Annotated in this window: 46 protein-coding genes, 3 tRNA genes, 1 rRNA gene and 1 pseudogene; 10 read left to right on the forward strand and 41 right to left on the reverse strand. The window is 45.0% G+C overall.

What is annotated here, in order from left to right; genetic code table 11:
• The 25 genes from G590_RS0117000 to G590_RS0117125 form a co-directional block, all read right to left on the reverse strand.
• Positions 1-71, reverse strand: a 16S ribosomal RNA gene (locus G590_RS0117000); the annotation flags it as partial.
• Between the two features lie 498 nt (positions 72-569).
• Positions 570-657, reverse strand: a tRNA-Ser gene (locus G590_RS0117010).
• A 106-nt stretch (positions 658-763) separates the two neighbouring features.
• Positions 764-1,315: a Fe-S-containing hydro-lyase gene (locus G590_RS0117015; RefSeq protein ID WP_022766846.1), complete on the reverse strand. Its 552-nt coding sequence runs from the start codon at positions 1,313-1,315 to the stop codon at positions 764-766.
• A 61-nt stretch (positions 1,316-1,376) separates the two neighbouring features.
• Positions 1,377-2,219, reverse strand: a complete 843-nt coding sequence (locus tag G590_RS0117020) for a fumarate hydratase (RefSeq protein ID WP_022766847.1) — start codon at positions 2,217-2,219, stop codon at positions 1,377-1,379.
• 12 nt (positions 2,220-2,231) lie between these two features.
• Complete coding sequence (locus G590_RS0117025; protein ID WP_022766848.1) at positions 2,232-2,639, reverse strand: HIT family protein; 408 nt, start codon at positions 2,637-2,639, stop codon at positions 2,232-2,234.
• Positions 2,639-3,286 carry a rhomboid family intramembrane serine protease gene (locus tag G590_RS20910; protein WP_022766849.1) on the reverse strand — a complete coding sequence of 216 codons (648 nt, stop codon included), beginning with the start codon at positions 3,284-3,286 and terminating at the stop codon, positions 2,639-2,641. The genes G590_RS0117025 and G590_RS20910 overlap by 1 nt, the downstream gene beginning before the upstream one ends.
• A gap of 16 nt (positions 3,287-3,302) precedes the next feature.
• A complete protein-coding gene (locus tag G590_RS0117035) occupies positions 3,303-4,310 on the reverse strand; it encodes an SCP2 sterol-binding domain-containing protein (protein WP_022766850.1) in 1,008 nt (335 codons plus the stop codon).
• 47 nt (positions 4,311-4,357) lie between these two features.
• Positions 4,358-5,731 carry a DUF6382 domain-containing protein gene (locus G590_RS0117040; protein WP_022766851.1) on the reverse strand — a complete coding sequence of 458 codons (1,374 nt, stop codon included), beginning with the start codon at positions 5,729-5,731 and terminating at the stop codon, positions 4,358-4,360.
• Complete coding sequence (locus G590_RS0117045) at positions 5,731-6,198, reverse strand: hypothetical protein (RefSeq protein ID WP_155828794.1); 468 nt, start codon at positions 6,196-6,198, stop codon at positions 5,731-5,733. The genes G590_RS0117040 and G590_RS0117045 overlap by 1 nt, the downstream gene beginning before the upstream one ends.
• Complete coding sequence (locus G590_RS0117050; RefSeq protein ID WP_022766853.1) at positions 6,185-6,616, reverse strand: prepilin peptidase; 432 nt, start codon at positions 6,614-6,616, stop codon at positions 6,185-6,187. Before G590_RS0117050 ends, G590_RS0117045 begins: the two co-directional genes overlap by 14 nt.
• Positions 6,617-6,637: 21 nt before the next feature.
• The gene (locus G590_RS20080) at positions 6,638-7,456 is read right to left on the reverse strand and encodes a TadE/TadG family type IV pilus assembly protein (RefSeq protein ID WP_155828795.1); all 819 of its coding nucleotides are present in this window, start codon (positions 7,454-7,456) and stop codon (positions 6,638-6,640) included.
• Positions 7,446-8,774, reverse strand: coding sequence for a DUF5702 domain-containing protein (locus G590_RS0117060; protein WP_022766855.1), 1,329 nt, complete (start codon positions 8,772-8,774; stop codon positions 7,446-7,448). The genes G590_RS20080 and G590_RS0117060 overlap by 11 nt, the downstream gene beginning before the upstream one ends.
• A gap of 94 nt (positions 8,775-8,868) precedes the next feature.
• Positions 8,869-9,078 (reverse strand): Flp1 family type IVb pilin, encoded by a 210-nt coding sequence (locus G590_RS0117065; protein WP_022766856.1) that lies wholly within the window; start codon positions 9,076-9,078, stop codon positions 8,869-8,871.
• Between the two features lie 33 nt (positions 9,079-9,111).
• Positions 9,112-10,578 carry a type II secretion system F family protein gene (locus G590_RS0117070; RefSeq protein WP_022766857.1) on the reverse strand — a complete coding sequence of 489 codons (1,467 nt, stop codon included), beginning with the start codon at positions 10,576-10,578 and terminating at the stop codon, positions 9,112-9,114.
• A complete protein-coding gene (locus G590_RS20085; RefSeq protein WP_022766858.1) occupies positions 10,571-11,335 on the reverse strand; it encodes a type II secretion system F family protein in 765 nt (254 codons plus the stop codon). Before G590_RS20085 ends, G590_RS0117070 begins: the two co-directional genes overlap by 8 nt.
• Positions 11,274-12,470: a CpaF family protein gene (locus G590_RS0117080; RefSeq protein ID WP_035763693.1), complete on the reverse strand. Its 1,197-nt coding sequence runs from the start codon at positions 12,468-12,470 to the stop codon at positions 11,274-11,276. Before G590_RS0117080 ends, G590_RS20085 begins: the two co-directional genes overlap by 62 nt.
• A 37-nt stretch (positions 12,471-12,507) precedes the next feature.
• Positions 12,508-13,530 (reverse strand): hypothetical protein, encoded by a 1,023-nt coding sequence (locus G590_RS0117085; RefSeq protein WP_022766860.1) that lies wholly within the window; start codon positions 13,528-13,530, stop codon positions 12,508-12,510.
• Positions 13,527-13,919, reverse strand: a complete 393-nt coding sequence (locus G590_RS0117090) for a prepilin peptidase (protein ID WP_255345067.1) — start codon at positions 13,917-13,919, stop codon at positions 13,527-13,529. The genes G590_RS0117085 and G590_RS0117090 overlap by 4 nt, the downstream gene beginning before the upstream one ends.
• Positions 13,920-14,171: 252 nt before the next feature.
• Complete coding sequence (locus tag G590_RS0117095; protein WP_022766862.1) at positions 14,172-14,648, reverse strand: flagellar export chaperone FliS; 477 nt, start codon at positions 14,646-14,648, stop codon at positions 14,172-14,174.
• Between the two features lie 41 nt (positions 14,649-14,689).
• Positions 14,690-15,877 carry a flagellin N-terminal helical domain-containing protein gene (locus tag G590_RS0117100; RefSeq protein WP_022766863.1) on the reverse strand — a complete coding sequence of 396 codons (1,188 nt, stop codon included), beginning with the start codon at positions 15,875-15,877 and terminating at the stop codon, positions 14,690-14,692.
• Between the two features lie 31 nt (positions 15,878-15,908).
• Positions 15,909-19,001, reverse strand: a complete 3,093-nt coding sequence (locus G590_RS0117105; protein ID WP_022766864.1) for a DUF6240 domain-containing protein — start codon at positions 18,999-19,001, stop codon at positions 15,909-15,911.
• Positions 19,002-19,085: 84 nt separating this feature from the next.
• Entirely contained in the window at positions 19,086-21,008 is a 1,923-nt protein-coding gene (gene glgB / locus G590_RS0117110) for a 1,4-alpha-glucan branching protein GlgB (RefSeq protein WP_022766865.1), read from the reverse strand.
• Between the two features lie 21 nt (positions 21,009-21,029).
• Positions 21,030-24,074, reverse strand: a complete 3,045-nt coding sequence (locus G590_RS0117115) for a hypothetical protein (RefSeq protein ID WP_022766866.1) — start codon at positions 24,072-24,074, stop codon at positions 21,030-21,032.
• Positions 24,075-24,133: 59 nt separating this feature from the next.
• Positions 24,134-24,994, reverse strand: coding sequence for a 16S rRNA (adenine(1518)-N(6)/adenine(1519)-N(6))-dimethyltransferase RsmA (gene rsmA, locus G590_RS0117120; protein WP_022766867.1), 861 nt, complete (start codon positions 24,992-24,994; stop codon positions 24,134-24,136).
• 11 nt (positions 24,995-25,005) lie between these two features.
• Positions 25,006-25,776 carry a TatD family hydrolase gene (locus G590_RS0117125; protein WP_022766868.1) on the reverse strand — a complete coding sequence of 257 codons (771 nt, stop codon included), beginning with the start codon at positions 25,774-25,776 and terminating at the stop codon, positions 25,006-25,008.
• Positions 25,777-25,926: 150 nt separating this feature from the next.
• Here G590_RS0117125 and G590_RS0117130 point away from each other — a divergent pair.
• A tRNA-Lys gene (locus G590_RS0117130) sits at positions 25,927-25,999 on the forward strand.
• Between the two features lie 231 nt (positions 26,000-26,230).
• Here G590_RS0117130 and sufU read toward each other — a convergent pair.
• From sufU to sufC, 5 genes are read right to left on the reverse strand one after another with little or no spacing between them, the layout of a single operon-like run.
• The gene (gene sufU / locus G590_RS0117135; RefSeq protein ID WP_022766869.1) at positions 26,231-26,674 is read right to left on the reverse strand and encodes a Fe-S cluster assembly sulfur transfer protein SufU; all 444 of its coding nucleotides are present in this window, start codon (positions 26,672-26,674) and stop codon (positions 26,231-26,233) included.
• On the reverse strand, positions 26,664-27,884 hold the full coding sequence (locus tag G590_RS0117140; protein WP_022766870.1) for an aminotransferase class V-fold PLP-dependent enzyme: 1,221 nt from the start codon (positions 27,882-27,884) through the stop codon (positions 26,664-26,666). Before G590_RS0117140 ends, sufU begins: the two co-directional genes overlap by 11 nt.
• Positions 27,885-27,894: 10 nt before the next feature.
• Positions 27,895-29,064: a SufB/SufD family protein gene (locus G590_RS0117145; RefSeq protein WP_022766871.1), complete on the reverse strand. Its 1,170-nt coding sequence runs from the start codon at positions 29,062-29,064 to the stop codon at positions 27,895-27,897.
• Between the two features lie 15 nt (positions 29,065-29,079).
• Positions 29,080-30,498 (reverse strand): Fe-S cluster assembly protein SufB, encoded by a 1,419-nt coding sequence (gene sufB / locus G590_RS0117150; RefSeq protein ID WP_022766872.1) that lies wholly within the window; start codon positions 30,496-30,498, stop codon positions 29,080-29,082.
• A 1-nt stretch (position 30,499) separates the two neighbouring features.
• The gene (gene sufC, locus G590_RS0117155; RefSeq protein ID WP_022766873.1) at positions 30,500-31,255 is read right to left on the reverse strand and encodes a Fe-S cluster assembly ATPase SufC; all 756 of its coding nucleotides are present in this window, start codon (positions 31,253-31,255) and stop codon (positions 30,500-30,502) included.
• A 154-nt stretch (positions 31,256-31,409) separates the two neighbouring features.
• On the opposite strand from sufC, the gene G590_RS0117160 reads away from it, so the two are divergent.
• The 3 genes from G590_RS0117160 to G590_RS0117170 all read left to right on the forward strand — a co-directional run bounded on the left by G590_RS0117160 (position 31,410) and on the right by G590_RS0117170 (position 32,958).
• Positions 31,410-31,480 (forward strand) — tRNA-Gly (locus G590_RS0117160).
• 96 nt (positions 31,481-31,576) lie between these two features.
• Positions 31,577-32,473 carry a putative manganese transporter gene (locus G590_RS0117165; RefSeq protein WP_022766874.1) on the forward strand — a complete coding sequence of 299 codons (897 nt, stop codon included), beginning with the start codon at positions 31,577-31,579 and terminating at the stop codon, positions 32,471-32,473.
• Positions 32,474-32,493: 20 nt separating this feature from the next.
• Complete coding sequence (locus tag G590_RS0117170) at positions 32,494-32,958, forward strand: Fur family transcriptional regulator (protein WP_022766875.1); 465 nt, start codon at positions 32,494-32,496, stop codon at positions 32,956-32,958.
• 52 nt (positions 32,959-33,010) lie between these two features.
• Here the strand turns inward: G590_RS0117170 and G590_RS0117175 are convergent, their stop codons facing one another.
• From G590_RS0117175 to G590_RS0117195, 5 genes are all read right to left on the reverse strand, one after another.
• On the reverse strand, positions 33,011-34,240 hold the full coding sequence (locus tag G590_RS0117175) for a hypothetical protein (RefSeq protein WP_022766876.1): 1,230 nt from the start codon (positions 34,238-34,240) through the stop codon (positions 33,011-33,013).
• Between the two features lie 20 nt (positions 34,241-34,260).
• Complete coding sequence (locus G590_RS0117180) at positions 34,261-35,043, reverse strand: hypothetical protein (protein ID WP_022766877.1); 783 nt, start codon at positions 35,041-35,043, stop codon at positions 34,261-34,263.
• Positions 35,044-35,073: 30 nt separating this feature from the next.
• Complete coding sequence (locus G590_RS0117185; protein WP_035763685.1) at positions 35,074-36,159, reverse strand: DUF3810 domain-containing protein; 1,086 nt, start codon at positions 36,157-36,159, stop codon at positions 35,074-35,076.
• A gap of 9 nt (positions 36,160-36,168) precedes the next feature.
• Positions 36,169-36,522, reverse strand: a complete 354-nt coding sequence (locus G590_RS0117190) for a hypothetical protein (RefSeq protein ID WP_022766879.1) — start codon at positions 36,520-36,522, stop codon at positions 36,169-36,171.
• Between the two features lie 76 nt (positions 36,523-36,598).
• The gene (locus tag G590_RS0117195; RefSeq protein WP_022766880.1) at positions 36,599-37,375 is read right to left on the reverse strand and encodes a Cof-type HAD-IIB family hydrolase; all 777 of its coding nucleotides are present in this window, start codon (positions 37,373-37,375) and stop codon (positions 36,599-36,601) included.
• 87 nt (positions 37,376-37,462) lie between these two features.
• Between G590_RS0117195 and G590_RS20090 the strand changes: the two genes are divergently transcribed.
• Genes G590_RS20090 through G590_RS20095 form a run of 3 tightly spaced genes read left to right on the forward strand, consistent with a single transcriptional unit; the run spans position 37,463 to position 40,913 of the window.
• Positions 37,463-38,884 carry an MATE family efflux transporter gene (locus G590_RS20090; RefSeq protein ID WP_022766881.1) on the forward strand — a complete coding sequence of 474 codons (1,422 nt, stop codon included), beginning with the start codon at positions 37,463-37,465 and terminating at the stop codon, positions 38,882-38,884.
• 34 nt (positions 38,885-38,918) lie between these two features.
• Complete coding sequence (locus G590_RS0117205) at positions 38,919-39,593, forward strand: response regulator transcription factor (RefSeq protein WP_022766882.1); 675 nt, start codon at positions 38,919-38,921, stop codon at positions 39,591-39,593.
• Positions 39,594-39,614: 21 nt separating this feature from the next.
• Entirely contained in the window at positions 39,615-40,913 is a 1,299-nt protein-coding gene (locus G590_RS20095) for a sensor histidine kinase (RefSeq protein WP_022766883.1), read from the forward strand.
• Positions 40,914-40,993: 80 nt separating this feature from the next.
• Here the strand turns inward: G590_RS20095 and G590_RS0117215 are convergent, their stop codons facing one another.
• Together G590_RS0117215 and G590_RS0117220 are read right to left on the reverse strand one after the other, a co-directional pair.
• Positions 40,994-41,683 carry a DUF4956 domain-containing protein gene (locus G590_RS0117215; RefSeq protein WP_022766884.1) on the reverse strand — a complete coding sequence of 230 codons (690 nt, stop codon included), beginning with the start codon at positions 41,681-41,683 and terminating at the stop codon, positions 40,994-40,996.
• Between the two features lie 43 nt (positions 41,684-41,726).
• Positions 41,727-42,476, reverse strand: a complete 750-nt coding sequence (locus tag G590_RS0117220) for a polyphosphate polymerase domain-containing protein (RefSeq protein WP_022766885.1) — start codon at positions 42,474-42,476, stop codon at positions 41,727-41,729.
• Positions 42,477-42,640: 164 nt separating this feature from the next.
• Between G590_RS0117220 and G590_RS0117225 the strand changes: the two genes are divergently transcribed.
• Complete coding sequence (locus tag G590_RS0117225; protein WP_022766886.1) at positions 42,641-43,126, forward strand: hypothetical protein; 486 nt, start codon at positions 42,641-42,643, stop codon at positions 43,124-43,126.
• Here the strand turns inward: G590_RS0117225 and G590_RS0117230 are convergent.
• The 4 genes from G590_RS0117230 to G590_RS0117245 are packed head-to-tail and all read right to left on the reverse strand — an operon-like array spanning position 43,119 to position 47,509.
• Positions 43,119-44,549, reverse strand: a complete 1,431-nt coding sequence (locus G590_RS0117230; protein ID WP_155828796.1) for an O-antigen ligase family protein — start codon at positions 44,547-44,549, stop codon at positions 43,119-43,121. The genes G590_RS0117225 and G590_RS0117230 overlap by 8 nt on opposite strands.
• Entirely contained in the window at positions 44,534-45,277 is a 744-nt protein-coding gene (locus tag G590_RS0117235) for an RluA family pseudouridine synthase (protein WP_022766888.1), read from the reverse strand. The genes G590_RS0117230 and G590_RS0117235 overlap by 16 nt, the downstream gene beginning before the upstream one ends.
• Before the next feature lie 3 nt (positions 45,278-45,280).
• Positions 45,281-45,970 (reverse strand): response regulator transcription factor, encoded by a 690-nt coding sequence (locus G590_RS0117240; RefSeq protein ID WP_022766889.1) that lies wholly within the window; start codon positions 45,968-45,970, stop codon positions 45,281-45,283.
• A gap of 24 nt (positions 45,971-45,994) precedes the next feature.
• The gene (locus G590_RS0117245; protein WP_022766890.1) at positions 45,995-47,509 is read right to left on the reverse strand and encodes a sensor histidine kinase; all 1,515 of its coding nucleotides are present in this window, start codon (positions 47,507-47,509) and stop codon (positions 45,995-45,997) included.
• A gap of 153 nt (positions 47,510-47,662) precedes the next feature.
• On the opposite strand from G590_RS0117245, the gene G590_RS0117250 reads away from it, so the two are divergent.
• The gene (locus tag G590_RS0117250) at positions 47,663-49,243 is read left to right on the forward strand and encodes a glucose-6-phosphate isomerase (RefSeq protein WP_022766891.1); all 1,581 of its coding nucleotides are present in this window, start codon (positions 47,663-47,665) and stop codon (positions 49,241-49,243) included.
• 189 nt (positions 49,244-49,432) lie between these two features.
• A pseudogene (locus G590_RS0117255) lies at positions 49,433-49,625 on the forward strand (IS5/IS1182 family transposase); the annotation flags it as partial.

A 49,625-nucleotide genomic window follows, 5' to 3' on the forward strand; every position in this document is an offset into this window, starting at 1 on the left:
CTCCGTTCGACTTGCATGTGTTAGGCACGCCGCCAGCGTTCATCCTGAGCCAGGATCGAACTCTCACGTTTAAATAAGTTAGTTCAATTCCAGCCAGAACTAAAACGTTAGCTTTTCGTTCTGTCCGTTATTACTTTTGGTTTGTTTCTTCTGAATAATTCTCTTAGAATTTTTCAGGGTTGCATTACTGTTTATTTGTCAAGGTGCTTTGTTGTTGCTCTTGATTGCCGCAACTCATTTAGAATATCACGTTGTGGAATCTTTGTCAACAACTTTTTTAAAGTTTTTTTGGAACTTTTTTGGAAACGGCTTGTTTCCTAGGTTCCGTGCCCCTCTCAAACGGGCAAAAGTTATTATAGCAAAGCCAAATCTTAAATGCAACACCTTTTTTTGGAAATTTTTATTAATCTTATTTACCACAAAATGTTGTACTTTAAAGAGCGGTTTCTTTCTATTTATAGTGGTCATATAAAACCACCCTCAGGTTGATCTTCCAAAAAGGAATGATCACCTGCTCAAAACAGAAATAAAAAAGGAAGCCCTCACCGGACTTCCATTTCTTTGCTAAACGGAGAAAGCGGGATTTGAACCCGCGCGCCGCGTAAACGACCTACACCCTTAGCAGGGGCGCCTCTTCAGCCACTTGAGTATTTCTCCATGCCTGAATCCCACTACCAATATGTGAGTTCAACTGCGTCCTCTAATACATAAGACGCAAAAGTAATTATACAAAGACGTACTGCCTTTGTCAATTGTTTTATTCTTATTTCTTCCTGTAAGCCGCACCTGCAGTCTCATAGAGATTGTTTCCATTGGAGTCTATAACTACTATTGCAGGAAATCTCTCAACAGTAAGCTTGCGTATCGCCTCTGTCCCCAGATCATCATATGCGATCACTTCGGAAGATGTAATTGCCTTTGATAATAAAGCTCCGGCTCCGCCAATAGCAGCAAAGTATACAGCGCCGTTCCTTACCATGGCATCTATCACTTCCTTACTTCTCTTTCCCTTGCCTATCATTCCGCCAAGCCCAAGGTCAAGAAGCTTTGGCGCATACTTATCCATACGGCTTGCAGTTGTGGGACCGGCAGATCCTATGGGCCTACCTTCCCTTGCAGGTGATGGCCCCATATAATATATGAGATTTCCTCTTATATCAAACGGAAGCTCCTTGTTATCAGACAAGGCTTCATCCATTCTCTTATGCGCTGCGTCTCTGGCAGTATATATGGTTCCGGTAATGTATACCATATCGCCGGCTTTCAGCTCTTTTGCCACCGACGGATCGATTGGAGCCTGTAATTCTCTGTCCATTTTTAAATCCCCTTAAAACAACATGTTCTTTCTTTTATAGAAGAATCTCATTTAAAACACTTTAGATCGTTGCGAAAGCATGCCTGTTAACATGGCAGCATATATTTACCGCCACAGGAAGTCCTGCGATATGAGTTGCATAGGTGTTGATATTTACCGCAAGAGCGGTTATCCTTCCTCCGAGTCCGGCAGGACCGATTCCACTGGCATTTATCCTGTCAAGAACCTCTTTTTCCATATCGGCAATATATGGTATATCCGAGTGCTCTCCCGCTTTTCTGGTGAGAGCCTGCTTGGCCATGATTGCGCACTTCTCAAAAGTACCGCCTATACCGACTCCGACCACCATAGGCGGACATGCATTGGGACCCGCGTCCATAACAGCCTGAACTATGGCGTTCTTGACGCCCTCTTCCCCATCGGCAGGCTTGAGCATGAATACCCTGCTCATATTCTCACTTCCAAAGCCTTTGGGTGCGCAGGTTATCTCAACCTTGTCCCCGGGCACTATCTCATAATGGATAATGGCAGGAGTGTTATCTCCGGTGTTCTTTCTTATAAGAGGATCCGATACAACGGATTTACGAAGGAAGCCTTCAGTGTATCCTCTCCTTACACCTTCATTGATGGCATCGGTCAGGTCTCCGCCCACAAAGTGAACATCCTGTCCCACCTTCACAAACAGCACCGCCATTCCGGTATCCTGACAGATTGGTATCATGTCTTTTCCGGCAATATCCAGATTCTCCCGAAGCTGCCCAAAAATCTTCCTGCCAAGTTCGGATTCCTCGGCTTCCTGCGCTTTTATAAGAGCATCTTCCATATCCTGAGAGAGGAAATGATTAGCATTTATGCAAAGCTCTTTAACTGTATCTGTAATCTGTGAAACCTGTATTTCCCGCATATCTTCTCCTGATCAAGCTCCCACAATAGTATCCTTAATTGCTGCAAGCTCCTCAGCTGAAGGGCTGGTTGGCTTCCATAAAATATGCTGTCCGTCATCCTTGTATCTTGGAATAATATGAAGATGGAAGTGCATAACTGTCTGTCCTGCAGTCTCCCCGTTATTCTGTACGAGGTTAAGGCCATCGCAGGAAAGCTTATCTTTCATTGTTCCGGCCACCTTCTTGGCAACCTTGGCCGCATCCGCAAGTACATCCTCAGGTATCTCAAAAAGATCCGCATAGTGGTTCTTGGGAAGTACCAGCGCGTGTCCCTTGGTTGCAGGGCCCAGATCAAGTATTACCCTGAAGGAATCATCCTCATATATAGTATTCGACGGGATCTCTCCCGCTGCAATTTTACAAAAGATACAGTTTTCCATTAAGCAAGTCCCTCCATATTCTTATTGTTTTTTAACATAATAATATTGATAACACCCAAAACAGCCCCGGTAGCAAAGCCTCCGGTGTGAGCTGCGATGTTTGCACCTCTTTGGAAAAAGCAGGCCTCGATAACGAAAATCCCAAGAAGGATCAGCCTGATCATCAGATTCCTGCTCCTGACAAAGGTCTTTCTGTTAACCAGAATCCATACGACCACAAAGCCAACCAGCCCCATAATGGCGCCGCTTGCCCCAACCGAGACCCAGCTCAGTCCGTTTTTGATTTCATAAGCCATGGATATCATGTTGCCAAAAAGTCCCGACAACACATAAAGGAAAAAGTAGAACGCATGCCCCGTGTAATTCTCAACAATGGCACCACCCAGAACAAGCATGAGCATGTTGTTGATAAGGTGCTGAAGATCAGCGTGTAAGAACATAGCTGCAAAGAGCCTGTAATACTGGCCGTCACGTAGGACAACTTCAGTTATCATGGCTCCTTTTTCGTACATCCATCCAAACGCCAGATTGCTCAGCACAAAGATGACCACGTTAATGGCCAGCAATGCGAGAGTAATATAAGAGCGCTTGTAGATCTGCTCCTGTCTTTGCCAATAGTCCCCTTCGGAGACGTATGTATCCTGCATCTAAATCTTCCCCAACTTAATCTGCCATAAGATCAAAGAACTGGTCCATGCTCCTAAGAAGCTTGAAATCACCCTTCATCTTGATGTTTCCTGCCATGAAGGCTCTCTGGAAGCTAAGTCTTCCGCCAAGGATATCCTCAAATGTTCTCTGATCGGAAGTAAGTACAACGTCTGCGCCCTCCTCGTCCCCGGCGCGACATTCACACTTACTGTTATCTACATCTATTATGATAGGTTTTAACTTGCTGTTATCGGAAAAGTTAATCTTATACTTAGCCGCAACTCCTGCAACAGGAGTGAATTTCTTGTTCAGGGTCTTAACATACTCCTCGGAACTTCCAAGGCTGTCTTCCTGTCCCATCTTGTCCCTGAATATGCTGGCAAGCTCCTGAAGGTCTTCTTTTTGCTTGCGAACATACTTGTCATCCGAAGCATACTCTGAAAGCTGCTCGGATTCCTGAGGTGTGAGATCTATGCTCTTGGCAACACCGACCTTATTGATGACCGCCTGATTGCTCGCAGGGAAAACCGGCATTTTCTGGTTGATGGTCCTGTAGATATTCTCTGCCTTCTTATCTATTATCTTGGCATACTCAGAGCTGTTCTCAAGTTTAGTGGTGTCTGCTATATAACCGCACATTCCGTCGCACGGAAGTCCTCCCAGCATCTCCCACGCAGCCGCAAGGCTCATCATGCCCTCTCTCTCTCCGTGAGTCGTACTCATAACAACAGGCGCCATATAGATAGTCTTGATCTTATCCTTGTCGCCGTAGAGCCAGCAGGCATCAAGAAACTGCATCATATATCCGCCGATCCCGTACCACTCAACTGTAGACGCCAGAATAATTCCGTCCGCATCCTTGAGGGTATTGGGCAGTGCTGTGATGCCATTTCTCTGTTCATAGAGATTGTACTGCTGCACTTTTACATTCAGTTCCTGTAAAACCGCTGTGATCTGTGAGATAACGAAAAGCGTCGGATCATCGATGATCCCGCGTCCGCCGTAATAGATATTTACCTTCATGAACTCCCCTCCGCTAGTTAATCGTATTATATCACACAATCTCCTATTTATCTGCAATCAAAACAAACTCTGCCGAGCCTGATCTCGTCTCCTTCTTCGATATATGTCTTTTGCTGCGGAGCAAGTTTTAAACCGTTCCTGTATGATCCGTTTGTGGAGCCCAGATCGATGATAGCAATCCTGCCACCGTCATTTATAAATTTGCAGTGCATTCTTGATATGCTCATGTCTCCGAGAACCTTGTCAACACATCCTTCCATCTTTCCTACAGTCAGCGGAAGCCTGTCCAGTGCAATCCTGACAGTCTTGTCAAGATTTCTGCTAAAGAGTGCAATACCGTCGCTTTTCACCTCATCAAGCACAACCGTCTCTCCGCATTCAATTCTATTTCCGGCAAAAGAGCTTTCGGCTCTTACAGGACTTTGGTATGCATAGTCGTCATCGTATCCAAACCCGTCATCTTCATCGCCGCAATCGATCTGCTCGGGATACATCTCATCTTCATCAAGTTCACTTGTCTTTTTCGCTCTTTTTTCAACGTCCATCCCGGTTTTCCTAAGTTCCTTAAAGCCTCCCGCCATTGCCACAACTCCGGTTATAACGGATACAAGCATTACGAGAATTGAAAGCATATTTTCCTCGCTCGATAGAACATAATTCATCCTTATATAAACCATTGCTCCAACCACGCAGAAGAACATCAGGGAAAAAAGAAGCTGAAGTTTTCCGCCAAGTCTCCTTCCGGCAGACTTTAGCCGGCCTCTTTCCTCTTCTTCCTCAAACTCGTCATAAACATCGCTGTAATCTTCATCAGGTTCATTAAAATTCTCAGGCAGAGCTTCAACTCTCTTCTCTTCATAGCATCTGTCCCTGTTCTCAGTTGGAACTTCCCCCAAGGTTTTCTCTATGGTTTCGTAGGTAAAATCTCCCAAGGCTGCACTCTGCTCACAGAGCCTGTACGCAAGTTCCGTTGCCTGCTCATCCTTTTCATCAACCAGCTCCAGAAGCTCCATTGTAAACTCCGAAAAGCTCTTTTGCTCATCAAAGAACGGACAGTAGATAAACCTGTAATCCCCGCTGGAAAGATCTGTGTATATGCTTCCGCAGTTAAAGACAACTCCCTCTTCACCCAGAAGAAACTCTGATAACCCCTCCAGAACTTCCTTTATATCACCAAGAAGCTTTTTTAGCTGATCTGCATTCATCTTATTTGAAGAAAATCTGTCCCTTATGGTCTGCATCGAATTTATCTCATAATAGAAATATTTCTCGCCGTTTATATTTCGCTCGGCACAAGGCACTAATCCCCTGATTCTTCCGCTCTGTGCAATCTTATACTGATATCTGCTCTCTTTCGCCGCGCTCTTGTCCTCAAAAACAAGATAGTTGTGTTTTAATTCTCTGTAATACTTGTACTCCATCAATCTTCTCCTATGTTATCCATAATCTCTTTTCCTATATCACGCAGCCTTGTAAGCCTTCTGATGTGCTTAACGTACTCAAATCTTTCGGCTCTGCCGGCAGCCTCATATTCCCATCCGCTCTGTGGCTTAAGGAAATACCTGCCCATGGCTGAATGCTTTGCCTCAGAGTGTCCATGAACCCTTATCTTTTTTCCGTCGGCAGTGGTTTCAAATCCGGGAAAAGAGCTGCCGAAATATTTTTTACCTGCTACCAAAGACGCTTTGCTGCTCACATAATCAGCAGCCGATCCATACACTTCCTCATCGGCAATACTGGCTCTGAAAGCCAGAATATATGAGTCCTGTGAAAGAACACACCTTCCGTAGAGGTAGTATGAAAAGTAGATCAGCAGCGCAAAAACACAGATGATCATGGGCACAATAAAAGAGGCCTCCAGTGTCATGTAACCTTTAAACCTGCGCAAGCATCATCACCCCCAGTCCAAAAGTCATGAACGGAACAAAGGGCATTCTGGCCTTTCTTCCGACTTTTTTAAATACCAGCAAAAATCCTGATACGATTCCGCAGGCAAAAATTCCCGCGATCATTCCCATAACAGTGATGTTTGACCCCAGTGCAGGCCCGGCAGCTATCAGCAAAAGCCCGTCTCCGTAGCCCACACCATGTCCGCTCACATAAGCAAGCAGCAGAAGGAATGCGCCGGGCATCAGAGACATAAGGATATCTGAAGCATCGAAACTGTTCCCGTATATACTCAGCGCCACCCTGGCAAAAGACATCCCGAGACACCCAAGTATTTCCCACAAAAGCACTTCTCTGCTCCTGATATCACCTATTGAAGAAATTATCATTATCAGCAAAACACCTATTCCAAAAAACACATTAAACTCCTTATTTTTACATCATCCGCAGGAACTGCACGGTCTTCGCCCACCCACTTCAGAAATTGGTATCGTATAGATTTTTCTTTTTAGTCCCACGCAATTTATGCTGCTGTGGTACTTCTCACCGTATCCTGTGATAAAAACATTCCCGCCGCCGATATTTCCGCCACAGTACTCGCAGGCATAGTATTTCTTTCTATCGTTGTTTCGAAGATGAGAAAGATCCTCAAACTTTACGCTCTGCACCCTGAGGTGGAGATGCTCGCAGTCGACGCTTCTGTGATAGACCTCTCCGTGCTCAGTCACATAGACCATCTCCTCATCAAGGTCCTCAACTTCAAGACCTGATGAGATGTCGTATCCTGTCCATGCATGTCCGTAATATCTTGACTCCACGCCAAATTCATCAAACCCTATCATTGAGATCATTGGGTGAACTTTGTAATCAACAACAAGGTCAATGATGTCATTCCCGAGCAGGACCTTTGACTGAATAAAAGTCATGCCGTCAAAACCATCCGTTACGCAGCTCTTGTTTATGCCATCTCCCAGGTATTGCCTGACCTGTTCTCTGGCATAAAGGACGCCTGCTGCCCCGGCCAGTGTATCCAGACTACTTCGCCCTTCAGCAAAGAGACTCATCTCACCAAAACGCAGGTCAAATGCCATAAGGGACATCTCACTTCCTGTCTGATGAAGAGCAGCCTCCATATCCGACTGCACCTTTACTATATTGAACATGGTCATTATGTTCACAAAGAAGAAAATAAACAGCGGCAGTGCTATAGACGCTTCCACAGTCATGGATCCCTGCAGCTTTTTCCTCCTACATCTCATATCCGTAAATCCTTTCTATCTTGCAGTCGTATCCGTACCTTGTTCTCACCTGAATCTCAGCGCAGAAAGTATCAAGACAGTGGTCGAGCTTAAACGCTGCATTTCCTGCAGTCTTTCGAACATCCATCTCAATTATGTCCGCAAGGCGAAGAGTCTTTGTCGGAAGATCCACCATAAAAAGTCTGGCTCTGACGTAATCCTCGTAATACATACCCTCACCCAGATCTCCTCCGTTCAGAAAGTCCCTGAAGGCAAACATGTTTTCAAGGCTGAGCCTCCATGTCGCATCGCTCTTAAAAAGAGGAACTCTCCCTCCGCTAAAGAGAATATTCAGATCCGAGACCGTCTCAGCAAAAGTCCAGGCAAAAAGAAGCGAGTACTTCACCAGTTCAGAGAGCTCCGGAATACAGAATATCGCCGTAACAACCCCTGCGATCAGCTCCGCTTCCGCACATTTTGCATCGCAACTGAACAGATAGAGCATATTTGAGGCCTCTCTCCAGAAAAGAAGGTTTTCAGCCATTCTCTCCAGATTTCCCCAGTCGCTGTGTTGTCCGTATATCATGTACTCAAGCTGATATTTCAAAAGAGATTTTTCAAGCTCCGCACCGTACCTTGAACACTTTTCGTAGTAATACTGCTCAAGAAGAAGCCTCTCTGCGGGAGAGATTTCTTCACCATCATTTAGCCCCGTTCCCTTATTAAGCTGCCTGTGAGACGCATATTGGTTAACATCCACCGTTGCTTTTGAGATTGTGGATTTATCCCTGATGGCAAGATTTAATGCCCCGATGCCTCTTTGTGAATTCACAATATCCGCAGGATTAGCAAGACTGGCCTCCTCCTCTTCACCGTATTCGTTAATGATCGGAGGAAGATCGATTGCATCGATAGCTTCCTGATTCTCTGCGGCCATAGCCCCCACATCCGTAGTATCGAGAGCATTTTCCTGAATCAGCCTTGCATTGTTCTCAACATCGGCAAGCAGTCCTTCAACAGGCTCAGCTCCCATATAGGAAATTATCTGCCTGTTCAGTACCGCTCCTTTGTTGTCCAGTGCAAAAGAGCTTCCGGTAATACTTACGTCTCCGCAGTACATAGAAAAAATAGTCTGATTGTTGGTCACTCTGCTCACGGCTGTCCTGCTGAAATTCTTCTGGGCATAGTATCGCAAGTGCTCCTGAGTATTGATTATTGAAGGATTCTCACCGCCATAAGAGGTGTCCACCATAAGAAGCCCGTACTGTTCATACAGGGCGCGACTGTACTCGGCAAGCACCGAGTTCATCGAAATATCCGCCACACATTCTGTCTTCATTTTTACTGCCCCTATCCTGGCCCCTTGAAAAAGGACCAGGATGAGTGAGAGTATTATCGTTATGGACAGCGACAGATATACTGTCACATAACCCTTAGTTCGTGATAACACGGGTCTCCTGTCTGATTGTCTTAAAGACATCCTCAACAATTCCAGAAATCTGTTCCTTGAATACGATAACAAGTCCAATAAGTACAACGATGATGAGGATTACCTCGACTGTTCCCATTCCATTTTCGTCATTCCAGAATTTCTTTACGCCTCCGGCAACTTTCTTTCCAATATTCTTTACTGCTTCAATCATTTATTTTTCCTCCCTTGTTGTTTTTATTTCTGATCAAAACGCCATATACGCCGGTATCATGATCACGATCATTACTATCACCAGCATTATTATCATTGGAAGAAGAAGCTTTGTTCCCGCTTCCTCTCCCGCTTTGCGGACTCTGTCCATCCTCTCGTCAAAGGCCTTTTTGGACTCCTCCTGCAAAAGTATCAAAAGCTCACTGTTACCTTTCCTGAGATTCTGGGACAGAAGAGTCGTAAGCCTTGTGTACTGCTGCCCGCTGCATCGCAGGCCAAAGTGCTCATATACACTGCCTTCTGATGTACCTGCCGCCATTTCTCTTCCTGCCCTTAGCACTTCTTCATAAAGGTATTTCTTCTCGCCTGTATTGTTTTTCTTCCGGACATATCCGCTTCCCAGCTTTTCAAAGATGTTCCTCATTGTCATTCCCGCTCCCATATAGAGCACGATCTGTGATACAAACTGAGGATAATCTCCCAGCATCTGAGCACTTCTCTCCTCCATTGCTTTCTTAAGCTCCTTGTCCTTAAGAACATAGGAAGCGGCGCTGCCTATTAGTGTCAGCATAAGTAGCAGCATACTGTTGTCTGTTACTTTCTCCGACCACCTGATCTTCCTCTGGCCGTAGCTCTCCGGAAGGCTGATCTCCTGCTCTTCTTTGGAGCTCTCATCGGCTTTTGTCAAAAGCTCTTTTATCTCCTTAAAAGCCCTCTCTGAAGGCGTGAGAGTCCGAGGCTTTATCTGAGCACAAAAGTCCTGCTGCCACCTGAGATCTTTATAACTGTAGGTAGCCGTAAGATTCACCAGCACTCCTTCTTCAGGGATCATCTCCTCAATAAGCTCTCCGTCAAAATGAAGAACATCATAGTTGTCGCTCCTCCAGCTGATATCAAAAGGATAGTCCGGTATCCTCTCTGCCAGATCAAGGTCGCTGCTGACATCGTCAAAGCTGCTGTTTTCCTTTAGCACGATTTTCTCCAACGCAGCTGCCGCTTCTTCAAACAGAGCCTGAGCTTCCTCATCTGTGTACTCCCTAGTCGTAACAGGCAGAGTATACTGACCGATCTCGTTTCCGGCTTCATCCGTGGCTACCAGGTTAACCTTGTAATCCTTCTCACCAAAAGAATTTCTTGCTATCACATCGCCCTCTCCGAGCTTTGAACTGTGACCGGCACCCACTGCCATCATGAATGCAAGAAAGCATCCCGCGCTTGCCATCATAAGAACAACGCTTATCTTTCTGATAAAGTACTCTGTCTCTGCATTGTCCAGATCTTTCCTCTGCTCCAGAGTTCCCAGATACATTCTTATCTTCTCCGAAGAAAAAGTCCTGATCCTTCCTCTGATGTTCTTGTAAATGTACAGCGCAATCCTGAGAAAAGCCCTGCTGATCCCTGTATCCTCGATTCCCGGAGGGAGCTCAAGATTCTTTGACAACCCCCAAAGCACTACCATCGCAAGCGGAAAGATAAGATATAAAAATGAAAACTTATACATTGATGTTTACTATCCTTTCCGACATAAAATAGGAGACCACATAGAAAGCCATGCACACTGTCATCACTACGATCCCGAACAGATTGTGATAGAGCGGCTCAAAAAAGCCGGGGCTTGTAAGACTTATATAGAAGATAATGAAGAAAGGCACCAGATTCATGATCCTTGCTTCCATTCTCTTTGCGCTTATAAGCACATCGATTTCTTTTTCCACATCCATCTTCTGCGAGATGACAGTTATGGTTCTGGCAATGATCTGGGTCATGTTTCCTCCGCTTCTCTTTGCCACGGCAAAAACCTCTGCAAAATCCTGTATATCGGTGTTTCCCGATTCCTTTCCAAGTCTGTATATCAGCTTTTCCAGAGGAATATTGTTTTTAATCCCCTTGCCGATCTTAGACAGCGCTGCGCAGATAAGGCTCTTTTTCCCATATAGAAGTTCCATGTCATGATGTGCTTCCAGGAAAGCATTCTCAGGAGAATATCCCGCCTTTAAACTTGTCAGCACCGAGCTTATCGCATCCCTGAACTGTATTCCTATAAGCCTTGTATTCCTCTCGACCTGACGCTTTTTCTGATACACGTACCAGGGAATTATCACCGGCAAAAGAGCTGCCACCGCAATCCAGGAATCATAGAAAAGCCTTCCGAAAGAGAGCGCTATCAGTACTCCTTGAAGAACAATGGGTATGTCCTCAATCCCTCTGGGGTAAGCTAAGGCCTGCTGCCATAAGCTTTTCAGTTGCTTTAAGTTCACCTGCTTTCCTCCATTTCCCAACAATCTTTCCACGGGCATCTTCTCCCTCTTCTTCAAACTCAAACAATGTGTTGACCCTTATCCTCCCTGTCTTGGGATCAAGTTCCTTTTCAATTTCACATATCTCAAGCACCTTTCTGGTCCTGTCCCTTAATCTTCCAAGATGAACCACAATATCTATTCCGGAAGCGATCTGGCCTCTTACCGCCGGCAGAGGGATCTCCATTCCCATAAGTACCATGGTCTCAATTCTTGAGAGCATATCCTCCGCACTGTTGGCATGTCCTGTTGACATGGCCATATGGCCGGTATTCATGGCCTGAAGCATATCAACACACTCATCACCCCTGACCTCACCGACCACTATCCAGTCGGGTCTCATACGCAGAGATGACTTTATAAGGTCTCTTATGGTTATGGGTTTGCAGCCTTCAACGTTAGCGTTTCTTGCCTCCATCCGGACAAGGTTTGGAACCCCCAGAATCTGGAGTTCTGCATTGTCCTCTATGCTTATTAGTCTTTGATCCTTCGGAATAAAATCAGAAAGAGCATTCAGAAAGGTGGTTTTACCCGAACCGGTACCACCGGAAATAAAGATGTTATATCCGGCCTTAATCAGGACCTCGATATAATCTCTCAGATATTCAGAAATTGACCCAAACTCTATGAGCCTTTTCATTGTGATAGGTTTCTCCGGAAACCTTCTTATGGTAACTATAGGACCGTTGAGTGCCACCGGATTTAATACAATGTTGACTCGCGATCCGTTTTCCAGCCTGGCATCCACTATAGGAGAGGACTCATTTACCACTCTGTTGCAGGATGATACGATCTGCTGGACCACATCCTCAAGTCGTTGTCTGGACTCAAACCTGCAATCGGATTTCATGATCACACCGTTCTTCTCGATAAAGATGTTGTCTGTGCCGTTGACCATAATCTCCGTAATTGTAGGATCGTCCACCAGATGCTGAAGGACATCGAGCTTTCTTATTGAGTGGAACACCAGCTTTCTTAGGCGTTTCCTCTCTTCAAGCGTTACCATCCGGTGTCTCATCTCAGCAGAGATCTCCCTGTCGATGATCTCAAACATCTCCTGATCGGTGATCTCTCTTGAAAAGTCCAAAGAGCTCATGACCCGGTCCTTGACCAGGGACTTAAACTCTTCATGCTTATGCTCCAATGCCGGATACCTCCTGACTGCGTATAATGATATCCTCAATATACCTGTTATAAGAAGAGATATCCCGTCCATCAGGGAGCATGCATTTCATGGTCTTTGTGATGATCCTCTCGTAGTCATTCTCGCCGAGAGCCTTTGTATATCTGCCAAGTCTGTAGTGGTCAGCAGAATTGTTTCTGATAACGGTATAGATGACATCACACATATCAAGGATCTCAAAGAACCCGTCCGGATATTCCTTCAGGTCAAGAAGTATGTACTCATACCCTGCCTCTTTGGTAAGAAGCTCTGTCAGCTCCCTTATCTTTTCGAAGCCGATTTCCTTGATCTGCATAGCAGTCCCGGCAGGAGGAATATAATCCAGTCCGTTCCTGGTCCGCTTGATCTTCTCCAGATAGAGGCAGAACTTATCCCTCTCGCAATCCGCAAAGTATAAGAGGTCCGTGATATCTTCTTCAGGCTCCTGTTCAAAGAGACTCATCAGAGCCGAAAAACTTTCGAAGCTGATAAGGATTGTCCTTGCCTTTCGGGCAAGGGCCTCACCCATCTTAATGGCAAAAGAAGTTTGTCCGCATCTCGAAATGGGAGTGTAAAAGCCCAGTATCTGCCTTTTGTCTGCTCCGTCACAAAAGCCCAGTCCCGAAAAATCCTCAGCCTCTTTTATACATAGCTCCAAAACCCTGTCCACTATTTCAGAAGCCGGCAGATATTTGCTCACGCGATAGACCTTTTCGCCGAAGATTTCTTCCATGTTCCTGTCTGTCCCATCTTCAACAAGGATCATAATGTTTTTGCAATTTCTGCTGATCATCTCTCCATCAAGCAATGAAAGTGAATTTTCCGAAACCACAAGAAGCGATATTTCTCTGCTTTCGATATACTCAGTAAATTTCTCACCCTCTGTAAAAGCCTGGATTTCAAAGGATAGCTTTAAGTGGCTCCTTAAGTACTCCGATAATCTCTCGCAGTAGAGCTCGTCGCTGTCAAATACAGCCATAGCTACACATTTCATAGAACACCTCCAACCACAAACAATACGCTGGCCAAAATCGGCACTGCGAAGTGAATTGTCTTTTGTTTATTTCTCTTGAGAATTATGACCGCGACCGAAATAGCTCCGGCGATCAGGAAAGAAATCAGAATACAGGAAAGAGTATCCTGCATCGAGAGAAAGGATGCTGCCGACATGAAGAGTTTCACGTCACCCGCTGCAATGCCTTTAAAGAAGTACACAGGAAGCAGTATAAGAAGTGCTGCTCCTACTGCAAGGATGGATTCCAGAAATCTGTCCTGCCCCTGTATGAGATTAGTTCCCATTCCAAGAAGCAGTCCCGGAACCACCCAGGCGTTGTATATTTTGTCTTTGAAAAGATCCGTAAACACAGCTCCCGTCAAAAACAATATCAGAACTAAGACTATAACAATCTACCCCTTTCGTGATGTTTTATCGAGCTCGCGAAAAAGAATTTAGCATGTACTTTTATCTTTGTAAACCCCTCTGAAATTCGAAAAAGCGACAAATCTTAAGAATTATGCTTTCGCAGAATTCCTTAGATTTATCGCTTCTTTTCATCGCAAAATCGTTAGTCTTTAAACCAAATTAATAATTTCCGGCGGCAAAAATTAATATCTTAAGATTTTCTTAAGATGCCCTTATGCCATTAGTCCCCTGTTGTATGAAACTGCCGTAACATCCTCATTGAGACTGTATTTTCCGTAGGTCAGTCCTGCATATACCTTCTGGGTATTTCCCATTATCTTTCCGGATGTATCTTCTTTTTCCAACGCCTCGTATGCTTCATGGAGATTTTTAAAGTTCTTTAAAACTCTCCAGATACGGTTGATACTGAAGGTTGCTCCGGCTACTGTCAGCTCTTTCTTTGAGAAAATATATATCTGATAGAGGTTCTTTGCCAGCTCATAGTCCATATTCAGTGAGTGTATCAGCTCATCGATACAGTTCTGGGCTCTGATAAGGCTCTTTTGGGCATCTTCCTTTTTCCCGATGCCAATACTTTCGATGGCCTCATCCAGATAGTACATCACCATTTCATATATGATGGTGATCATCTGTGTCTTGTTTGCCTCTGATATCTTAAGTGTAAATTCCTGTTTCTTTTCCAGCGTCATATTCTATCCCTTTCGCAGCGAAGTTACCATTTAGTCATTCGTTACTGAAGAAGCTGAAGCACCTGAGAAGGTCTCTCATTAGCCTGAGCCATCATGGAAATACCTGCCTGGGAGAGTACCTGCTGTGTTGAATATGTTGTCATCTCCTCTGCCATATCAACATCCATGATTCTGGAATAAGCTGCTGTCATATTCTCAACAGTGATGTCAAGATTACTTACTGTATGTTCAAGTCTGTTCTGGTATGCACCGAGCCTTGATCTGATACCGCTGATCTCTGAGATGGCATTCTTTACACTTTCAATCGCATCTGAAGCACCTTTTTCATTGGAAACATCCAGATTGTAAATACCAAGAGTGGTAAGAGATACCTTCTGGATACGGATATCCATTGTCTGTCCCTCGTTGGCACCAACCTGCATTGTCATAGGACCTGTACCGGTAAGCTCAAGATTTACAGTGTCTCTGAACGCCTCATTTATCTGCAGCTGGATCTTCTTACCTGTTGCATCCTGAAGAGTAAGCACATCCTCATTTATAGTAGCTGTCATGCCGTTTGGCATATAGTCAACCATTGTTCCGTCATCGAGTATCCTGTTTACCTTAATCTCAGATTCGCTGCCGTTTTCGAAAAAGATTCCTTTCTTATCAACGCCTGTTGTACCTGTAAGGTTCATGTAGCTGACATCAATTCCGGTAATCTGATAAGTTCCGGCCTCAACATAATCCGAATAAGATACTGCTTTTACATTGGGATTTGTCACGCCTGTAGCCGGATCACTTCCAACTGTTGCATATCCTCGATAGTCAAAAGATCCGTCAAGAATAGACTGGCCGTTGAACTGTGTAGTTTCAGCCATTCTCTCAATCTCATCCTTAAGCTGTGTTACCTCTGCCTGGATCATCGAACGGTCACTATCGGTAAGTGTTCCGTTGCTGGCCTGAATCGCAAGCTGGCTCATCCTCTGGAGGATTTCATGAATTTCAGACAGACTTCCGTCTGCCACCTGTACAATTGAGATTGCATCCTTTGAAGTGTTATTTGCAACACCAAGACCCTCAATCTGGGAATTCATTCTTCTTGACATAGCAAGACCGGAAGGATTGTCCTTGGCATTTGTGATCTTAAGTCCGCTGGACAGTCTTCCCAAAGATTCTGAAAGAAGCTTGTCATTTCTCTGGAGTGCGTTGTTTGCTACCATTGCGGATACATTATAATTTACTTTCATTTCTACCTCGTTTCTTAGGCTGCCTTATGGATCAAAGTGCCTCGATAAAAGCCTTTGCCATTGTAAGGAGTGTTTTGGTATCTGTCTGTGTAATCTCGTTGCCTTCCCTGGCACCTGAAGAAACCGCGCCCGCCGAAGCGGATCCGCTCTGCGCGTGATAGAGGATTGCGATGTTCTTGCTCTCTACCATGACACCCTCTATCTTTTCTGATAGTTTAGCGCACAATCTGGTTCTTACATTTTCCAGATATTCAGACTCTTCCTGATTGCTGCCGTTTGTTGTCGTCAGCATACCCCGGATCATATCACTCTCTTTGTAGAGACTTACCTGTATGAGTCCGTACATGTCAGTCTGAACACTGGCATCCATCCTTGAATTTGCATTCTTTTCGCTCTTAAGCGTCACATGCATTGAAACCGTCTGACCTTCGATCTCCACCGGAACTTCGTAGCTGTCTCTTTCTGCACTCTTTGACATAACTGAAATCTGCCTCTGCAAAAGAGATATCGCTCTCACGTCGATGTAGCTGTCATTTTCAGTCATTAGCTCTTCAGATAATTTATCGGAGATATCTCCCAAAATCTTAACGTAGTTTTCCTGATAATCATCTTCACCCAGTTTTTCTGTTAAAAGAGCTTTCTCCTTAATGTCACCTGTCTTATCCCAGAAGCTGCCGTTTCTGCGATCGCGCCTTATTCCGATCATGGCTTCCATATTATTGAAGGTTGTTTCTATCTGCACAGCTGAAAGCTCATCAAGTGCAGCTTCAGAAGCCTTGAGCTGGGCCGTCTGTCTGATTCCGGTAACCTGCTCTTTTACATACTCTCTCTCAAGCGCCTCATCAATCTCAGCTACTTCGAGCTTATCGGCAAGCTCCGGCAGAAGTGTTTCTTTTGAAGGCGCTGCCTGCATGAGCTTTTCAGGCTCGAGGTTCTCATATACAACCTCTGCCTTGGCGCTGTAATATCTGAAGGCTGTACTTATCTGAGCATCGATCTGTACACCGCTTATTCTGGACTCAAGGCCGCCGAATTCATCATCTACCTTATAGTCCATTCCGATCCTTGCAGCCTTTTGATTTCTTGTTGCTTCAAGAAGATTGCCTATAGTCATATCCCTTCCGGTTTTAAGAAGGGACCCTATTGCCTGATAGTCAGTAGTCTTGAGGGTATGGAACAACCTGTATATTCCTATAAAAGAAGCTCGTTCCTCGCTCGTTATACCATTCTTCTTCTCCAGCTTGTATAGGAACCTGGCGTATTTTTCCTCGCTCTTACCCTTTTGTCCGTCTTTTGATGATGAGTGTCTGTCGAGGTTGTCTGAAAGCTCCTCAATTGTCATGGAGAGAGGATTCTGTCCTTCTCTAATAAGGTCAAGAACTGCTCCGGGCTTTATCCTTGAGACAACTGCCTGAAGATTAACATCCCAGCTCCGTACCTTCTCAAAGTTCTCCTCATTTACCTCCATCCTGTTATATCCGAGAATGCGGATAATACGGCGGTTCTCATCATTGAGCTCCTCGCCAAGATCTTTTAAAATGTCATCCACATTTCTGAAAGCCTTCTTAATGCTGTCACCAAGATCCGCTCTGGGGGCCGTCATTAGTTTCTCATAGCCTTCGCCGGCCTTTGCGAACTTATCAGCCAAAGACTCGGACCTCTGACTGATCTTATAGATGCTGGCTTCTCCAAACTCATCCGCCATCTCACCGACGATGTCCACCGGCCCCTGCGCGATCATGCTGACTCTGGTGAGTGTCATGCGCATCATGTAGCCCGTATTTACACTCTTTACATCTGTGATCTCATCGATTGCCTTGCCGGTTGTTTCATCTGCCATGTTGCCGAGGGTACTCTTAAGTCTCTCTATAAGCTCCTCTATAGGCGCTGTATCTATGGTAAATCCTCTGTCCAGAAGCTGCTTGTTGGCTTCTGTTGTCATGCGAAGACGCACTTCTTCCATCTGGATCCTTGCAATCACAAGTCTGTTGTCGTTCTCGGGCAGCTCCTGCAGATCTGTCCTTGCCGCAGCATTGGAAAGATTTCTGATGGTAAGGTCTTTTCCTGAAATAATGGCAGACTTTATATCTTCATCCTTTATCTCTTTTACCTGATCCACCAAAGCAGAGGCCTTCTGAATATTTGATGTGGGATCAGAAAGACTCCCCTGTGTAGCCCGCTTTCCGTCCGATATGGCTGCTGCCGTAGCTTTAGTGCCCTGCTCAAGTGAGATAGGAAGCTCAACATTTTTGATAGCATTTACCGCTTCAAGATTTTCTGCTGTAAGCGGAATACCCTGAGTAACCATCCATCTCGCATTTTCTTTTACAGCTTCGTCTTTGGGATCGAGCCCTGACTCTTCAATGACCTTTTCAATCTGTGGCTCAAGCTGCTCCCAGTCAAAGCTGTCAGCAGTCTGGGCATAGTACCCGCCTGCTTCCTGAGCATAGAAACCTTTGCCCATCACATTAAGTCCGTTTGTGCTGTGTGAAGCAAAATAGATGTTTTCAATGGTGGGCTTCATATTATTGAGCACCATATATTTGACAGCGCTGTCATCCAGAGCCTCTATATCGGCAACCTGGTCTATGGCTGTCTTTGATGCCTTTACATTTTCAGCTGTTACAGGGATATCATTCTCATGAAAGCTCTTCTGAATTGCCTGTGCCAGCGCATCACTGCCGGTGATCTTCTTTAATTTATCAAGACTTAAGTCGTCATTATATCCTGCAACCACAGTCCCTGATTCAAGAAGTACACTTTTAATCTTGTCAACAATGCTCACTGTCTCAGCAGAATTAATCTCTTTGATATCAAATCCATCCTCCTGAGCTTTTGCATAGTCCTCCTCAGACATGGTATTTGACAAAAGAGCCATGAAGTTATGCCGGTTCTGAACATCCGTGTTCTGAGCCATTGCAGAGATATCTTCTATTGATCTTGTGTGCCCTGCATATGCATTATCGGTAAATCCTGATGCATCGATGTCCAGAGCATATCCTGTTTTGGAGAGATTAGATGACTTTGAGGGCCCTGACACTATCCTTTCTTCCGCCTCCATGCCTGAAAGAATTAAGTCTTGGCTGGTCTTCTGACCGGTAATATTCTGAAAGTTAATGTTCATACGCGCCTCATATAATGAAAAACGTTTGTGACATACAAAAAGGTGATGGACTCATCATCCATCACCTTCTATTTCGGCTCGTCTTTATTTTTTCTTTAGTTTGGGAGTCTGGAAAACAAATACTTCAGCTCCGTAAGGCGGAAGATCAAAGGTTATACTGTAGTCCTTGTAATCACAAAGTCCCTTTACTGCTTTGATCTTGGGCTGTATGTTACTTCCTGATCCGCCAAATCGCACTTCGGCACTGTCCAGAATATGTGTATATGTTCCTGCAAACGGAACACCTACCATGAATCCCTTTCTCTCCATAGGAGTCATGTTGAGGACAAAGAGGATATTGTCTTTGCCGTTCGATGCTCTTCTATAGAAGCTGTAAGTGCTTCTCTCCTTGTCATCGGCATTGATCCACTCGAATCCACCCCAGTCATCATCTACTTCGTAGAGAGCAGGGTACTTCCTGTATATCTCAAGAAGCTGAGCAACATAGTCTTTCATGCCCTTGTTGAGGTCGTTCTCAAGAAGGAACCAGTCAAGTTCTCTCTTTTCGCTCCACTCTCTCTCCTGTCCGAAGTCCTGTCCCATAAACAGGAGCTTTTTGCCGGAGTGGCCGAACATGTATGTATAGCCCACTCTTAAGTTGGCATACTTATCAACCTTGTATCCAGGCATCTTCTCAACCATTGAGCACTTAAGGTGTACAACCTCATCGTGAGAAAGAGGCAGGATATAATTCTCTGCGCTGTTATAGCTCATGGCAAAGGTCATCATGTAATGAGCGCCCTGTCTGAAATACGGATCAAGTTTCATGTATTCACAGAAATCATGCATCCATCCCATATTCCACTTGAACGCAAAGCCCAGTCCATCATCTTCGGGACGTGCTGTAACCTTGGGCCATGCAGTTGATTCCTCTGCGATTGTAAGAACCTCGGGATAAGTTCCTCTTACTACGCTGTTAAAGTGCTTGAAGAACTCGATAGCCTCCAGATTCTTGTTGTCACCGTACTTGTTGGGAACCCACTGTCCGTCCTTCTTGCCATAATCGAGATAGAGCATTGAAGCAACAGCATCAACTCTAAGTCCGTCTACATGGAACTTGCGGATCCAGTAAAGAGCATTGGCAATAAGGAAGTTCTTGACCTCGGGCTTTTCAAGATTAAATATCTTGGTTCCCCAGTCAGGATGCTCTCCCTTCCTTGGGTCCGGATGCTCATATATGCATGTTCCGTCAAAGCAAGCAAGTCCAAACTCATCCGGGCAGAAATGCGCAGGCACCCAGTCAAGGATGACTCCGATTCCGTTTTTATGAAGCTTATTAACAAGGTACATGAAGTCTGTAGGCTCTCCGTACCTTGAAGTAGGTGCATAATAACCGGTTACCTGATATCCCCAGGAACCGTCAAAAGGATGTTCAGCGATGCCGATAAGCTCGATGTGGGTATACTTCATCTCTTTTAAATATTCCACAATCCTGTCGGCAAACTGTCTGTATGTGTAGAAGCCGTCCTCTGTTCCGTCAGGGTGCTTCATCCATGAACCGATATGACACTCATAGATGGAAATGGGCATGCGCTTCATGTCCTTGCCCTGAATGCTGTCGTACCACTTCTTGTCTGACCACTTAAAGCCTGAAAGATCTGTTGTCCTTGATGCATTGCCGGGACGAAGCTCAGCAAAGTTAGCATAAGGATCTGCCTTATAGATCTTTCTTCCGTCCTGAGCTGTAATAAGGAATTTATAAAGCTCGCCGATTCCAACCCCGGGAATGAATAAAGTCCAGATATTGCCGGTCTTTGTTCTCGTCATCTGATGGGCATTCTCATCCCATCCGTTAAAGTCACCCACTACATGAACATCAGCGGCATTTGGTGCCCATACTGCAAAGAAGTATCCCTTCTTGCCCTTCTCTTCTGAAGGATGAGCTCCGAGTTTCTCATATATTTCGTAATGTGTACCCTGTCCAAATAAATACTCGTCGTCCTCTGAAATAAATACCTTTTGACTCATTCGTGCCCCCTAAAGAAATTTTTAGTCATGCATAAAGTCTTTTTCTCTAAGTATTATCATATCATTTTCATCGTACCTTTTGTGAACTAATACATCAACAAAATGACCGACGGTTCTTTTTTCTGCATAATATATTGCATCATCCACAATGTCTTTTACCTCTGAAACGGTAACATCGTGGTCCAGGGTCTGTCTCTCGGAGATTCTGGTGTGAAGTGCCAGGATTCCAAGGTTATCGATAGCGTACTCTTTTTCAAGAGCATACTGTCTTGCATAAGCTACAAGGGAGTCATCGTCCAAAGCCTCAATATCAACTCTGACATTAAAGCTCTGCTTGAGAGACGGGTTCTTGTCCAGGAATCTGTCCATGTCTTCCTTGGTATCTTCCATGACAATTACAAGTCCCTTGTTCTCCTGCTGAAGGATCTTAAGAAGTTCACTTACAGTCTCCTGAGTAAGGTCTGCTGCTCTCTGAATTATCAATGCGCCGTTGGCAAGCTTTTCAAAGATGTTTGCTGTGCTCTTCTTGTTCAGGGTATTGGCTGTGATCTTAGCCACCTTACCGCTGAAGTTCGAATCAGAAGCCTGCATGGCCTTTATAAGACCCTTTGCAAGACTTACTGTGCCTGCGCCCTCTTCGCCGGTAACTATAGCATTTCCGGAGAACGGATCCATACTGAGATTATCAATGGCATTGATGATCTGCCTTCTTGATTTTTTGTGATGGATATATGGTCCAAAGAGCTCTTTCTCCTCGGGAGTCATGCTCCTTACGCGCTCTTCAAGTTCTCTGTTTCCAATGTGATGTTTCTTTTTCTCAACGGGCTTAGGAGCTTTCTTGGGCTCAGGCTTAGCCTTAGGTGCCTCTGCCTTCTCTTTTTCCTCAGGCTCCTCATCCTCGTCTTCATCATCCTCGGTAGTCTCTGCCTCTGATGCTTCTGCAGATTCCTCTGGAGCCTCAGCTTCCTGTTCCTTAGATTCATCCTGCTCCTCGGCATCTTCTGCCTCAGCAGCGGTCTCTTCAGGCTCTTTTTCTGCCTCTTCGGATGCTATCTCGGCATCAACAGTAGCTGTATCTGCATCAACTTCTTCCGGCAGCTCCTCGGGTATCTCCTCTAAAAGCTGTTCCTCTGAAGGCTCAGGGCGGGATTCCTCATCCATAACCTCATCAACAGCTGCATTTATAACGTCTTCTTTCTTGACACTCCAGTCGCCTCTTCCGGATGCCTTCTCATAGCTGTCCTTGTTGATAGCGTCCGTGATGGCCTTCTCAAGCTTCTCCTGAAGTCCTGCTCTTGTCTTGGAATCAAACTCGGCAAACATATCTCCGGTCTGATCCATAACTCTCTTCTTGACGCTCTCGTACTGCTTCTGCTGCTGACTCTTTTTAAACTCTTCCCAATTGTTAAGGTACTCTTCTATACTAATCTGTCCCGTAATCTGTTTCTCCACTTCAGGCTCAGGTTCAACTGCCATACTAATCTGGCCGTCAGGTTCCTGGGCCAGCATTGTCTCAAACTGGCTGTACATCTGATAGCTTGCATTAGGATGAATAACGGCTCCGGGAACCTCATCCTCAAGAGGCTTCTCCTCATATGCAAATGCCTTGAAAGGCTGAATAACAGGATTCTCTTCCTTAACCTCTTCCTCTTCAGGCTCATCATTTATATCTTCCGGTTCGTCTGCTGCGGTAGCCATTATTGCAGGCTCCTCAGGTGTATATACCTTTTCCTCGCCAAGTATAGGGCCGTTCCCGCCATACTTGATATCGATTCCCATCTTGGGATCCGTATCGAAAAAGACCTCCTGCATGCCCGGAGCAACCGGCTCAAATACTCTTGTATCGCTGTTATCCACAGCCTCTTCTGTCTTTGACTCATCAGATGTCTCTTCCGGCATAACAGGCTCATAGATGATAGTAGCCTCAGCTTCCTCGGCCGCCTTAACGATCTCATCCTCCGGAAGTTCCTCTGAAATCTCCTCCGGAAGAACATACTCCGGCTCAATATCTTCCTCGGACACATCTTCGTCCTCAAAGATCTCTTCGGTAATAGGCTGAACCACATTCTGAACAGGCTCTTCATGCACAGGTTCAAAGACCTTGGTGTCATCTTCCTTGTCTTCTTCCTGTTCGCCGATGATCTCCTGAAGGCCTGCTGCAATTGCTTTCTGCAGATTAACAGTGTTGTAGGTGCTGACATCTACAGAAGGTTCTTTTATCTCACTGATATTAGGGTAGACTATCTTGTCAAACTCTCTTGTCTGGCCAAGATCCTCCTCTATAGGCTGCTGTTCAGCCTCAGGAAGAGTTCCCTCATTGAATGAATTTATGACGGACTCTGTTACGGGCGGCATCTCCTTGGTGGGCTGCTTGATCTCAACAGTCCTGGTCTCGTCCTTGCCAACTTCGTCCTTCTCGGAAACAATGGATGGATCCACTGCTCCGCCGTGTTTCTCTTTATAACGCAGATAACGATCCTGCTGCTCAGGTGAAAGAGGCTCATGAAGTGCCTTAAGTTCCAGGGCCTTCATGACATATCTGCCGTCGCCGAACCAGAGGAACATCTCGTCACATTCCTCAATACACTCGGTGGTAAGGCCTACTCTGTGGTAGAGATAAGCAAGTTCGTATGCCCATCTCTCCCTGTAGTCGTGCTTTTTGAACTCTTCAAGTACTGCAATCCTCTCCTCAAGGCTTACTTCCTGCGCCTCATAGAGCTTGTACTGAAGTATGTATCTTCCGGTATCCCTTGGAGCAATCCTGACAAATTCCTTATAGTACTCAACAGCCTGAACAAACTCGCCCATCTTGATGGCCAGCTCGCACAGTGAGTAGACAATTGCTCTTCCTGTAGGGTATCTGTCATAGGCCATAAGGAGAACATCTCTACTCTCCGTATAGCGTCTGTTTATCTTGTACAAATCACTGATGGTGCAGAGCATCTGAACGCTCTTGACACGCTTCCAGTCGATAGTATCTGCAATCTTAACCGCTTCGGCAAATCTGCCTTCCCCTATCAAAGCCTTAATTTCGTCGGCTCTGATTCTATACTCAACTTTATCCAAAATATCCACCTCTTTGGAACCAACAATACTATATCTAGTAGTAAGTTTAACATAGCGCCCTAGCTTTGTAAAATATCAGAAAGCTCTGCAAACTGCTCAAGAGTAAGCGTTTCACCTCTTGCCCTTTCATCAATCCCCATTTCGACAAGGGCAGCTGTCACCTTATCCCTTGAAACTCCCAGTGACGGGTTGTTGGAAAGGGAATTGGACAGAGTCTTGCGCCTCTGGTTAAAGGAGGTCCTGATAATCTCAAACAGGTACTTGGAATCCTTTACTTTTACCTTTGGCTCAGGATACTTGGTGAGCTTTACCACCGCCGATCCCACATTCGGCTGCGGTATAAAGCTGCTGGGCGGAACGTCTATCACGGTATTGGCCTCTGCGTAGAACCCAACTGCCAGTGACAAAGAGCCGTAGTCCTTATTCCCCGGGCCTGCTGCCATTCTGTCAGCAACTTCTTTCTGGACCATTACTGTGATGCTCTCTATCAAAGCTCCGCTCTCAAAGAGCTTCATTATTATCGGAGTAGTTATGTAATACGGAAGGTTAGCCACCACTTTGATGGGACGCCCTTCGTTGTACTCCTTAATGATTCTGTCTATGTCCACCTTGAGGACATCTTCGTTTATTACAGTAACGTTGTCATAGTCAGATAGTGTATCAGCAAGAACAGGTAAAAGAGTCTTATCAATCTCAACTGCAACAACTCTTCCTGCTGCCTCCGCGAGATACTGTGTAAGCGTTCCTATTCCGGGTCCGATCTCCAGTACGCAGTCCTCAGCAGTTACTCCTGCAGCTTCTACAATTCCTTCAAGGACACCTCCGTCTATAAGGAAGTTCTGTCCAAACTTCTTCTTGGCGCTCATGTTGTACCTGGCAAGTACCTCTTTGGTACGGGCGCTGTTTCCCAAATATGCCATATAATCCTCTCTTAGGCCTTTAGCCTGTACATCTCTCTTGCGTTAGCTTCTGTGATGCTTATTACTTCTTCCTCTGAAATGCCTTTTATCTGCGCCATAGCGCTTACAACATAAGGCAGGTATAAAGAGCTGTTGCGCTTTCCTCTAAAGGGCTCCGGAGCAAGATAAGGACAATCCGTCTCTAAAATGATCTTCTCCATCGGGATAGCCTCGGCAACTTCCTTCATCTTGCGACCGTTCTTAAAGGTAAGTACTCCACCGATGCCTATATAAAAGCCCATCTTAACACACTCTTCTGCAACTTCTTTTGAATAGGAGAAGCAGTGGACAACGCCACCTAGCTCTCCGGCATTTTCGCTCTTTAAAATGTCCACCGTATCGGCTGCTGCATCTCTTGAGTGAACAATGATCGGAAGTTCCACTTCCCTGGCAAGAGCGATCTGTCTCTTAAACCATTTCTTTTGAAGCTCATGGTCCGGTTCCGGCCAGTAATAATCAAGTCCTATCTCCCCTATAGCTACGCACTTGGGAAAAGAGCTCATCTCTTTCAGCTTCTCTATCTTCTCATCATCGAGCTCTGCGCAGTCGCTGGGGTGTACTCCCACAGCTGCGTACATAAAGTCATATTCACCGGCAAGATCTAAAGATCTCTGTGAGCTGGCCATATTGGCTCCTATATTTACTATATTTCCAATGTCCGCGTCCTTCATTGACGCAAGAAGGGCATCTCTGTCCTCATCAAAACGCTCATCATCATAGTGAGCATGGGTGTCAAAAATCATGTCAAACCCGCTCCTTTAATACTAATTCAAACTATTTTATCATATTTCTTTAAAAAAAATTTGAAAAATTTGAAAAAAGTACTTGCATTTTATTTTGCACCGTAGTAAGATATCACTTGTCGTTAAGAACGGCACAAGCCAATAACGAATGCACCGCTAGCTCAGTTGGTAGAGCACCTGACTCTTAATCAGGTTGTCCAGGGTTCGAGACCCTGGCGGTGCACGCCGAGTACTGTTTTCGTGGGTATATCCCATGGGGATGGTACTTTTTTTCGCGTTAAAGTGAGCCACGCAATACAAAAGAGATACTAAGATGCCCGTGAGGAGCTAGCTCATCTAAGGGTATCTTAGTATCTCTTTTTGTTTATGCGGCGAACGCCGCGTAAACGAGAAATTTGCGAAGAAAATTTCGAGTATTGCGTGGCTCATTTTATCGCGAGTCTGTCGGCATGGCTCATCCCTGTGCCTTCTCAGGGTTCTCAATCATCTCTTTCATGGTTCTCCACCCCAGCACAGCACATTTTACTCTGGCGGGCATGTGAGCCACATCCTGAAGAGCTGCTGCCTCATCGAGGCTCTCTATGCTCTCCTCATCCGTAACTTCACCTTTTATCATTCCCATAAAGGTCTCAGCAAGTTTAACTGCCTCTTCGGTTTTCTTGCCAATGATCTGATCCACCATCATATCCACAGAAGCCTGTGAAATGGCACATCCTGATCCCTCGTATCCGCCGTCTTCTATGACTCCGTCCTTGATCTTAAGGCTCAGTGTAATGTCATCTCCACAGCTGGGATTGACTCCCCTGAGTACAAGATCCGGGTTCTCGATGGCTCTCTTGTGCATCGGATGAAGATTATGTTCATTAACTATCTCGCGATAAAGCTGCTTAAGCTCCATATCCCATGACCTCCCTTACCTTGGACAGTCTCTCAAGGAACTGCTTGACCTCTTCCTCGGTATTGTAGAAATATACGCTGGCTCTTGCTGTAGAACCTGCTCCGATAAACTGCATAAGGGGCTGAGCGCAATGATGTCCTGCTCTGATGCATACCTTGTCGTCGTTGAGCACAGATGACAGATCATGAGGATGAACTCCATCCATTGTAAATGTTACGATTCCGCAGTGCTTCTTCGGGTCTTTTGATCCATATACCTTGATATAAGGCATCTTGGCGAGACCTTCCATAAGGAGTGTCGTGAGCTTTATTTCCTGGGCTTCTATGGCCTCAAATCCAACATTCTGAATGTACTTGATGGCAGCCTCAAGCCCAACAGCATCTCCTGCATTAACGGTACCTGCCTCAAACTTGTGTGGCAGCTCGGCATATGTTGCATCTTCCCTTGTTACATATTCTATCATTTCGCCGCCACGGAGGAAAGGCTGCATGTTATCAAGAAGGTCCCTTCTTCCGTAAAGGGCTCCGATTCCCATTGGTGCCAGCATCTTGTGTCCTGAGAGGGCAAAGAAATCACATCCAAGATCCTTAACATCGACTGCCATGTGCGGTGCAGACTGAGCTCCGTCAACTACTACAATTGCTCCCTTAGAGTGAGCATACTCTGTGATCTCTTTTACCGGATTGGTAATTCCGAACACATTTGAGACATGTCCGATGGCCACGATCTTGGTCTTATCAGTAATTTTGGAGGTGTATTCCTCCCTGGTGATAACGCCCTCTTCTGTTGGCTCCATGTAAACAAGCTTGGCACCGTTCTTTTTGGCTACCATCTGCCATGGAAGCATGTTGCTGTGATGCTCCATAACAGTGATGACAATCTCATCTCCCTCGTGGACATTCTCAAGTCCATAGCTGTAAGCTACAAGGTTTAAAGACTCAGTGGTGTTCCTTGTAAAGATGATCTCCTCTGTTGATCTTGCACCTATAAAATCTGCAACAGTCTTTCTGGCACTCTCATACGCATCTGTTGCAGCCATGCTCCAATCATAAAGTCCTCTCAAAGGATTGGCATTGGCTGTGTTGTAAAAATTTGTTACTGCCTCAAGCACCTGTCTTGGGCGCTGTGATGTTGCTGCATTATCAAAGTAAATGTACTCGCCGGACTTCAATATCTCGAAGTCCTGACGAAAATCGCTTGGTGAGCTCATGGTTTTCCTCTCATACTATGTTCTGAATGTAATAAAGTGTCTTCTGCATGATTTCAGGGTCCGGGATCAGTCTTGCAACGCTGTCCAGCCTTGCCTTTATCATGATCCTTTTGGCCTCTTCTTCATCTATACCACGGGTCTGCATGTAGAACAGTATGTCCTCACCAAGTTCTCCTATGGTTGCGCCATGTCTTCCCTCTACGTCCTCTTCCTGGCAAAGGATAACAGGCATTGTCTTATTTACTACGTCTTCGCCAAGAAGCAGAGTATCTTCCTGCTCATCGCCCACAGAGCCTGAGCTTCCCTTCTTAAAATCAAGAGTTCCTCTGAAGGTCTTGGAAGCTGTATCCATAAGAACTCCCTTAAACTGCATAAGAGCCTGCGTCTTCTTACCTCTCTGGTCAGCCACATAGTTGATATCAAGGTTGTGGTCACCTCTTACAAGATAACCCATATTGCTTGTAAATTCTGTGTTCTTCTCGGCCAGATTTACATAGGCGCTTGAAAAGACCTTACATCCGCCGAGTTCTACAGTTACAAGATCAATCTTGCCGTCATTAAGACAAGCGCCTCCGATATCATCAAAATGTACAAAACCATCACCCAAAAGCTGTGACTTGATCAGATTGATCCTGGCACCGTCCTCTGCAAAAAGTCTTGTGCTAACGCCCTGGAAGCCTTTGGCATCCTTGTCTGAAGTGTAGACAATCACGACTGTTACTTCGGAATCCTTTTTGGCATGAATGATCTGTCCCGAAAGGGAAGCATCTCCATCCTTCATATCATAACTTATAACAATTGGCTTATCTGCCTTAACACCTTCATCTACGGTGTAAATATCAACTGTAGCTCCCATGCTGATCATGAGGCCATCCACATCTGCTCCCATTCCTGTCCTGAGAGCCTGAGAATCATCTCTTTTTGATGTATCCCCGTTTGGCTCTACGTGACCGTCTATGGTAGCCAGGATCCTGTCATTGTTTGCTTTAAAAAGCTCTCCTGCTTCTGCAAAAGGAACCGCCTGCCTGACTGTTACGCCTGCCGGAAGCTCTTTTGCCAAAGGAGACTTATTGTCTGATATATTAAAATCACTTATCTGAAGGGTGCTGTCATTTACATGCAGGAAATTGTATGTAAGAACAGGCAGCACATTGACCTTCATGTTTAAATCATTACTCATCTGCTCTTCCCCTTATCAGCCGTTTCCGCTCATCTCGAGCTTGATCAGATTATTCATCTCTACCGCATATTCCAAAGGCAGTTCCTTGGAAACAGGATTTGCAAAGCCGCTTACGATCATGGCCTTGGCATCCTCTTCGCTAATTCCTCTGCTCATCAGGTAGAAGATTGCTTCATCACTGATTCTTCCGATCTTAGCCTCGTGTCCTACATCTGCATCATTTGTACGGATATCCATTCCGGGGATCGTGTCTGCTCTGGAAATTGAATCCAGCATAAGTGAGTCACAGGAAACAGATGCCTTGGCTCTCTTGGCGCTCTTTTGAATTATAACGCTGCTTCGGTATGTTCCTACTCCGCCGTCCTTGGATATGGACTTTGTATTAATTACTGAGCTTGTATGCTTACCCTGATGCACAACCTTGGCTCCGGTATCAAGGTTCTGGCCCTTGCCGGCAAATGTTATTCCTGTGAATTCCATCTTGGAATTGTCGCCCTTAAGAATTGTCATGGGATACAGGTATGATGTGTGGGAGCCAAAAGAGCCTGAAACCCACTCCATTATTCCGTTCTCCTCAACAATAGCTCTCTTGGTGTTGAGGTTGTACATGTTCTTGGACCAGTTCTCGATGGTTGAATATCTGAGCCTTGCGTTCTTTGCAACATAGAGCTCAACACAACCTGCGTGGAGATTGGCCACATTATACTTAGGAGCTGAACATCCTTCTATAAAGTGAAGGTCTGCTCCCTCATCAACTATAATAAGTGTGTGCTCGAACTGTCCGGCACCCGCAGCATTAAGTCTGAAATATGACTGCAGAGGGATGTCTACCTTTACTCCCTTTGGAACATAAACAAAAGATCCGCCTGACCAAACAGCGCCGTGAAGTGCTGCAAACTTGTGGTCTGTGGGAGGTACCAGCTTCATGAAGTGTGACTTTATCATGTCTGCATACTCTCCGCGAAGAGCGCTTTCAAGGTCTGTGTAGATAACGCCCTGGGCAGCAACCTCATCCTTGACGTTGTGATATACCAGCTCGGAATCGTACTGTGCACCGACACCTGCCAGTGACTCTCTCTCTGCCTGTGGAATACCCAGTCTTTCGAATGTGTTCTTGATATCCTCAGGAACATCTTCCCACTTGCCCTTCATGTCGGACTTATGTCTGACATAGGAAGAAATCTTGTCCATATCGAGGCCTTCAATACTGGGGCCCCAGTCAGGTACCTTTATATCGTTGTAGAGCTTAAGACACTCAAGTCTGAAATCGCGCATCCACTCAGGATCGTTCTTTTCCTCGGACACCTTAAGGACAGTCTCCTCGGTAAGTCCCTCAGCCATACGGTAGAAGTCTTTTTCGCTCTCTACATCCTTAAAATCGTATAAGCTGCGGTCGATATCGGCCACAACCTGCTTGTTGTTAGTTTCAGCCATCTTAATCCTCTTTCACAAATCTCTCGAATCCGTTTGCATTGATCTCATCTACAAGACTTCCGTCGCCTGTGTGAACAATGTTTCCCTTAACAAGGACGTGTGTGTAATCAACGTGAAGTGACTCCAATATCTTGGTGCTGTGAGTAATTATAAGAAGTGCTCCGTCCTTTTTCTTCTGATACTCCTCAATACCCTTTGAAACAGTACGAACAGCGTCTACATCAAGACCTGAGTCTGTCTCATCAAGAATTGCAAGCTTGGGGTTGAGCATAAGAAGCTGAAGGATCTCCGCTTTCTTTTTCTCACCGCCGGAAAATCCTACATTTAAATCTCTGTCTGCATAAGCCTCGTCCATGGAAAGAACATCCATAGCACCTTTAAGAGCTTTTTTGTATGCAAGAAGCTTAACAGGTGCGCCTGTCTGTGCGTGGCTTGCATTTCTGATAAAGCTGCTCATTGAAATTCCCGGAACCTCGTGTGGGTTCTGGAATGATAAAAACATTCCGGCTTTAGCTCTTTTATCAGCGGACAGATCAGTAATATCCTGACCCTCAAACAAAATGCTTCCTTCGGTTACACAATAATGAGGATTACCCATAAGTGTATAGCCCAGTGTGGACTTACCTGCTCCGTTGGGTCCCATTAGTACATGAGTTTCTCCGGGTTTGATCTCAAGATTGATATTATGAAGAATCGGCAACTCATTGTCGATTGAAACCGAGAGGTCTTTTACCTGTAATAATGCGTTCTCAGACATAGTCAAAACTTCCTTTCGTAATTCCTACTAACTTGGTAGGAAAAATAATAACACCACTATACTGCGCTTGTCAAACTATATGCGCTGCAAGTTTAAAATAAATTGCTTGACATAGCGGTAAAAGTTGTTTATTATATGTTCTTGTCAGCACCACGCGGGTGTAGTTCAATGGTAGAACACCAGCCTTCCAAGCTGGATACGTGGGTTCGATTCCCATCACCCGCTTTTGATAAACCAGCAATGAGCTGGTATTTTTTTGTCAGAATTTTAAATGCAAATGATTTGCATTTGCATTTGCCAGCAAACAACAAGGAGACAACAATGGACGTTATTATCGATATTGTATTGGATGCAGTCATAGACTCAGTTAAGATACTGCCATTTCTTTATCTGACTTATCTGGTAATGGAATATTTAGAGCACAGAACAGCTGAGTTTACAGAAAATATAGTTCAGAAGACCGAGCACTTTGGTCCTCTTCTCGGCGGACTTATCGGAGTATTCCCACAGTGCGGATTCTCGGCAGCAGCTTCAAACCTTTATGCCGGACGTGTCATCACTATGGGTACACTGATAGCAATCTATCTCTCAACCTCAGACGAGATGATTCCTCTTCTTATCTCAGAGCACTTCCCTGTAGGGACCATGATCAAGATCCTGGCCCTCAAGGCTGTTATCGGTATCATTGCCGGATTTATCATTGATTTTGCTGTTCACGCCTTTCATAAGGCTCACGGACAAAGATCAGAAGATCCCGTGAGGATAAATGAACTCTGCGAAAAAGAGCACTGCCACTGCGACGATGAAGAAGATACAACTCTTAAGGGAATGGCTAAATCAGCTTTTGTTCACACCCTTCATATCTTCCTTTTCGTACTTGTACTCACACTTTTGCTCAATATTGTTATCACAGTGATCGGTGAAGAGCACCTGTCCATGCTCCTTAAGACAAACCCGGTTGTGAGCCATATCCTGGCAGGAATCATCGGACTTATCCCCAACTGTGCTCCTTCAGTTATCATCACAACGCTCTATCTTGACCAGATGATAACCTTGGGAACCATGATGTCAGGACTCCTCGTTGGCGCCGGAATCGGACTTCTTGTACTCTTTAGAGTCAATCCCGAGAAAAAGGTCAACTTTAACGTAGCTATACTTCTGTTTTTAATCGGAACTGTCTCCGGACTTCTTATTGATGTTCTCGGAATCACCCTTTGACAGTAATATGGGGTAAAGACATGACACACAAGATACACTCTCATTCATTTGATGAAACAATTGAAAAGAACTGGCCTGAGGGAGTCAAGAAGACTCGCCAGAGAATTGATATCTACAAGGTTCTCTACCTGGCAGATGAGCCCCTCTCGGCTGCTGAGATATACAGCGCACTTAATGAGAAGGCTTCAAAAGAGATGTATGCTTTCTCCACAGTTTACAGGAATCTCCTGGCCTTTGAGAAAGCCGGAATGATAGAAAAATCCGTTCTCACCACAGAGGATAACGCGGTTTACGAACTCAAAAAGCAGACCCACAGGCACTATGCTGTATGTCTTAATTGCCACGAGAAGTTCACCATTGCCACATGCCCGCTTCACGAGATATCAAAAGACCTCGAGACAACCCTTCCGGGTTTTGAAGTAACAGGTCATCATCTTGAAATATACGGATACTGCAGTAAATGTAAAAAGACCATGGCGCATTAAACGCCACGGTCTTTTTTTGAGTCAAAATGAAACGTCCCCGGTGACTCATTTGTCAGCCGTAGTAGAACTTGATTGACTGGGGATATGTTCCCAGTTTATAAGCATGCCAGCCCGCATCCAGGTGGTATACATATGTTATTGTGTTACCCTGCTGATCCATCCAGGATATATCGAGTATGGCGTGATCCAGGTATCTGTCCTCGCTATCCAGTGTAATCGTGCAGTGTCCGGTGGAGATATCATCTATATTGAACATACCTGTAGACTCATTGAGTTCATACAGCTCACCGTTCTTGTCTATCTTCCAGTCGCCAAAATACCAGTTCTGTCCGACCTGAAGGTTTTGAAGCTCAACATAGTCACCAACTGAGATTCTTCTGTAGATTGTAGGCACATTCGCCCCCAGAGTTTTATGAGATGAATTCAGAGAATATGCACCATCTATAATAGTATCCAGGTTTGTTTTTACATTTTCTCTTCCCCCATGCCATACAACCTCATATTTCTGGCCTTCGTATTCAAATCCGGCAGAAGTATATTTCCCCAGAATTCCCGAGAGATTTGTCTCCAGTTTCTTTTCATAGTTGTGCTCATAGCTCAGCTGATATGATGTTACTCTCTCAGGATCAAATTTGTCGTTATGATAGACTCTCTCAACCTTAAAGGGAAGGGTTCCGAAAACCATTACCGTATCACCTTCCTCAAGTTCAGAGCTGAACTCTTCTCCATGCACATAATCATCGGCAAAGGTTGGATTAGTGGCAGTGTTATACTCGATAATTGTGCCACCGAAATCCTCCATCGAAATATCGCTGCCTATAAGCTTACCTGCGATACCCTCGTAGATTTTCTCGTTCAGATCGTTAATAGCCCATTTTGTCTCACGATATTCAATGGTATTAAAATCCATAGTAGTAAGCTTTTCATTCAGAGCGTGCAGCTCATCGGTAAGCTTTGCATACTCCTGAGGGTTACTGACAGATAACGGAACAATACTGCTGTAATCGACTGAAGCATGCTCTGTGCGTCCGCCGCCGGCAGCGTCATTGTTCTCATCTACGGTTGCAGAGTTTGCAGCCTCCGGCTCTTTTTCTGTACCCACATCTTCCTGCACATTTTCAACGCTCACATCTGCCTGTGCATTATCGGTATTAACAACTTCCTGTACTGTTTCGGAAGTAGCAGCCGCTGCTGCATTTACATCCTCAATAACTGCCTCTTTACCGCATCCGCAGAGCAAGATACTGCAAAGCAGTACCCCTGTAAGTGTTCTTTTTATCATACTTTATCTCCTCAATTGTCTTAATTTCCACCTTCTGAGCTCGCATCAGCAGAAGCATCCTCTGCAGCCCCCTCAGCTGCACCTTCTTCTGTCTCTACAGGCTCCGGCTCGGGGAAGTATCCCCCAAGTGTTGCTGTTCCGACGGCTTCCTTGGAATCATAGGTAAGTACAATAGATGCTCCGTCCAAAGCCTCTCCCCTAAGGCTCTCGCAGCTTAATGTGTACTCATTGTTCACGTCATCAGTGATGACAAACTCCCACTCACTGCTGTCTGAATAGATATCCAGTGAAACGCCCATGAGTGTGTACCCGGCAAGGAGTGTAACGCCGTCTCCTATGTAATTGTCACTGTAGGTATCAGCGGTAATGTCATGTAAAACTATCTTGGAAAGATTCATTCCCGTCTTATTAATAAAATAAGCATCAAGGCCTTTGTGTTTTGCCTTTTCTTCCTTTACTCCCGTCTCATCAGTAAGGATTGCCGACAGATCTTTTCCCAGATTCTGATAGCTGTCCGTAAGCTCTGCTATAGTTGGCAGGACCTCATCAATCTTCTTGTCGCTCATTTTTGTAAAGTCCAGCTGCTCTATCTCAGCTTCCTTGAGAGCCAGCTCATCCAAAGAACTGCGCATCGTTGTATCTGAGATATCAAGGTATGTATCCTCTGCTGTCTGCTTGACCTGCATAAGAAGGCTTCTGGCCTGTTCTGCCTCAGAAAGCTTCTCGTCGGATGGTCTGCAGCCCACCAGTAAAAGAGCCATAACAGCAATCATCATTAGAATGGATTTCTTTTTAATCTTCATGTTTACTCCCGATAAATAAAATACTCGAACTCAATTATACGGATTCTGCCTGTAATAGTCCAGAAGCAGCGAAACCACGTGGGTGTAGCTGACCTTTCCCGCAGAAACTCCGTTGACTTTAAGGTTGGTATCAATGAACGTATCTGCTGCCTTCCTGACGGTCTTGGTATTAAAGATTGCCCTCTTTTCAACCCTCTCCCAGGCTTCATCCGTAAGGAACTGGTCATCATAGCGAACCTTGTCGGATATTGCCACGTGGGACTTGTACACCTCTTTATCCACAGCCTTGTAAAAATCATTGTTCACGTAGTTCAGTACTCCAAGATATCCGCTGTAGACAAAGACAGGGTCATCTGATTTTATGCAGGATAAAAATCCAAGAAAATTGGCCTCGTCCTCATAGATATATCCATGGGTGTGAGCAAGCTCATGGCACATGGTGAAGGGCTTGTTCATTATATACATCTCGTCGTTGTAATTGGCTTCCATTGAAAAAGGAAAGTAGTAGCCCTGCATGTACTGTTGACTCATAAATCCCGAAAAAGTCAGTGCCTTTGGCCTAACATAATATCCCCCGAGCCTCTTGTACTCTCCCTCGATTCCGGCCATAGCTGCCCTTGCAGTCTCATTCATATCGCCTTCGTATATTACATTTCCGTCAGCATCCCTCGGCATAAGTTCAGAGAGCTCGTTGCACTTAGTTACAATATAATCCCTGAGCGTTGCCAGATCATCGAGGTAATACTCTTCTTTTTCCGTATCTGAAACCCGAAGAGGCGTGCAATGATAAAGCACAAAGCAGTTTAAAGACATCACGGCAACCACCACAGAAAGTACCAGCGCCAGCACTCTTCTGTATATCCCGGCAAAGTCTTTTTTTATAAAAAGAGATATCACAAAAAGTATCAGGAGAACCGGGAGCAGAATCAACAGCCTCTCACCTACGGACACACGAAAAAGACTGGTAAATCTCCCGTAAAGACTTGTTATCACAGGAAAAATATTATCAGTGTAATAATCAGAAAAAGACCTGCTCATCCACGCAGCGACATTGAAAATCGCACTGCCTATGAGCAGGACACAAATTAAAAATCTTCTAAAACTGACTTTTTTCATGTCAGCTTATTATATCATGTTCTCAAGTGCATTGTTCATTGCACTGTTAACCTTAGCTGTCATATCATCTGAAAGCTGGATCTGAAGCATGTCAATAACTCTGTTGTCGATAGAGTATCCCAGACGGTTTGCATGGAACTTTAGATCATCCGAATGCGCTGCTTCGTAGCTCTGACGCATATTCTCTCCAAGCATTTTGGTTGCAAGCATTGAGTCATAGGCCTCAGCAAACTGTTCTCCGAATTTCTTCTTGGTCTCATCATCCAGTACGCCTACTGCTGCTACTGCGCTGCCTGAAGAATTCTGATTGAGATATGTATTCGTTATGCTGTTGGCTGCTGCCAGAAAACCAAAATCCATCATAATATTAGGAATCCTTTCCTCTACCAAATCTGCAATAATAATATCGGCAGGCGAAAAGGAATCTTAACCCCTAATTTCAAAATAAATTTAGTTTCCTGCAAGCGCTCCATATACCGTCATCTTCGAGGTTTTCCGTTACAATAGTTCCCAATTTTTTGACATCTTCCGGTGCTCTTCCCATGACTACAGAGGTTCCGGCCATCTCGAGCATTTCCTTGTCATTGATGCTGTCTCCGAATGCTACTGTTTCTGCTATGTCACAGCCCAGAAGCTCACATACTTCCTGTATTCCGGTTCCCTTGTTAAAACCCTTCGGTACCATCTCTACGATAGTATCTGTGTGCAACATGTAGTCATAGATATCTGAGAGTTCTTCAAAGCATTCATCCCTGGTAGGACTGTCACAAATGCAGGAAAGCTTGTTCATCTCCCAATCGCCCCAGCTGTCTGTGATCCCAAGAAGCTTTTCACCCATCTCCCTGATAACCTTCTGGCCAAACATATCATCCGCGAAATCAGGTCTGTCCATGTAAAGATAAGTCGGCCCCTCCAAAATAGCCTTAAAGCCGTGCCTTCTGATAGTCTCCACAGTTCTTATCCCTTCATCCCGGCTCATAAGCTTATTGAAAATAACCTTATTTTCATATTCGATCATGCATCCGCAGGCGGAAACAATTCCGTCAAATCCAATTCCCAGAAGTTCCTTATTATAGACAAAAGCCCTTGCCCTTCCTGTATTGATAAAGCATTTATGACCGTTCTGCTGTGCCAGCTTAATGGCTTTTTTCGTACTCTCCGGAATGTAGTTCTTGTAGTCCCACAGAGTTCCGTCCACATCAAAAAATAAAATCATTATTCTTTCTTCCTGTTTTCATAAAATAGGCGGTCCTAACTTTTTAATATAATAACATTTTTCGCCTCTTATGCTATACTAAATCCGATGAAACGAGATTATTTTGAACAAATACGAAACGGCAGCGAAATTACTCTGCGGGATCAGCTCTATATCATTGCGATGCTGAGTATCCCCGCCATACTTTCCCAGATTTCCACTGTCATAATGGAATATGTTGACCAGTCAATGGTAGGGCGTCTTGGCCCATCATCATCGGCAGCCATAGGGCTTGTATCCTCAACGACCTGGCTGATCGGTGGTCTTTGTCGTGCAGTGACCATGGGTTTTACCGTTCAGGTGGCACACAACATCGGCGCCAAGAAATTTGCACAGGCAAGAGCCATTAACAAACACGGAATAGTATCAGTCCTTGTTTTTAGCTCATTCATTGGTCTGATCTGCTTCGCCATCAGCAGCTTCCTTCCCTACTGGCTCGGAGGTACCCCTGAGATTGCCCGCGAGGCAGCAATTTACTTTAGCATATTTGCGGTTTCACTCCCGGTGTCCAATCTAAACGCTGTGTCCTCCGGAATGCTTCAGTGCAGCGGTAACATCAGAACTCCCAGCATTTTAAATGTTGTGGGATGTTTTTTGAATGTCTTTTTTAATTTCCTGCTCATCTTCCCATCAAGATACATTGCACTTTTCGGATCACAGGTATATTTTCCCGGCTTTGGCCTTGGTGTTGCAGGCGCAGCTCTGGGCACTGCCATTTCTCAAGGTATAGTTGCACTTACGCTCCTGTTTATCCTGCTTGCCAAGTCCCCGATCCTTCATCTCAGAGCCGAGGATAAGATCCCGTTTACGGCAAAAGAGCTAAAGGCAGCCCTCCACATCGCGATTCCCTTTGCTATAGAGCAGGGCATCATGGGCTGGGGATATGTCTTTTGCACAAGGATCGTATCTCCTCTTGGAGTAACAGCTCTTGCAGCCAACTCCTTCTCGGTATCCGCAGAGAGCCTCTGCTACATGCCGGGCTACGGAATCGCAAGCGCCGCAACAGCCCTTATAGGGCAGAGTCTTGGAGCCGGCAGAAACAAACTGGCACAGCGCCTTGGATGGCTTGCCACAATACTCGGAATGCTTGTTATGACCGGAACCGGAATACTGATGTACATATTTGCGCCTTCAATCCTTGGCTTCCTTACGCCGGATCCCGCGATCCAGGCACTGGGAGCTCGCGTTCTCAGAATAGAAGCTTTTGCTGAGCCTCTCTTTGCAGCATCAATTGTCGCAACAGGTGTGTTCAGGGGAGCCGGCGATACCCTTGGACCTTCGATCATAAACTTCATAAGCATGTGGGCAGTGCGTCTCACCCTGGCATTCTTTCTTGCACCGGTCCTCGGACTTCCCGGAGTATGGATCGCCATGTGCGCTGACCTTTGCGTAAGAGGAACGCTCTTCCTTATCCGCCTGTGGAGAAAACCTATAAGTAAAGCTCATTCCATAGCGGGCGCTGCGGGTTAACTTGTGATAAAATTAATAGCAGGAGGATCTGCCCATGAAACTACTTCTGGCTGATGACGAGAAAGAGCTGGTCAGCGCTCTTGTAGCCATCCTTAAACACAGCAATTACACCGTAGATGCAGTTTATAACGGAACCGATGCCCTGGACTATGCCCTGACGGGAGATTATGACGGCATAATCCTTGATATCATGATGCCCGGAATGGACGGAATGGAAGTACTTAAGAAGATCAGAGAGAAAGGCCTCTCCACCCCCGTTCTTTTCCTTACTGCCAAAACAGAGGTCGACGACCGTATAAAAGGCCTTGACCTTGGTGCAGACGACTACCTGCCCAAGCCCTTTGATATGGGAGAACTCCTTGCGAGAGTAAGAGCCATGCTCAGAAGAAAAGAGGATTTTGCTCCGGCGAACCTTTCCTGCGGAAACCTCACTCTGGACAGAGCCGGATATGACCTGTGTACTCCGGATCACGACAAGATCCATCTCTCAGGCAGAGAATTCCAGATGATGGAGATGCTCATGACATCCCCCGGAAGGATAATCTCCGTAGACAACTTTATGGACAGGATCTGGTCCGACGGAGAAGCAGACGTAAATGTAGTCTGGGTATATATTTCGAACCTGAGAAAAAAGCTCTCATCCCTTGAAGCCACATGCGAGATCAAGGCTTCGAGAGGTGTAGGTTATTCCATAAACGAGATTTCCTGATACTGCTGTAGAGGAACAATTATGGTAAATAAACTTCGAAAGAAATTCGTTATAACAGCTATGCTGTCTCTTTTGGTGATCCTGGTGATCATGATCGCCGTCATTAATATTGTCAACATTTCCCAGATTGTCAGGGATGCGGACAATCATCTTGCTATTCTCACCACCAACAACGGCCTCTTCCCGGGCATGCAAAACGGTGGAGGAGGAATGCAGCCACCAAGGCAGGACAAACCATTTGGATTTGATCGTCTCAACAATATGCGTTCAATGGAGATGCCTTTCCAGACCAGATATTTCTGGGCACGCTTTGATGGATCAGGAAGCATCATTGAAGTAGACACCTCACACATAGCTTCCGTATCAGAAGATGAAGCCACAGCTGCTGCCGTTGAAATCTACGGGACGGGGAAAGAGAAAGGTTTTTATGACACCTTCAGATATAAGCTCGGAAGCAACTCGGACAGCACAAAGATTCTTGTATTCAGTGATCTGAGTGCATCGCTTATAAACGTTTACAGACTTCTTCTGCAGTCCCTGCTCATCGGTCTCTTTACCCTTGTTGCAATGTTTGTTTTAGTTTTCCTCTTCTCCGGAAAGGCTGTTGCCCCAGCCGTTGAATCCATGGAAAAGCAAAAGAGATTCATCACTGATGCAGGCCATGAGCTGAAAACTCCGCTTGCCATTATATCTGCCAACATAGATGTCCTGGAGCTTGAATCGGGAAAGAGCGAGTGGACAGACAGTATCAGAAACCAGGTAAAGAGAATGAACTCCCTGGTCAAGAATCTTCTTACTCTCTCAAGGATGGATGAAGAGAGAATGCACGTTGTCTACACCGACTTTGATATGAGCAGTACTGTAAAAGAGACTGCAACGTCTTTTGAGGCAATTGCTGAATCCTCATCCAAGAACTACATGATGAATATAGAAGACGGCATTCACATAACCGGCGATAAAAACGCCATAAACCAGCTGACTTCCCTGCTTCTTGACAACGCCATGAAGTATTCAGATGAAAGGGGCAGCATCAATGTGATCCTATCAAAAGACAAAAACATTACTTTGGAAGTATCAAATACCACAGATTACATGCCTTCAGGAAACCTGGACAGACTCTTTGACAGGTTCTACAGAGCTGATACTTCAAGAAGCCGCGAAAAAGGCGGCTATGGAATCGGACTTTCAGTGGCAAGAGCCATCGCACAATCCCATGGAGGAGATATACAGGCACTTAAGGACGGCGACAGGATAATAAGATTTGTTGTTACGCTCCCTGCCCAGCTCCCCAAAAGCATTCAGAAAACCGCAGCAAAATAGCAAAGTTTAAGGCCGTTAGACAACTTATTCGGATCTAACGGCCTTTTATATTCAAACTATCAGTTAAAAACTTATTTGTATCAGAGCTCCTCTGCCTTTATTGCTACAGGTCTTGAGCAGCTTATCTCGAGATTTCCGTTTCTCTGTCTCATCTCATCGATCATTCCCTTTGTTGACGCTCTGTTTCTCATGACTATGCTGTAATTGAGCTTGTAGAGACTTCCCATTCCGGAAGTCTTAACCTCGCACAGCTCAGCCTTGGTTGTGTATCTTGCAAAAATATCATCAAAGATTCCTTCAAAATCAAGTCCTTCAGGTATAGTGATCTTAAGTGTCTTTTCTTCAGCAGATCCGTTCCCAAAACCGCTTCCGATAAGGATCAGGTTGGCAAGGGTAATAATGACTGCGAATATTGCTGCAAGTCCGATATATCCCATTCCTGTAGCAAGACCTACTGCCATGGCAAGGAAAATGCTTGTGATCTCTTTTCCTGTTCCGGGTGCAGATCTGAATCTTACAAGCGAGAATGTTCCGGCTACTGCGACACCTGCTCCGATATTACCATTGACCATCATGATCACCATCTGAACTATTGCCGGAAGAAGTGCCAGTGTAATGATGTAGCTCTTTGAATAGCTGTTTTTGATCGTGTACATAAATGCTATAAAAACACCGATCACCAGTGAACATACTGTGGCGATCATAAATGATGCACCTGTCACTGTGCTGTTTGTGATAATGGTTCCGAAAAGTAAATCTGTAAAAGACATTTCTTTATTCTCCTTTTTAATCTAAACAATGTGTGTATGTTTCTTAAACTGCTCTGCGAAAGTTCGCGATATTGCTTTTGTTTTTCTCTTTGGCGTCTTCGCCGTACATATACTCCACATATCCTTTTCCGTATTTGGAAAAAGAGGTTTTTCTTATGTTAAGTTCATCCAGGATCTTTGCCAGTTCAATTGACATAGCTCCCGCTATCTTGAGCTCCATCAGGTGCTGTCCGGGAAGCAGAATGTCTTTTCCCTTGTTGCCCTCCGTAAGGCTCAGCTTATCTGTTCGCCATCTGATGTTTGTGTCAAAGGTGATACGAAGATCCGGATCCTCTATCCCTGCCATTGCTATCCTGTCGTAGGAAATAGCCATCGCCGGTCTTATCCCCTTGTAATACTTGAGGAAATAATCGATCTCGTCGGATATCTGTGATCTTTCCTTAGGTCTTTTGCCATTTACAAGGTAGTCCATGGCCTCAGCATACGGCATCGAAATTCTTCTCTTGTAGACAACACCCTTATACTTTTTCTTGATCTCGATAAAAGCATTGGTGTCATCATCTGCCACACCGTAGGTGCGAAGCCTCAGCTTTTCCTTGTAGATCGGCTTTTCCAGTGACCTTTCGATCAGCTTATAATCCGGTGTATCAAAATATATATTTAAGATGGATGTCTTTCCGTAGCTGTCAACCGCTGCCATATTTTCCAGCCGTTTCCTCAGCTCCGTATACTGCATATCATCCAACAGATATTTCACTTCTATTCTCTGGAATACATCCTTAAAACCTGCCATTTTTCTCTCTCCGTTTTCTGCGTTTTTGTGTTCCTGATGATTTCATTCTATAAGCTCTGCCTAAAAATAACTTAAAACAGATATAAAGAAAAAATGATGCGTAATTATGATATACTAGAAATAGGGAAACACCGCTAAAAATACTTGGTTTCAAGGAGGTGTAAATGTATAAAAAAGGGGACAAGGTTATACTTCTGGATTACAGTGGAAAACCACTTGATCCGCCCGTGGTTGCAGAGATCGAGGAAGTTTACGGGGAAGACAGAGTGAGACTTCTTTTACCTGACCACGCATGTTGTTTGGAGTTCATTGATCGTTTTCAGAAAATAGATGACGATAAATATGAAGAACTGCTGCACAATGTAAGAAAAAGAGAGAAGGCCCTGGCTGTAGATCTTCAGCTGGACATCAGGAAGTTTGCTTCCAAGCATCCAAGAAGAAGAAAAGACGAGATATTCAATGTGTTTAATCAGGACAAACACTATGTATCCGTATTAAATGCGTATGCGGGCAGATGCCAGATGTACGGCGAAGAAAACATTAGCGAGCGCTTCTTATATGAATATAAGGACGCCCTTGCCGGGATCATCAGGACCAGAAGCTTCTTCCATGAGCTGGACGAAGACATTCCGGTTCCGAGTTTTAAGTGATATCTTCTCTGCAGGCACAAATGCCAATACCTATGACCAGCATAAGGTAAGGCGTCGATGTGACCGCCTGGAATGAAACAATTGAATTAAGAAAATATGCTATTACAGGGAGTGCGCAGATTGTTGCTGCGCGCTCCTTTTTGTTTTTGAAAAAAGTGCACAGAACAGTACTTATAAAGAAGAGATAGGTGACAACTCCCAGAAGGCCTCTCTCTATAAGCATGGTAAGAAGCTCGCAATGTGCGTTGGTAAGCACATTACCCGGGAAAGTATTCAGCAGTGAATCTGCTATTTCAGGAACGGAATACGCATAAGTATAAAAACCGTCCTGTCCCACACCCACGATCTTGCGCCAGGGCGAAAGAGTCCTGAACATATCAGCGCTGATGCTCCAGATAAGACCTCTACCGTTACCAAAGTTATAGCTGAAATTTGAGTAAAGCCAGTATCCTGCTGCCAGGATTCCGACAAAGAGCGCAACAATCAGTATCTCAGTATAGAGCTTTCCTCTCCACTTTGCGCTTATTTCCTCAAAAAGCCTTGACAGTCTGTACAGAAAAAAAGCTGCCGCCATAAGTATCAGCCCTTTGAACCCGCCGCAGAAGCTGACAAGCAGGTTACTCTGATAATTGTACAGACTACCAAAGAAAAGCATCAGTATATCCACGATCTCCATGGAAAGTCCCAGTATAAAAAACTGGACCGTCATCTTCAAAAAGCCCTTTCTGCTGCCAAGACTTCTAAGCATCAGCACAACAAACGCCCCAATGAGAACCAGTGCTCCACTCTCACTCCCCTGCGTAAATGTTGCCACAAGTCCCAGGACCTCATACAAAGCCAGCAGGAAGAAGGTCCGGGAAAAGAGCTTTTCCGTGTAGCAAAGTCCTATCCCCAAAGGCACAAATACCGAAAGAAAGCCCACATACCAGTTGACGTTACCTATGGTGGCTACAAATGAATTGTTCTGATTGGCGATCTGAACCGGATAAATCCTGAATCTCCCGAGTATCCCAAGAACGAATTCAAGGGTGGGAGTTATAAGAAGTGCTGCGATCATATACTTGGAAAAGCGCTCCGAAAAAGAGAGCACAAGTATGAAAAACAGCATGAGAAATACAGTCAGAAAGCCTCCTCTCCAGCCCTCAAGGCCAAAGAAAGAAACTGTTTTATTAATAGAGAATAAGAAGCTTAAGACATTTGAAAATAAAAAGGCAAAGGCAGCGTAAGTAACAAAGCTTTCTTTTATGACTCCGTCAAAGAGTCTTTTGTTCTCAAATAATATTAGTAAAAGCGCAAATACTGAGCTTACGCCAAGGTACAAAACGCCCTTGCTCTCCCCCAGCATGTAGTAGCCTTCCTTCATATAAAGAGGGAGGATGGTGCACATTATTATCAGATAACCCCGGGTCAAGTATTTTCGCAATGTAGTAATTCTCCTATGGCAGCATTCTTTGGTGTTATCTCAAACTCCACTTTCTTTTTGGTGGAAGGGTGTTTAAAGACATACTTATAAGCCACAAGGCAGACATCTTTTATTCCCGCCTTCATGGTATATTCTCTGCTCTTTTCATTCCCGTACTTGTCATCACCAAGAACAGGATAGCCTCTGCTCCCCAGCTGAACCCTTATCTGGTGAAAGCGCCCTGTAAGAAGATGTATTCGCAAAAGAGCCGTTTCATCTTTTGTAGCTATCACCTCATATTCAAGCTCAGCCTTCTTGGGCTCTCCGCCTATTGTTTCCACCTTATCATCTGTTGCAATATCAGCAAGACCATTGTCCGCCCGTCTTATAAGGTAATCCGTCAGATGCCCTTTCTTTTCATAGGGAATGCCATAGCAAAGGGCATAGTAATACTTATCGGTCCTGTGCTCTTTTATCTGCTGCGCCAGATCGGAAGCCGCCTTTTTTGTTTTGGCCAGCACAATAACACCCTCAACAGGCTGATCCAGTCTGTTCACAGTAGCAACATAGGGCGGCAAATTTCTTTGCCGCCCTTTGGTATTCATCCTATCTCTGCGAGCAAGATAGTTTCTTGCTGCGCTTACAAGGTCCATCCTTCCTGCCCTGGCGCCTTCCGTTGCCATACCTGCCATCTTGTGGCATACAAGAAGATCCTCGTCTTCATAAAGATAATCTATGCTGCTTGTCATTCATCATACCTTGAATCTGTATCCCACACCCCAGATTGTCTCAATGTACTGAGGATTGGATGTATCATATTCGATCTTCTCACGGATCTTCTTGATATGTACTGTTACGGTAGCAATATCTCCGATTGAATCCATGTTCCAGATCTTGCGGAAGAGCTCTTCCTTGGTAAATACGTGGTTAGGATTCTCAGCAAGGAATGTAAGAAGATCAAACTCCTTGGTTGTAAAGCTCTTTTCCTGATCATCTACATATACACGTCTTGCTGTCTTGTCGATCTTCAGTCCCCTGATCTCAACGAAATCGTTGTTCTCATGTCCTGAGCCGACAAGTCTTGAATATCTTGCCATGTGTGCCTTAACACGGGCAACAAGCTCTGAAGGGCTGAAAGGCTTTGTGATATAATCATCAGCTCCAAGTCCCAGTCCTCTTATCTTATCGATGTCATCCTTCTTGGCTGATACCATAAGGATCGGCACGTCTTTCTTTTCTCTGATGCGCTTGCATACTTCAAAGCCGTCCATTCCCGGAAGCATAAGATCAAGTATAACAAGATCGAAATCCTCTGCCAGTGCAGTTGCAAGTCCGGCATCACCTGTGTTCTCAATTGCTACCTCAAAATCGCTAAGCTCAAGATAATCCTTCTCAAGGTCAGCAATCGCCTCTTCATCCTCAACAATAAGTATTCTACTCATACACCCTCTCTGCCTTTCTATGGATTATTGTGTTTCATTAGCTACGGTTACTGTATCAGAGCTATCTGCAAACTCAACGTACTTCCTGAGCACGAAGTGCATGCAGGTACCTTCATTTTCATGGCTTGTTGCCCAGATATATCCTCCGTGGTCCTCAATGATCTTCTTGACGATTGAAAGACCGATTCCGCTTCCGCCCTGCTTGGAGTTACGGGAGGAATCCGTTCTGTAGAACCTGTCGAAGATATTGGGGATATCCTTCTGAGCTATGCCCTTTCCGTTGTCCTCTATCTCGACTCTCACAGAATCGAGCTCATCAAGGATCCTTATATCAATCTGTCCGGTTCCGTCATCTCTTCCGAGATACTTGACGCTGTTGCTGACTATGTTGTTGACCACTCTCTTGATCTGCTCGGCATCGGCAACGATCATCGTATCCGGCGTAGTAAGATTGGAGTAATTAAGCTTGATGGATTTACTCTCAAGGTCAGCACCAATCTCATCTATACAATCCCCAAAATACTCGCCGACATTTATCTTGGTGAAATTATAAGGGATTCTGTTGTTATCAATGCTCGAATACAATGTAAGTTCATTAATAAGGTTATTCATATCGTTGGCCTTGCTATTAATGATCTTAATGTATTTCTTCTGCTTATCAGGACTGTCTGCAACGCCCTCCAAAAGGCCCTGTGAGTATCCCTTGATAGCAGTGATCGGCGTCTTCAGGTCGTGGGAGATATTACTGATAAGCTCTTTGTTCTGCTTCTCCCTCTCAATCTTCTCTTCCGCGGATTCCTTAAGACGAAGTCTCATGTCCTCATAATTGCGGTACATGGCGCCAATCTCGCCCTTTTCCTTGGCATCCGTCGGCAGTACAAAATCGAAGTTTCCATCCTTAATATGTTGCATTGCAATGTTGAGCTGATTTATAGGTCTGAAGAAGCTTCGTCCCAGCCACATAGTAAGCAGCAAACTGGTCAGCAGCAATATCAGGATTATCGCAACACACATGTAGATCACTAACGAAGTAGTAAGTGCTGTTCGAATTGTAGATATAAAGTACAGACTACCTCTTTTCCCATCGGAAAACAGAAAGTCGATCTGTCTTACAAGATGCTTGGAGGAGGTATAATATATGCCCTCGATACTGTTACCATAGCCGGGAAGTTCATTGATGACCGCCTTGGCCTTGTCTCTGCTGGCAGCATAATAAAGCTCATTGCCCTTCTTGACTATGATGAATGAATATCTTGATTCCACCTGAGCATCCAGGTCCGAAAGAAATTGTTCGTTTTCCAGGATAAATGGATTAGATAACATATTGATGGCGATCTCTTTTACCAGCTCATCAGTCATCTCCGCAAACGTACCACCCGGATCGGAGATCATACCGTAGTCCAATACTGTGGAATACTGTTGCAGCTGCTGCTTATAAGCCATATAGCGGCCAAAGCCCATGAATGTACCGACGGCCAAAAGAAGAGGAATGATCACTATCGCCAAGGACGTAATTAAGAGTTTTGTACGAAATCTCATTGTGTCCCCCTAAGCCATAATTAAGTATATCATATTTTGGGGCAACTTAAGATATTTTTTATAGTTCTTTTGCTTGATATGAGACTTTCTCCATGCTACACTTTAATGCGGATAAAAAAACGTTTTCCACACGATAATATGGAGGCTTTAATAATGATCAATTGGAACAATCTTGATACCCTTGATTCCTTTAAGGAACTCTCTAATGTTTCCAGGGTTAACCTTCAGGAGGTTATGTCCGGAGAAAGCGGAGCTGACAGAGTTAAGAAGTATTCTGTACCCATGGCAGCAGGTCTTTCTTTCAACTACGCAGCAAAAGAGGTTAATGACGAAATCCTCGGCGCTCTTAAAAAGCTCGCAGAAGAGGCTCAGCTCTCAGAGAAGTTTGAGGCTCTTTACAACGGCGAAGTGATCAACACAGGTGAGAAGCGTCTTGTTCTTCACCAGCTCACCAGAGGTCAGCTCGGTGACAAGGTAGTTGCTGACGGCGTGGACAAGAGAGAATTCTACGTTAAGGAGCAGAACAGAATCGCTGAGTTTGCTAAGAAGGTTCACTCAGGCGAGATCGTAAACGAAAAGGGCGAGAAGTTCACAACTGTTGTTCAGATTGGAATCGGTGGTTCAGACCTCGGACCAAGAGCTATGTACCTTGCTCTTGAGAACTGGGCTCACAGAACAGGCAACTTCAAGATGGAAGCTAAGTTCATCAGCAATGTTGACCCCGATGATGCTTCAGCTGTACTGAACCAAATAGATGCTGCACATTCAATCTTTATTCTTGTATCCAAGTCAGGTACAACACTTGAGACACTCACCAACGAGTCTTTTGTTATAAATGCACTCAAGAACGCAGGTCTTGATGCTTCCAAGCACATGATCGCAGTTACATCAGAGACATCACCTCTTGCAAAGAGCGATAACTACCTTGAGGCTTTCTTCATGGATGACTTCATCGGCGGACGTTACTCATCAACATCAGGTGTTGGCGGAGCAGTTCTTTCTCTTGCATTCGGACCTGAAGTATTTGCTCAGTTCCTTGACGGCGCAGCTGAGGAAGACAAGCTTGCAGCAGGAAAAGATCCTCTTACAAACCCTGCAATGCTCGATGCTCTTATCGGTGTATTTGAGAGAAACGTTCTCGGATACGAGAGCACAGCCGTTCTTCCTTACTCACAGGGACTCAGCCGTTTCCCTGCACATCTCCAGCAGCTTGATATGGAGTCAAACGGAAAGAGCGTTAACCGCTTCGGAGATCCTATAAACTATGTGACAGGACCTGTTATCTTCGGTGAGCCCGGCACAAACGGACAGCACTCCTTCTACCAGCTTCTTCACCAGGGAACAGACATCATTCCTCTTCAGTTCATCGGCTTTAAGAACAGCCAGCTCAGGAACGATGTAGACATCCAGGGCAGCACAAGCCAGCAGAAGCTCTGCGCTAACGTAGCAGCTCAGATCGTAGCATTTGCCTGCGGCAAGAAGGATGACAATCTCAACAAGAACTTTAAGGGCGGACGTCCTTCAAGCATCATCATCGGCGATGAGCTTGATCCCAAGTCACTTGGAGCCCTTCTTTCACACTTCGAGAACAAGGTTATGTTCCAGGGCTTTGTATGGAACATCAACAGCTTTGATCAGGAAGGTGTACAGCTCGGTAAGGTCCTTGCCAAGAAAGTACTTGCTCATGACACAGACGGAGCACTTGCAGAGTACAGCAAGCTTTTGAACATCTGATGATCTTACGTAAACGAAGATAAAATTTAAGGGAGCTGATTTCAGCTCCCTTCAGACTGTAGACAAAGTCCACGGCATTCGCCGTGGATTTTTCTTTGTAAAAGTGTCATGAACCCAGTATTTATCTGGGATTGAGGCACTTTTTCTGGTATAATAGAAGTATCAAAGTTGGGAATGGGGATTGCCTTTATGATGACTTCTAATACCGAAAGAAAACGCGAACAGATGCAGTTTGTGAGCATGGATGACCTGGTTCCCCAGGACCACATGCTACGTCTTATCGATAAAGCCATTGACTGGTCATTTATATATGACCTTGTTGAAGATAAGTATTCATCCGACATGGGCAGGCCCAGCATGGATCCTGTCACTCTCATAAAAA

This window comes from Butyrivibrio sp. XPD2006 (assembly GCF_000420865.1).
Taxonomy (GTDB): Bacteria; Bacillota; Clostridia; order Lachnospirales; family Lachnospiraceae; genus Butyrivibrio.

Coding starts and splice junctions, on each gene's coding strand:
- G590_RS0117015 (WP_022766846.1), bottom strand. CDS start 1,315: ATGGACAGAGAATTACAGGCTCCAATCGATCCGTCGGTGGCAAAAGAG.
- G590_RS0117020 (WP_022766847.1), bottom strand. CDS start 2,219: ATGCGGGAAATACAGGTTTCACAGATTACAGATACAGTTAAAGAGCTT.
- G590_RS0117025 (WP_022766848.1), bottom strand. CDS start 2,639: ATGGAAAACTGTATCTTTTGTAAAATTGCAGCGGGAGAGATCCCGTCG.
- G590_RS20910 (WP_022766849.1), bottom strand. CDS start 3,286: ATGCAGGATACATACGTCTCCGAAGGGGACTATTGGCAAAGACAGGAG.
- G590_RS0117035 (WP_022766850.1), bottom strand. CDS start 4,310: ATGAAGGTAAATATCTATTACGGCGGACGCGGGATCATCGATGATCCG.
- G590_RS0117040 (WP_022766851.1), bottom strand. CDS start 5,731: ATGGAGTACAAGTATTACAGAGAATTAAAACACAACTATCTTGTTTTT.
- G590_RS20080 (WP_155828795.1), bottom strand. CDS start 7,456: ATGAGATGTAGGAGGAAAAAGCTGCAGGGATCCATGACTGTGGAAGCG.
- G590_RS0117060 (WP_022766855.1), bottom strand. CDS start 8,774: ATGAAGACAGAATGTGTGGCGGATATTTCGATGAACTCGGTGCTTGCC.
- G590_RS0117065 (WP_022766856.1), bottom strand. CDS start 9,078: ATGATTGAAGCAGTAAAGAATATTGGAAAGAAAGTTGCCGGAGGCGTA.
- G590_RS0117070 (WP_022766857.1), bottom strand. CDS start 10,578: ATGTATAAGTTTTCATTTTTATATCTTATCTTTCCGCTTGCGATGGTA.
- G590_RS0117080 (WP_035763693.1), bottom strand. CDS start 12,470: ATGAGCTCTTTGGACTTTTCAAGAGAGATCACCGATCAGGAGATGTTT.
- G590_RS0117085 (WP_022766860.1), bottom strand. CDS start 13,530: ATGAAATGTGTAGCTATGGCTGTATTTGACAGCGACGAGCTCTACTGC.
- G590_RS0117095 (WP_022766862.1), bottom strand. CDS start 14,648: ATGACGCTGGAAAAGAAACAGGAATTTACACTTAAGATATCAGAGGCA.
- G590_RS0117100 (WP_022766863.1), bottom strand. CDS start 15,877: ATGAAAGTAAATTATAATGTATCCGCAATGGTAGCAAACAACGCACTC.
- G590_RS0117105 (WP_022766864.1), bottom strand. CDS start 19,001: ATGAACATTAACTTTCAGAATATTACCGGTCAGAAGACCAGCCAAGAC.
- glgB (WP_022766865.1), bottom strand. CDS start 21,008: ATGAGTCAAAAGGTATTTATTTCAGAGGACGACGAGTATTTATTTGGA.
- rsmA (WP_022766867.1), bottom strand. CDS start 24,994: ATGGCATATTTGGGAAACAGCGCCCGTACCAAAGAGGTACTTGCCAGG.
- G590_RS0117125 (WP_022766868.1), bottom strand. CDS start 25,776: ATGATTTTTGACACCCATGCTCACTATGATGATGAGCGTTTTGATGAG.
- sufU (WP_022766869.1), bottom strand. CDS start 26,674: ATGGAGCTTAAGCAGCTTTATCGCGAGATAGTTAATGAACATAATCTT.
- G590_RS0117140 (WP_022766870.1), bottom strand. CDS start 27,884: ATGAGCTCACCAAGCGATTTTCGTCAGGACTTCGAGATATTGAAGTCC.
- G590_RS0117145 (WP_022766871.1), bottom strand. CDS start 29,064: ATGAGTAATGATTTAAACATGAAGGTCAATGTGCTGCCTGTTCTTACA.
- sufB (WP_022766872.1), bottom strand. CDS start 30,498: ATGGCTGAAACTAACAACAAGCAGGTTGTGGCCGATATCGACCGCAGC.
- sufC (WP_022766873.1), bottom strand. CDS start 31,255: ATGTCTGAGAACGCATTATTACAGGTAAAAGACCTCTCGGTTTCAATC.
- G590_RS0117165 (WP_022766874.1), top strand. CDS start 31,577: ATGGACGTTATTATCGATATTGTATTGGATGCAGTCATAGACTCAGTT.
- G590_RS0117170 (WP_022766875.1), top strand. CDS start 32,494: ATGACACACAAGATACACTCTCATTCATTTGATGAAACAATTGAAAAG.
- G590_RS0117175 (WP_022766876.1), bottom strand. CDS start 34,240: ATGATAAAAAGAACACTTACAGGGGTACTGCTTTGCAGTATCTTGCTC.
- G590_RS0117180 (WP_022766877.1), bottom strand. CDS start 35,043: ATGAAGATTAAAAAGAAATCCATTCTAATGATGATTGCTGTTATGGCT.
- G590_RS0117185 (WP_035763685.1), bottom strand. CDS start 36,159: ATGAAAAAAGTCAGTTTTAGAAGATTTTTAATTTGTGTCCTGCTCATA.
- G590_RS0117190 (WP_022766879.1), bottom strand. CDS start 36,522: ATGATGGATTTTGGTTTTCTGGCAGCAGCCAACAGCATAACGAATACA.
- G590_RS0117195 (WP_022766880.1), bottom strand. CDS start 37,375: ATGATTTTATTTTTTGATGTGGACGGAACTCTGTGGGACTACAAGAAC.
- G590_RS20090 (WP_022766881.1), top strand. CDS start 37,463: ATGAAACGAGATTATTTTGAACAAATACGAAACGGCAGCGAAATTACT.
- G590_RS0117205 (WP_022766882.1), top strand. CDS start 38,919: ATGAAACTACTTCTGGCTGATGACGAGAAAGAGCTGGTCAGCGCTCTT.
- G590_RS20095 (WP_022766883.1), top strand. CDS start 39,615: ATGGTAAATAAACTTCGAAAGAAATTCGTTATAACAGCTATGCTGTCT.
- G590_RS0117215 (WP_022766884.1), bottom strand. CDS start 41,683: ATGTCTTTTACAGATTTACTTTTCGGAACCATTATCACAAACAGCACA.
- G590_RS0117220 (WP_022766885.1), bottom strand. CDS start 42,476: ATGGCAGGTTTTAAGGATGTATTCCAGAGAATAGAAGTGAAATATCTG.
- G590_RS0117225 (WP_022766886.1), top strand. CDS start 42,641: ATGTATAAAAAAGGGGACAAGGTTATACTTCTGGATTACAGTGGAAAA.
- G590_RS0117235 (WP_022766888.1), bottom strand. CDS start 45,277: ATGACAAGCAGCATAGATTATCTTTATGAAGACGAGGATCTTCTTGTA.
- G590_RS0117240 (WP_022766889.1), bottom strand. CDS start 45,970: ATGAGTAGAATACTTATTGTTGAGGATGAAGAGGCGATTGCTGACCTT.
- G590_RS0117245 (WP_022766890.1), bottom strand. CDS start 47,509: ATGAGATTTCGTACAAAACTCTTAATTACGTCCTTGGCGATAGTGATC.
- G590_RS0117250 (WP_022766891.1), top strand. CDS start 47,663: ATGATCAATTGGAACAATCTTGATACCCTTGATTCCTTTAAGGAACTC.